51 protein-coding genes and 1 tRNA gene (2 of these 52 running past the window's edge) are annotated in these 55,648 nt (G+C 68.4%); 28 read left to right on the top strand and 24 right to left on the bottom strand.

The annotated features are described in order from the left end of the window. Positions 1–793, bottom strand: partial view of an adenylosuccinate lyase gene (gene purB / locus GTH22_RS05880; protein ID WP_252943864.1) — the 5' portion only. It extends 509 nt beyond the left edge of the window; only the first 793 of its 1,302 coding nucleotides appear in the window; the start codon lies at positions 791–793; its stop codon lies beyond the left edge, outside the window. 78 nt (positions 794–871) lie between these two features. Here purB and GTH22_RS05875 point away from each other — a divergent pair, with 78 nt between their 5' ends. Both GTH22_RS05875 and GTH22_RS05870 read left to right on the top strand, forming a co-directional pair. After that, on the top strand, positions 872–1,258 hold the full coding sequence (locus GTH22_RS05875) for a hypothetical protein (protein ID WP_252943862.1): 387 nt from the start codon (positions 872–874) through the stop codon (positions 1,256–1,258). 111 nt (positions 1,259–1,369) lie between these two features. Continuing rightward, complete coding sequence (locus GTH22_RS05870) at positions 1,370–1,990, top strand: hypothetical protein (protein WP_252943860.1); 621 nt, start codon at positions 1,370–1,372, stop codon at positions 1,988–1,990. Between the two features lie 55 nt (positions 1,991–2,045). Here the strand turns inward: GTH22_RS05870 and ilvN are convergent, their stop codons facing one another. Beyond that, positions 2,046–2,612, bottom strand: coding sequence for an acetolactate synthase small subunit (gene ilvN / locus GTH22_RS05865; protein ID WP_252943859.1), 567 nt, complete (start codon positions 2,610–2,612; stop codon positions 2,046–2,048). Positions 2,613–2,719: 107 nt separating this feature from the next. Here ilvN and GTH22_RS05860 point away from each other — a divergent pair, with 107 nt between their 5' ends. Then, entirely contained in the window at positions 2,720–3,508 is a 789-nt protein-coding gene (locus GTH22_RS05860) for a hypothetical protein (protein ID WP_252943857.1), read from the top strand. Position 3,509: 1 nt separating this feature from the next. On the opposite strand, the gene GTH22_RS05855 is transcribed toward GTH22_RS05860, so the two are convergent. Both GTH22_RS05855 and GTH22_RS05850 read right to left on the bottom strand, forming a co-directional pair. After that, entirely contained in the window at positions 3,510–3,962 is a 453-nt protein-coding gene (locus GTH22_RS05855; protein ID WP_252943855.1) for a hypothetical protein, read from the bottom strand. A 61-nt stretch (positions 3,963–4,023) separates the two neighbouring features. Continuing rightward, on the bottom strand, positions 4,024–5,775 hold the full coding sequence (locus GTH22_RS05850) for an acetolactate synthase 3 large subunit (protein WP_252943854.1): 1,752 nt from the start codon (positions 5,773–5,775) through the stop codon (positions 4,024–4,026). Positions 5,776–6,146: 371 nt separating this feature from the next. Between GTH22_RS05850 and GTH22_RS05845 the strand changes: the two genes are divergently transcribed. Beyond that, complete coding sequence (locus GTH22_RS05845; protein ID WP_252943852.1) at positions 6,147–7,400, top strand: sodium:proton antiporter; 1,254 nt, start codon at positions 6,147–6,149, stop codon at positions 7,398–7,400. Positions 7,401–7,482: 82 nt separating this feature from the next. On the opposite strand, the gene GTH22_RS05840 is transcribed toward GTH22_RS05845, so the two are convergent. Next, positions 7,483–7,836, bottom strand: a complete 354-nt coding sequence (locus GTH22_RS05840) for a PRC-barrel domain-containing protein (RefSeq protein WP_252943851.1) — start codon at positions 7,834–7,836, stop codon at positions 7,483–7,485. A gap of 312 nt (positions 7,837–8,148) precedes the next feature. Between GTH22_RS05840 and GTH22_RS05835 the strand changes: the two genes are divergently transcribed. Beyond that, a complete protein-coding gene (locus GTH22_RS05835) occupies positions 8,149–8,844 on the top strand; it encodes a hypothetical protein (RefSeq protein WP_252943850.1) in 696 nt (231 codons plus the stop codon). Positions 8,845–8,988: 144 nt separating this feature from the next. Here GTH22_RS05835 and GTH22_RS05830 read toward each other — a convergent pair whose 3' ends face one another. Both GTH22_RS05830 and GTH22_RS05825 read right to left on the bottom strand, forming a co-directional pair. Further along, on the bottom strand, positions 8,989–9,636 hold the full coding sequence (locus GTH22_RS05830) for a response regulator transcription factor (protein ID WP_252943849.1): 648 nt from the start codon (positions 9,634–9,636) through the stop codon (positions 8,989–8,991). Then, the gene (locus GTH22_RS05825; RefSeq protein WP_252943848.1) at positions 9,633–10,976 is read right to left on the bottom strand and encodes a cache domain-containing protein; all 1,344 of its coding nucleotides are present in this window, start codon (positions 10,974–10,976) and stop codon (positions 9,633–9,635) included. Before GTH22_RS05825 ends, GTH22_RS05830 begins: the two co-directional genes overlap by 4 nt. A 290-nt stretch (positions 10,977–11,266) precedes the next feature. On the opposite strand from GTH22_RS05825, the gene GTH22_RS05820 reads away from it, so the two are divergent. The 4 genes from GTH22_RS05820 (at position 11,267) to GTH22_RS05805 (ending at position 17,037) form a co-directional block, all read left to right on the top strand. After that, positions 11,267–12,355: a TRAP transporter substrate-binding protein gene (locus GTH22_RS05820; RefSeq protein WP_252943846.1), complete on the top strand. Its 1,089-nt coding sequence runs from the start codon at positions 11,267–11,269 to the stop codon at positions 12,353–12,355. 233 nt (positions 12,356–12,588) lie between these two features. After that, the gene (locus GTH22_RS05815; protein WP_252943844.1) at positions 12,589–13,677 is read left to right on the top strand and encodes a twin-arginine translocation signal domain-containing protein; all 1,089 of its coding nucleotides are present in this window, start codon (positions 12,589–12,591) and stop codon (positions 13,675–13,677) included. 88 nt (positions 13,678–13,765) lie between these two features. Then, the gene (locus GTH22_RS05810; RefSeq protein ID WP_252943843.1) at positions 13,766–14,659 is read left to right on the top strand and encodes a TRAP transporter small permease subunit; all 894 of its coding nucleotides are present in this window, start codon (positions 13,766–13,768) and stop codon (positions 14,657–14,659) included. 11 nt (positions 14,660–14,670) lie between these two features. After that, on the top strand, positions 14,671–17,037 hold the full coding sequence (locus GTH22_RS05805; protein WP_252943842.1) for a TRAP transporter large permease subunit: 2,367 nt from the start codon (positions 14,671–14,673) through the stop codon (positions 17,035–17,037). Between the two features lie 123 nt (positions 17,038–17,160). Here GTH22_RS05805 and GTH22_RS05800 read toward each other — a convergent pair whose 3' ends face one another. The 5 genes from GTH22_RS05800 to GTH22_RS05780 all read right to left on the bottom strand — a co-directional run bounded on the left by GTH22_RS05800 (position 17,161) and on the right by GTH22_RS05780 (position 20,744). Next, positions 17,161–18,024, bottom strand: coding sequence for an arginyltransferase (locus GTH22_RS05800; protein ID WP_252943841.1), 864 nt, complete (start codon positions 18,022–18,024; stop codon positions 17,161–17,163). A gap of 119 nt (positions 18,025–18,143) precedes the next feature. Then, positions 18,144–18,599 (bottom strand): RDD family protein, encoded by a 456-nt coding sequence (locus tag GTH22_RS05795; protein WP_252947585.1) that lies wholly within the window; start codon positions 18,597–18,599, stop codon positions 18,144–18,146. A gap of 118 nt (positions 18,600–18,717) precedes the next feature. Further along, positions 18,718–19,185 carry a DUF2852 domain-containing protein gene (locus GTH22_RS05790; protein WP_252943840.1) on the bottom strand — a complete coding sequence of 156 codons (468 nt, stop codon included), beginning with the start codon at positions 19,183–19,185 and terminating at the stop codon, positions 18,718–18,720. A 128-nt stretch (positions 19,186–19,313) separates the two neighbouring features. Continuing rightward, positions 19,314–19,784, bottom strand: a complete 471-nt coding sequence (locus GTH22_RS05785; protein ID WP_252943839.1) for a YbaK/EbsC family protein — start codon at positions 19,782–19,784, stop codon at positions 19,314–19,316. 42 nt (positions 19,785–19,826) lie between these two features. Continuing rightward, a complete protein-coding gene (locus tag GTH22_RS05780; RefSeq protein ID WP_252943838.1) occupies positions 19,827–20,744 on the bottom strand; it encodes a calcium/sodium antiporter in 918 nt (305 codons plus the stop codon). Positions 20,745–20,866: 122 nt separating this feature from the next. Between GTH22_RS05780 and GTH22_RS05775 the strand changes: the two genes are divergently transcribed. Next, positions 20,867–23,653, top strand: a complete 2,787-nt coding sequence (locus tag GTH22_RS05775) for a glutamine-synthetase adenylyltransferase (RefSeq protein WP_252943837.1) — start codon at positions 20,867–20,869, stop codon at positions 23,651–23,653. Continuing rightward, positions 23,653–23,931 (top strand): hypothetical protein, encoded by a 279-nt coding sequence (locus GTH22_RS05770; protein WP_252943836.1) that lies wholly within the window; start codon positions 23,653–23,655, stop codon positions 23,929–23,931. The genes GTH22_RS05775 and GTH22_RS05770 overlap by 1 nt, the downstream gene beginning before the upstream one ends. A 143-nt stretch (positions 23,932–24,074) precedes the next feature. Here GTH22_RS05770 and eda read toward each other — a convergent pair whose 3' ends face one another. Both eda and edd read right to left on the bottom strand, forming a co-directional pair. Beyond that, positions 24,075–24,716, bottom strand: coding sequence for a bifunctional 4-hydroxy-2-oxoglutarate aldolase/2-dehydro-3-deoxy-phosphogluconate aldolase (eda, locus tag GTH22_RS05765; RefSeq protein ID WP_252943835.1), 642 nt, complete (start codon positions 24,714–24,716; stop codon positions 24,075–24,077). Positions 24,717–24,734: 18 nt separating this feature from the next. After that, the gene (edd, locus tag GTH22_RS05760) at positions 24,735–26,540 is read right to left on the bottom strand and encodes a phosphogluconate dehydratase (protein WP_252943834.1); all 1,806 of its coding nucleotides are present in this window, start codon (positions 26,538–26,540) and stop codon (positions 24,735–24,737) included. A gap of 157 nt (positions 26,541–26,697) precedes the next feature. Between edd and GTH22_RS05755 the strand changes: the two genes are divergently transcribed. From GTH22_RS05755 to GTH22_RS05730, 7 genes are all read left to right on the top strand, one after another. Then, positions 26,698–29,382 carry a CHAT domain-containing tetratricopeptide repeat protein gene (locus tag GTH22_RS05755; protein ID WP_252943832.1) on the top strand — a complete coding sequence of 895 codons (2,685 nt, stop codon included), beginning with the start codon at positions 26,698–26,700 and terminating at the stop codon, positions 29,380–29,382. Next, positions 29,379–32,006, top strand: a complete 2,628-nt coding sequence (locus GTH22_RS05750) for a CHAT domain-containing protein (protein WP_252943831.1) — start codon at positions 29,379–29,381, stop codon at positions 32,004–32,006. The genes GTH22_RS05755 and GTH22_RS05750 overlap by 4 nt, the downstream gene beginning before the upstream one ends. Beyond that, positions 32,003–34,672 carry a CHAT domain-containing tetratricopeptide repeat protein gene (locus GTH22_RS05745; RefSeq protein ID WP_252943829.1) on the top strand — a complete coding sequence of 890 codons (2,670 nt, stop codon included), beginning with the start codon at positions 32,003–32,005 and terminating at the stop codon, positions 34,670–34,672. The genes GTH22_RS05750 and GTH22_RS05745 overlap by 4 nt, the downstream gene beginning before the upstream one ends. Positions 34,673–34,813: 141 nt before the next feature. Continuing rightward, positions 34,814–35,437: a DUF6778 family protein gene (locus GTH22_RS05740; RefSeq protein WP_252943827.1), complete on the top strand. Its 624-nt coding sequence runs from the start codon at positions 34,814–34,816 to the stop codon at positions 35,435–35,437. A 172-nt stretch (positions 35,438–35,609) separates the two neighbouring features. Then, positions 35,610–35,744 (top strand): hypothetical protein, encoded by a 135-nt coding sequence (locus tag GTH22_RS22070; protein WP_256471557.1) that lies wholly within the window; start codon positions 35,610–35,612, stop codon positions 35,742–35,744. A gap of 39 nt (positions 35,745–35,783) precedes the next feature. Continuing rightward, complete coding sequence (locus GTH22_RS05735) at positions 35,784–36,989, top strand: RSP_2647 family RNA methyltransferase (RefSeq protein WP_252943825.1); 1,206 nt, start codon at positions 35,784–35,786, stop codon at positions 36,987–36,989. Between the two features lie 7 nt (positions 36,990–36,996). Next, positions 36,997–37,536 carry an RSP_2648 family PIN domain-containing protein gene (locus tag GTH22_RS05730; protein ID WP_252943823.1) on the top strand — a complete coding sequence of 180 codons (540 nt, stop codon included), beginning with the start codon at positions 36,997–36,999 and terminating at the stop codon, positions 37,534–37,536. Positions 37,537–37,619: 83 nt separating this feature from the next. Here the strand turns inward: GTH22_RS05730 and GTH22_RS05725 are convergent, their stop codons facing one another. Beyond that, positions 37,620–38,306, bottom strand: coding sequence for a M48 family metallopeptidase (locus GTH22_RS05725; protein ID WP_252943822.1), 687 nt, complete (start codon positions 38,304–38,306; stop codon positions 37,620–37,622). Between the two features lie 184 nt (positions 38,307–38,490). On the opposite strand from GTH22_RS05725, the gene GTH22_RS05720 reads away from it, so the two are divergent. After that, on the top strand, positions 38,491–38,802 hold the full coding sequence (locus tag GTH22_RS05720) for a hypothetical protein (RefSeq protein ID WP_252943820.1): 312 nt from the start codon (positions 38,491–38,493) through the stop codon (positions 38,800–38,802). Here GTH22_RS05720 and GTH22_RS05715 read toward each other — a convergent pair. The 4 genes from GTH22_RS05715 to GTH22_RS05700 all read right to left on the bottom strand — a co-directional run bounded on the left by GTH22_RS05715 (position 38,799) and on the right by GTH22_RS05700 (position 41,665). Further along, a complete protein-coding gene (locus GTH22_RS05715) occupies positions 38,799–39,236 on the bottom strand; it encodes an OsmC family protein (protein ID WP_252943818.1) in 438 nt (145 codons plus the stop codon). The two genes, GTH22_RS05720 and GTH22_RS05715, sit on opposite strands and share 4 nt — an antisense overlap. Positions 39,237–39,298: 62 nt before the next feature. Next, on the bottom strand, positions 39,299–40,189 hold the full coding sequence (locus tag GTH22_RS05710) for a lysophospholipid acyltransferase family protein (RefSeq protein ID WP_252943817.1): 891 nt from the start codon (positions 40,187–40,189) through the stop codon (positions 39,299–39,301). Positions 40,190–40,268: 79 nt separating this feature from the next. After that, positions 40,269–41,408, bottom strand: a complete 1,140-nt coding sequence (locus GTH22_RS05705; protein ID WP_252943814.1) for a flagellar motor switch protein FliG — start codon at positions 41,406–41,408, stop codon at positions 40,269–40,271. 101 nt (positions 41,409–41,509) lie between these two features. Beyond that, on the bottom strand, positions 41,510–41,665 hold the full coding sequence (locus GTH22_RS05700) for a chitin-binding domain-containing protein (protein WP_252943812.1): 156 nt from the start codon (positions 41,663–41,665) through the stop codon (positions 41,510–41,512). Between the two features lie 296 nt (positions 41,666–41,961). Here GTH22_RS05700 and GTH22_RS05695 point away from each other — a divergent pair, with 296 nt between their 5' ends. Further along, positions 41,962–43,455, top strand: coding sequence for a peroxidase family protein (locus GTH22_RS05695; protein ID WP_252943810.1), 1,494 nt, complete (start codon positions 41,962–41,964; stop codon positions 43,453–43,455). A 120-nt stretch (positions 43,456–43,575) separates the two neighbouring features. Here GTH22_RS05695 and GTH22_RS05690 read toward each other — a convergent pair whose 3' ends face one another. Continuing rightward, complete coding sequence (locus GTH22_RS05690; RefSeq protein WP_252943809.1) at positions 43,576–44,805, bottom strand: MFS transporter; 1,230 nt, start codon at positions 44,803–44,805, stop codon at positions 43,576–43,578. A gap of 118 nt (positions 44,806–44,923) precedes the next feature. Between GTH22_RS05690 and GTH22_RS05685 the strand changes: the two genes are divergently transcribed. The 5 genes from GTH22_RS05685 to GTH22_RS05665 all read left to right on the top strand — a co-directional run bounded on the left by GTH22_RS05685 (position 44,924) and on the right by GTH22_RS05665 (position 48,777). Further along, the gene (locus GTH22_RS05685; RefSeq protein ID WP_252943807.1) at positions 44,924–45,673 is read left to right on the top strand and encodes a precorrin-6A/cobalt-precorrin-6A reductase; all 750 of its coding nucleotides are present in this window, start codon (positions 44,924–44,926) and stop codon (positions 45,671–45,673) included. Then, complete coding sequence (locus GTH22_RS05680; RefSeq protein WP_252943805.1) at positions 45,670–46,320, top strand: DNA-3-methyladenine glycosylase 2 family protein; 651 nt, start codon at positions 45,670–45,672, stop codon at positions 46,318–46,320. Before GTH22_RS05685 ends, GTH22_RS05680 begins: the two co-directional genes overlap by 4 nt. Next, positions 46,321–46,992, top strand: a complete 672-nt coding sequence (locus GTH22_RS05675; RefSeq protein ID WP_252943804.1) for an alpha/beta hydrolase — start codon at positions 46,321–46,323, stop codon at positions 46,990–46,992. Positions 46,993–47,070: 78 nt separating this feature from the next. Beyond that, positions 47,071–47,904: an aminoglycoside phosphotransferase family protein gene (locus GTH22_RS05670; protein ID WP_252943803.1), complete on the top strand. Its 834-nt coding sequence runs from the start codon at positions 47,071–47,073 to the stop codon at positions 47,902–47,904. Positions 47,905–48,192: 288 nt separating this feature from the next. Beyond that, complete coding sequence (locus tag GTH22_RS05665; RefSeq protein WP_252943802.1) at positions 48,193–48,777, top strand: HNH endonuclease; 585 nt, start codon at positions 48,193–48,195, stop codon at positions 48,775–48,777. A 9-nt stretch (positions 48,778–48,786) separates the two neighbouring features. Here the strand turns inward: GTH22_RS05665 and GTH22_RS05660 are convergent, their stop codons facing one another. Next, positions 48,787–50,148 (bottom strand): hypothetical protein, encoded by a 1,362-nt coding sequence (locus GTH22_RS05660; protein WP_252943801.1) that lies wholly within the window; start codon positions 50,146–50,148, stop codon positions 48,787–48,789. 41 nt (positions 50,149–50,189) lie between these two features. Beyond that, positions 50,190–50,855: a hypothetical protein gene (locus tag GTH22_RS05655; protein ID WP_252943800.1), complete on the bottom strand. Its 666-nt coding sequence runs from the start codon at positions 50,853–50,855 to the stop codon at positions 50,190–50,192. A gap of 211 nt (positions 50,856–51,066) precedes the next feature. Here GTH22_RS05655 and zwf point away from each other — a divergent pair, with 211 nt between their 5' ends. The 3 genes from zwf (at position 51,067) to pgi (ending at position 54,895) form a co-directional block, all read left to right on the top strand. Then, a complete protein-coding gene (gene zwf / locus GTH22_RS05650; RefSeq protein WP_252943799.1) occupies positions 51,067–52,524 on the top strand; it encodes a glucose-6-phosphate dehydrogenase in 1,458 nt (485 codons plus the stop codon). Further along, positions 52,521–53,195 carry a 6-phosphogluconolactonase gene (gene pgl / locus GTH22_RS05645; protein ID WP_252943798.1) on the top strand — a complete coding sequence of 225 codons (675 nt, stop codon included), beginning with the start codon at positions 52,521–52,523 and terminating at the stop codon, positions 53,193–53,195. Before zwf ends, pgl begins: the two co-directional genes overlap by 4 nt. Positions 53,196–53,293: 98 nt before the next feature. Continuing rightward, complete coding sequence (gene pgi, locus GTH22_RS05640; protein WP_252943797.1) at positions 53,294–54,895, top strand: glucose-6-phosphate isomerase; 1,602 nt, start codon at positions 53,294–53,296, stop codon at positions 54,893–54,895. A 70-nt stretch (positions 54,896–54,965) separates the two neighbouring features. Here the strand turns inward: pgi and GTH22_RS05635 are convergent. Both GTH22_RS05635 and GTH22_RS05630 read right to left on the bottom strand, forming a co-directional pair. Further along, a tRNA-Gly gene (locus GTH22_RS05635) sits at positions 54,966–55,039 on the bottom strand. A 569-nt stretch (positions 55,040–55,608) separates the two neighbouring features. Beyond that, positions 55,609–55,648: the end of a hypothetical protein gene (locus GTH22_RS05630; protein ID WP_252943795.1), read on the bottom strand. Its footprint extends 122 nt past the window's final position; 40 of the gene's 162 nt are visible here — the last part of the coding sequence; the start codon falls outside the window, past its right edge — the gene reads right to left on this strand; it ends in the stop codon at positions 55,609–55,611.

Raw genomic sequence — 55,648 nt, 5'->3', positions numbered from 1 at the left:
TGCCCTTCTGGCCCATGGAGAAGAACTCGGCGCCTTCCAGCACCTCGGTGCGCTGCATATGGCGGATCTCGATGGCGACGTTTTCGATGCTCGAGGCGATCACCCCGAGGACGGCGAAGAACATGGCGTGGCGGTCACGGGGGATCACTTGGGTGGAGATCGGCTCGGGGTGCAGGCCGAGCTTGGCGCAGACGTGTTCTTCCACCGCCGGGTCGATGTTGGCGAAGGTGCCGACGGCGCCGGAGATGGCCCCTGTGGCAATCTCTTCGCGGGCGGCCTTGAGGCGGGCCTTGTTGCGATCCATCTCGGCGTAGAAGCGGGCGAAGGTGAGGCCCATTGTCGTCGGCTCGGCGTGGATGCCGTGGGAGCGGCCGACGCGGACGGTATGCTTGTGCTCCATCGCGCGTTTCTTGAGGGCTTCGAGCAGGCCATCCATATCGTCGAGCAGGATGTCGGCGGCGCGGGTGAGCTGGACGTTGAGGCAGGTGTCGAGCACATCCGAGGAGGTCATGCCCTGATGGACGAAGCGGGCCTCTTCGGAGCCGACGTGTTCGGCCAGATGGGTCAGGAAGGCGATGACATCATGCTTGGTGACGGCTTCGATCTCGTCGATGCGGGCGACGTCGAATTCGACGTCCTTGGCTTTCCAGACGGCCTCGGCATTCTCGCGCGGGATCACCCCGAGGTTTGCCATGGCGTCGCAGGCGTGGGCCTCGATCTCATACCAGATGCGGAACTTGGTGGCGGGTTCCCAGATGGCGGTCATCTCGGGGCGGGAATAGCGGGGGATCATGGGTGCGCCTTTCGCGTCTGGTCAGCGGTCGAGGGTCGGATACACTCGGGGGGCGGTAGCAACAAGAGGGGTGCGGCGATGCGGTGGCTGGTGATCTGGGCGATGAGCGCGGGGGCGGCGCTGGCGGCGGGGCCGGAGAACGGGCCGGAGCTCGGGTTTTTCGAAGAGACCTACGAGATGGTGGGCCGGGGGGCGGACGGGGCGCTGATGGCCGAGCCGCTCGCGCTTCGGGTGCAGAGGCGCGGGCTGAAGGCGGAGGGCTGCGCCGGTCCGGCGGGCACGCTGCGCTGGCGGCGGGAGCACGAGAGCTGGCGGCTGAAGGGGCGGCTCTTTGGCATGCAGCTGGTCTGCGGCTACGCGGTGGATGCGGGGAACGACCCGCAGCTCCTCTGCGCCGGGCCGGGCGGCGTGCGGCTGACGGGCTGGCCGGAAGAGGCGTTTGGCGAGGCGCTGGCCTGCCGTTAGAACGCGGGCGGATGGATTGGATTTTAGCGATGGGCCACGCCCGGGGCAGGGCTTTGCCCCATTTTCGGCGCGGCCAGGGGCGAGCTTCGGGGCAACAGAGGAGCCAGCCCCATGACAGCATTTGCCAGGATCGCCGCCATCATCGCACTCAGCCTCGCGCTGCCCCAGCAGGCCGCCGCGCAGGTGCGTCTCGAAACCGCCGGGAAGGTGGCGGTGCGGGCGGTGAAGGCCCTCGGGCCGCAGCAGGAGGCCGCGTTGGCGCGCTTCGGACATTCGCATGACTACTACGGGGCCTTCTACGTGAGCCGCTCGGGCGACGTGGCCCACGGCCATGCGGGCGCAAGCTCGGCGGCAGCGGCGCATCTGATCGCCCGGCTGGGCTGCGAGCGGCGGGCGCGGCAGGCCTGCGTGCCCCATGCGGAAATCATGCCTCGGGGCGTGAATGCCGGGCCGAAGGGGCGGATTGCCAATTCGGGGACGCTGGCGAACGTGATGGTGGACCGCTTCCGGAGCCTTCGACATGGCCGCTGGTCGGCCTTTGCCAATACGCCCGAAGGGGCCTGGGGCGGGGCGAGCAACCTTGGCAGCGGGGCGGAGGCGAAGGCGGTGGCACTGCAAAAATGCCGGGGCGCGGCGGTGCGGGCACGGCAGAGCTACCCGGTGGCGATGGCACGGGAGATGGCGCAGCGTGGGCTGTTCAGCTGCCGGATGACGCTGGTTCTGGAGAAATAGGCCGGGTGCCTGCTGGCGGGTGAGGGCGGGACAAGTCCCGCCCTACGGGGGCCGATCAGCCCTTTTCGCCGCGTGAGAGCGCCACGACGCCGGTGCGGGCGATTTCGCTCAGGCCGAGGGGGCGCATGAGGTCGGCGAAGGCGTCGATCTTTTCGGAGGGGCCGGTCATCTCGAAGATGAAGCTGTGCAGCGTGCTGTCGACCACGTTGGCGCGGAAGATATCGGCCAGGCGCAGGGCTTCGACGCGCTTTTCGCCTTCGCCCGCCACCATGAACAGCGCCAGTTCGCGCTCGACGGCGGGGCCTTCGACGGTGAGGTCGTGGACCTCGTGGACCGGCACGAGGCGGCCGAGCTGGGCCTTGATCTGCTCGATGATCCCGGGGGTGCCGGTGGTGACGATGGTGATGCGCGAGCGGTGGCCCTCGTGGTCGACCTCGGCCACGGTGAGGCTTTCGATGTTGTAGCCCCGGCCCGAGAACAGCCCGATCACCCGCGCCAGCACCCCGGCCTCGTTTTCGACCAGCACCGCGAGGGTGTGGGTTTCGATCACTTCGGCGTTGGGGTCCTTCAGGTCGTAGGCGGAATGCTTCGACAGACCCTTCTTGAGTTTCAGCGCGGCCATTTCGGGCTCCTTGGTGGGTTTGGTCGTGGTTTTGCGGCTGGGCCGCGGTTTGTCAATGCCGGGGCGGGGGCATAGGCTGGCAGGGCGTCCTGTGAAGGAGAGTGCCGATGCGGTCCGGCGAGGCGAACTGCCCATACTGCGATGACGCGATGGCCCATCCGGTGGCGGGCCATTGCGGCAGGCCGCTCTGTGCCCTCGCGAACAGCCGGGCGGCGGCCGAGAGGGCTGTGGACGCGCGGCGCGTGGAGGCCGGCGCGGCGCGGGCGCGGGTGGCGGAGGCCGTTGCGCCCGTGCTGGCCCGGGTGCAGGCCGAGGATGGTGCCGGTGCCAGGCCGCTGCTGGGTGCAGTGACGCACCGGGTGCCGGTGCTGGTGGCGGCCGAGGAGGGCCGGCGCGCCGCGTTTCTGGCCCATGTGGCGCGGCTCTGCGACGAGGCCTTCCGGGTCGATGTGGAGGCGATCGGGGATGTCTACGACCGCAAGGCGCAGGAGCCGGAGGAGCCCGACGTGGTGGGGCGGGCCTGTGCGTCTTGCCGGGGGAGCTGCTGCATCAGGGGCTTCGGGCAGATGGCCTTCGTGAAACTGGGCACGATCCAGGGCTTTCGCCGGGCCGAGCCCGGGCTGACGAAGGAGGCGGTGCTGGCGCGCTACGAGGCGCATTTTCCCGAAGAGAGCAGCGCCGGGGGCTGCCTGTTTCAGGGGCCGATGGGCTGCACCCTGCCGCGCAGTCATCGGGCCGGGATCTGCAACACCTTTCACTGCGAGCTGCTCGATGCGCTGATCGAGGAGGCAGAGGGCGCGGCGGGGCCGGTGGTGGTGGTGGCTGCCGACGAGGCCGGGGTGCAGGTTGTCAGCGTCATGGCGCGCGACGGGAGCTGGGAAGAGGTCGAGGCGTAGCTCAGAGCGCAAGGACACGGTCATACCCCTCGAAAAAGCCTTGCGTGTCGGCTTGCAGCAGCCCCTCGTGCTGCGCGGCGATCCAGTCCCAGAACGGGTCGATATCGTCCATCACCTCATCGGTCTTGCGGCCCTGCCACAGGATCTGGGCGGCGAGGACGGCGGTGCAGCGGGTGAGCACATCGCGCACCCGGGCCATTTCGCCGGTGCCCTTGCCGGCCTCCAGCGCCGCGATGAACTCGGCGATCTCGTCTGTGAAGAGCGGCGTGCCGGGCAGGGTGAGGTCGAGCGCGGCGCAGAGGGTTTCGCCCGCGTAGAGCTCTGCCTCGCGGGGGGCGTCCTCGGGGGCGAGGTGACGCAGGCTGTGGCGGGGCAGGGCGGTGGGCAGCGTGGCGGCGAGCCGGGACAGCGCGGGCGCGGGGCTGGTGAAGAAGAAGCGCATGTAGTGCGACATGAGGGTGCCTCGGGCAGAAGGGCGGCGCCCCCGCGAGGGGGGGCGCCGCACCGGGGGCCGGTCAGACCATGACCTTGCCGCCCTCCTTGATGGCATCGGCGGTGTTGGCGCCGTTGAGGATCATCTTGTTGTGGGGCTCGCCCGAGGGGATCATCGGCAGGCAGTTCTCGTGCTTTTCGACGAGGCAGTCGAAGATCACGGGGCCGTCGTGGTTGATCATCTCCATGATCGCGTCATCGAGGTCTGCGGGGTCGGAGATGCAGATGCCCTTGGCGCCGAAGGCCTCGGCCAGCTTGACGAAATCGGGCAGCGCCTCGGACCAGGAGTGCGAATAGCGCTCGCCGTGCAGCAGCTCCTGCCACTGGCGCACCATCCCCAGCCGCTCGTTGTTGAGGATGAACTGCTTCACCGGCAGGCGATACTGCGCCGCGGTGCCCATTTCCTGCATGTTCATCAGCCAGCTCGCCTCGCCGGCGACGTTGATCACCAGCGCGTCGGGATGGGCGATCTGCACGCCGATGGAGGCGGGGAAGCCGTAGCCCATGGTGCCGAGGCCGCCGGAGGTCATCCAGCGGTTGGGGTCCTCGAAGCCGAGGAACTGGGCCGCCCACATCTGGTGCTGGCCGACCTCGGTGGTGATGTAGCGGTCATGGTCCTTGGTGAGCGCCTCCAGCCGTTCCAGCGCGTGCTGGGGCTTGATGGTCTTCTTGCTCGGCTCGTAGGCGAGGCAGCGCACGGCCTTCCAGTCGGCGATCTGCTTCCACCACTTGGAGAGGCCGGCCTTGTTGGTCTTGCGGCCGCGCGACTTCCAGATGCGCAGGGCATCCTCGAGCACATGGGCCACGTCGCCCACGATCGGGAAATCGACGTGGATCACCTTGTTGATGGAGCTTGGGTCGATGTCGATATGGGCCTTGGCGGAATGGGGCGAAAAGTCGGAGATGCGCCCGGTGATGCGGTCGTCGAAGCGCGCGCCGATGTTGATCATCAGGTCGCAGCCATGCATCGCGAGGTTGGCCTCGTAGAGACCGTGCATCCCCAGCATCCCCAGCCATTCCTTGCCCGAGGCCGGGTAGGCCCCGAGGCCCATCAGGGTGGAGGTGATCGGAAAGCCGGTTTCCGACACGAACTCGCGCAGCAGCTGGCTGGCCGCGGTGCCGGAGTTGATGACGCCGCCGCCGGTGTAGAACACCGGGCGCTCGGCCTCTTCCATCGCCTCGACCAGCGCGGTGATCATCTCGCTGTCGCCCTTCACCTTGGGGGCGTAATGCGACTGCATCTGCTTGGGCGAGGTGTAGGTGCCATTGGCAAACTGCACGTCCTTCGGGATGTCGATCAGCACCGGGCCGGGGCGGCCCGAGGTGGCGACGTGAAAGGCCTCGTGGATGGTTTGGCCAAGCTGGTCGGTGTCCTTCACCAGCCAGTTCATCTTGGTGCAAGGGCGGGTGATGCCCACGGTGTCGGCCTCCTGGAAGGCATCGGAGCCGATGGCGAAGGTGGGCACCTGGCCGGTGAGCACGATCATCGGGATCGAATCCATCAGCGCGTCGGTGATGCCGGTCACGGCATTGGTCGCGCCGGGGCCGGAGGTGACGAGCACAACGCCGGGCTTGCCGGTGGAGCGGGCATAGCCCTCGGCGGCGTGGGTCGCGCCCTGCTCGTGACGGACCAGGATGTGGCGAATGTCATTCTGCTGGAAGATCTCGTCGTAGATCGGAAGGACCGCACCGCCGGGATAGCCAAATACGACTTCCACACCCTGATCCTTCAGGGCCTGGACTACCATTTTTGCGCCGGTCATCTGACGTGCCATGTTCTCTTCTCCGTTCTGGCGTCATCTTCGATTCGCATAAAAAAACCCCCGAGGGTCATCGGGGGCGCATGGGATAAGGTCTTGAGCTTTCCGGTGTTTACCGGCCCATGCGCCTTTCTCCTACAAGTACGAGAATGTTGGTCATTCTGGTCTCTCATGCGTGTTGCGTGGGCGGACGTTAGGAGAGGAGGGCGGGGGCGTCAACAGGCGAAATTCAGAAAATGTCGTGGTGAGCGGGAAATTGGTAACTTTGTTGCAGGGGGCGTGGGTGGTGTCGCTGCGGGAAGGCGCTGGTGGCCCGGGGGCCGGGCGCGGTAGGGTGGCGGGTGCTGGGCGAAGGGCTCATGCAGCGGAACAGGATCGCGAGCCCCTTGGACGACGCATTTTTCTCATTCGATGACTATCACATCACGCTGGCACTGGTGGGCGCGGTGGTGATCCTGTCGCGCTGGCTGCCGCGGCTGTTCTCCGACCGGGAGCCGGCGGCGGCGCCGCTGATGATCCTGTTCGGAGCGGGGGCGGCGCTGCTGGTGCCCGACCACCTCCAGATGCTTCCCGATCCGCGCGAGGTGCCGCGGCCCTGGGAGCTGGTCAGCGAGCTGGCGGTGATCGTGGCGCTGTTTGGGGCGGGGATGCGGATCGACAGCCTGCGGCCATGGCGGCGCTGGATTCCGACGGTGCGCATGTTGGCCATCGCGATGCCGCTGACCATTCTGGCGGTGGCGCTGCTGGGCGTCTGGCTCGGCGGGCTGACGCTGGCGGGTGCGATCCTGCTTGGTGCGGTTCTGGCGCCGACCGACCCGGTGCTGGCCGCGGATGTGCAGGTTGGCCCGCCGCAGGAGGGGGCCGAACACCCGGTGCGCTTCACGCTGACCACCGAGGCGGCGCTGAACGACGGGCTGGCCTTCCCCTTCGTCTACCTTGGCTTAATCATCGCGGCGGAGGGGTTTTCGCCGGGCGCTTGGGCGCTGCAATGGGTGGGCCTGGACATTTTCTACCGGATCGCCGTGGGCGTGGGGATGGGCTGGCTCGGGGGCCGTGCGCTGGGGTTCGTGCTGTTCATGGTGCCCAAGGGATCGGTGCTGGCCGATACCGGCTCGGGGGTGATCGCCTTTGCCGGGGTTCTGCTGTGTTACGGCTCGACCGAGCTGGTGGAAGGCTATGGCTTCATCGCGGTGGCGGTGCTGGGGCTGACGCTGCGGCGGATCGAGGAGGACCACCACTTTCACCGTCGGTTGCACAACTTCTCGGAATCCATCGAGCACGCGCTGACCGCCATTTTGCTGGTGGCGCTCGGCACCGCCCTGCCGATGCTGTTTGCCGATCTGGACTGGACGCACCTGTGGATCGCGCTGGCCCTGATCCTGCTCATCCGCCCGGCGGCGGGGTGGGTTGCGCTGATGGGGACGCAGATCACGCACCACGACAGGGGCGTGGTCTCGGTTTACGGGGTGCGGGGGATCGGGTCGATCTACTACCTCTGCTACGCCAGCGGGCATGTGGAGTTCTTCAACGAGGCGCAGCTCTGGTCGCTCGTCGCCCTGGTGATCCTGCTGTCGACCCTGCTGCACGGGTTCACCGTGGGCTGGGCGATGGACCGGCTTGGCGATCACGACCCGGACTGAGGGCCGGACTGAGGGCGCATTTGGCCCTCGGATGCGAAAACGGCTCCCGCTGAGGGGAGCCGTCGCCGGTTGGGCTGAGGGGTTACATCCAGTAGAAGGGCGCGCCGTAGTGGTCGTGCGCGCGGCGCTCCCACTCGCGGTCGTCGTGCCAGGTGTCATGGCGCGCGGGCGCGCCCTTCACCTGTTCTTCGGTGATGTCGGTGACGAAGCCATCCTTGGCGGTGTCGAAGGTCAGCTTGCCCCATGGCACGGGATAATGCTCTTCGCCGATGCCGAGAAAGCCGCCGAAGCCCATCACGGCATAGGCGACCTTGCCCGACTCCTTGTCGATCATCAGGTGGTCGATCGAGCCGATGTGGGTGCCGTCGCGGCTGTAGACTTCGGTGCCGTTCACGTCGCTCGAGGCGACGAGGCGGTTGGTGGTTGTTGTGGTCATATTTGTCTCCTCCGTTTGATGGAAAACCAACCCGGAAGTACCTGCGATGTTCCGGCGTGGTTTTGGCTCGGCGGAATGTGGCTCGGGCCGCCCCTTGGCGGGGGTGGAAAACGGCCGGGCGGAACAATTCTGCGAAAGCCGGCGTTGTTCACCGAGACGTGAGTTCTTGTCAGCTCACTTTAAAAACACACCGGAGGAATCTGAAAATGCACGGTATTATCTATCTCGTCGGGCTCGTTGTCATCGTTATGGCGGTGCTGTCCCTCATTGGCCTCGGCTGACCCAGACCAATCCCAGAAAAAGGACAGATACATGACCGAACGAACAGAAGCACTGACCCAGTCCGCCGCGCCCCGCGTGGCTCTGGAGGGCAGTTATGTCGACTGGGCGTCGATCCTTGCGGGCGCGGCTGTCGCCTCCGGGATCGCCTTCGTCTTCACCACCTTCGGCGCCGCCCTCGGGCTGTCGATCATCTCGCCGTACGAGGGCGACGGCAATGCCATGGCCGCGCTGATCGCCGTGGCCTCCTGGATGCTGTGGACGACGATCTCGAGCTTCATGGCCGGGGGCTACATTGCCGGGCGGATGCGCCGCCGGGTGGATGCGGCAGAGGCCGATGAGGTGGCCGTGCGCGACGGTATTCACGGGCTGACCGTCTGGGCCGTGGCCGTGCTGCTGGGCGCCTACCTGCTGGGCGCAACGGCGGATACCGCCGTTCAGGCAACGAGTGAAACCGCCTCTTCCGTGGCGCAGGTGGCGGCAGCCGCGAGTGACGGCACGACCGGCGATGCGGTGGACGCGGCCGGTGAAGCCGTGGCCGAAGCCGAGGTGAGCCAGGCCGATGCTGCCGCTGCGGCGGAAACGGCGCGGAAATACTCGGTGATCTCGGCCTTTGCCCTTGCCGCGTCGCTGATGATCGCCGCTGCGGGTGCTTATTGGGCTGCCGGTGTCGGTGGCCTGCACCGCGACGAGAGCCGGAGCTTCAAGCACTTCGGCCGCTGGACATAGGAGGACAAGCCATGAAAGCGATACTTCTCTGGCTGCTCGGTGTTCCGATCTGGATCATCCTGCTGTTCATTCTCTTCACCTGAAGGAACAGCGCCGCGAAACAAACGCCAAAGGCCCGGCCCCTGCGCCGGGCCTTTGTGCATTTCAGAACTTCCCAGTTCCCTGCAACACGCCATGCTCCATCGCGTAGCGGGTGAGGCCGGCGGTGGAGGTTATGCCGAGTTTGGCGCGCAGGTTCTTGCGGTGGGTCTCGACGGTGCGCACGGAGATGTCGAGCGCCAGCGCGACTTCCTTGTTGGATTTGCCCTGTGCCAGTTGCAGCAGGATCGTCTGCTCGCGGTTGGTGAGCTGCTCGACGCCGCCGCGGGTTGCGGGGCGGAGCGAGGCGGTGGCGCCGGTGCAGAGGTAGCGCTCGCCCTGCATCACGGTGTCGATCGCGGTCTTGATCTCTTCGGTCGGCACGTCCTTGAGGATGTAGCCCATCGCCCCGTGGGAGAGGGCGGAGGAGATGTAGCCGGTGCTGTCGTGCATCGAGAGGATCAGCACGCGGGTTTCGGGGCGGCGCTCGAGCAGCAGCTCGGTGGCGGTGAGGCCGCTGACGCCGGGCATGTTGAGATCGAGCAGCACCACGTCCGGCGCAAGCTCCTCGACGGAGTCGATGATCTCCTGCCCGGAGGAGAGCGTGCCGACCACTTCGATATCGTCATAGGTTTGCAGGATCGCCTGCACGCCCTCGGCCACCATGGGGTGATCGTCGACGATGGCCACGCGGATCGGGGCGGGAGTGTTCATGCGGATGCCTTCTGTGCGTTCTCGGGGGGCAGCATATGGCTTAGCGGGATCTCGGCTTCAATGAGGGTTCCGCTGCGCGAGGACATGACCCGCAGGGTGCCGTCGAGCTGTTCGATGCGTTCAGCCATGTTGCGCAGGCCCATGCCGGGGCTCTCGGGGGCACCGGCCACCTCGCTCAGGCCGATGCCGTCATCCTCGATCCGCATCAGCGCCCCGCGCCTGTGGCCGCGCAGGTTGACGGTGACGCGGCTGGCGCCGGCATGGCGCTCGATATTGGTCAGTGCCTCCTGGGCGATCCGGTAGAGCGCGATCTTGGCCTCCTGGTCGAGCCGGTTCCGGAACACAACGGTTTCAAACTCCACGGCAATGCCGGTGCGCGCGGCAAAGCTCTCGGTCAACGCCTGGATGGCGGGGCCGAGGCCGAGATCGTCGAGCAGCCCGGGGCGCAGGTCGCGCGAGATGCGGCGGACCTCCTGAATGGCGCCGTTCAGCCCGACAATGCCCTTTTCCACGCTCTCCACGGCGTTGGGGTCGCCGGTGGAGAGGCGGCGCTTGGCCAGTTCCAGCGCGTAGCGGATGCCGACCAGCAGCTGCGAGATGGAATCGTGCAGCTCGCGGGCGACGCGGCCGCGCTCCTCTTCCTGGGTGTCGAAGATGCGCTGGGTCAGGGCCTTCAGCTTGTTGTCGGCCAGCCGCCGTTCGCGGATGTTGAGCGCCAGCCCGGAGAGGAACACCAGCATCACCGCGCCGAGGGTGATGACGGCGATCCACAGGAAGGTGGTGCGGATGCGGGCTTCGGTCTGGGCGCGGGCGGCGGCGACCGAGGCGAGCACGTCATCGAGAAACACGCCGGTGCCCACCGCCCATCGCCAGTCCTGCAGGCCGCCGGTGTAGGAGATCATCAGCGCCTCCTTTCCGGTGGAGGGCTTCTTCCAGAGGTAGGTGTGATAGCCGCCGCCCTTGCGGGCCTGCTCGATGAGCCGGTCGACGACGAGGGTGCCCTCGCTGTCGGTCAGGCCCTGCCAGTTGCGGGTGATCAGCTCGGTCTGGAGCGGGGCGACGAGGTTGGTGCCCTCGTAGTCGTAGACATAGAAGTAGCCGTCGGTGCCATAGGTCATGGCGGCGAGGATCTGGGTGACGCGGGTTTGTGCCTTGTGATCGCTGGGGGTGGCGGCGGCATAGACCGAGTAGAAGGCGGCGCGCGCGAGGGTGACGTAGTTGCGCAGCTCGGCCTTCTTGGCCTCGATCAGCTGGGCCTCCAGCGCGGCGATCTCGCGCTCGGCCAGAAGGCGCGACTGCTGCGCGACCAGCACCGAGATGGCCGCCACCGCCAGCAGCATCGGCAGGGTGGCCAGAAGAAACAGCTTCTGGGCGTAGCGCGGGGCAAGATGGCGGTCGAGGTATCGCAGCAGGCGTTTCAGCGGCGGGGCTCCGGGGTTGGGTGGGCGTCGAAAGAGTGGCGCGGCGGGGCAGGCGCGTCAATCGCCCGGAGGCGGGATCGGGCGCGCAAGATTCTTTCGGCCCTCTCTACGCAGTTGTGGGTATATGCTTTGACATGGCTTGTCGCTAGGCTGACGCCCACAAGAAGGAAAGGCTCGGAGAGGACCGGGCCTACTTATGGGAGGACACAATGGATCGTCGTTCATTTCTGAAGACGTCGGCACTCGGTGGCGGTGCAGCCGCCGCAGCCACGCTGGCCGCACCGGCCTATGCTCAGGGCAACCGCACGCTGACCATGGTTACGACCTGGCCGCGCGGCCTTGCCGGCGTTTGGGACTCGGTGGAGCGGGTCGCCAACAACATCACCGCCGCAACCGACGGGCAGATCACCGTCGAGCCGAAGGCCGCGGGCGAACTCGTCGGCGCGTTCGAGAGCTTTGACGCCACCGTTTCGGGCCAGGCCGACATGTATCACGGCGCCGACTACTACTGGGTCGGCCAGCATCCGGCATGGGCCTACTTCACCGCCGTTCCCTTCGGCATGACCGTGCCCGAGCTGATGACCTGGTACTACGGCCAGGACGGCATGGCGCTGCACCACGAGCTGGGCGACGTCTTCGGCGTGAAGTCGTTCATCGCCGGTCAGACCGGGGCGCAGGGCGGTGGCTGGTTCCGCAAGGAGATCACCTCTGCCGATGACTTCAACGGCCTCAAGTTCCGCATGCCGGGCCTTGGCGGCGAGGCGCTCTCCAAGCTGGGCGCTTCGGTGCAGGTGCTTCCGGGCGGCGAGATCTACCAGGCACTTTCCACCGGCGCGCTGGACGGCACCGAGTGGATCGGCCCGTGGTCGGACGAGAAGCTCGGCCTGCAGGAGGTCTGCGACTACTACTACCCCGCCGGCTTCCACGAGCCCGGCGCGGCCCTGTCGGCAGGCATGAACCTCGAAGTGTTCAACAGCCTGACCCCGAGCCAGCAGAAGATCGTCGAGATCGCCTGCGCCGATGCCCACCAGGCCAACTACGCCCAGTTCCTTGCCAACAACGGCCCGGCGCTGGAGCGTCTGAAGTCCGGCGGCACCAATGTCATGGAGTTCCCCGACGACGTGTGGGACGCCTTCGGCAAGGCCTCGGTCGAGCTGCTGAACGGCTACACCTCGGACGATCTGTTCAAGAAGATCCACGACAGCGCCCAGGCTTCGATGAAGTCCACCTCGGGCTGGCTCTCGGTGTCCGACAGCTACTACGCCGCCCAGCGCAACCGCGTTCTGGCCGCGATGTAAGCCTGAAACGGCCTTGCCGCGGGCAAGGCAGAGACAGAACTGCGGCCGGTCTTCCGGCCGCAGTTTCGTAAGGCTCAAGGCTTGGTCTTGCGATTATATGTTGAAAATACAGATGTGCCCTAAGCATATTTCTGGTTGCGCCCGTTTGTTGCGGACATAATGTGGCGTTCGATGCAGGGACCGGCGTGTTCCTGGTCGTTTTTTCAACATGCAATACCCAGGGAGGACGATCCGTGGATCGACGCTCATTTCTAAAGACTTCTGCGCTCGGGGGCACCGCAGCCGCCGCAAGCACGCTTGCCGCTCCGGCCTTGGCACAGGGCGGCCGCACGCTCACCATGGTCACCACATGGCCGCGCGGGCTGGCCGGCGTGTGGGACAGCGTGGAGCGCTTTGCCAACCGCATCACCGAGATGACGGATGGCGAACTGACGGTCGAGCCCAAGGCCGCCGGCGAACTCGTCGGCGCCTTCGAGAGCTTTGACGCCGTGGTGGCCGGGCAGGCCGATATCTATCACGGGGTGGATTACTACTGGATCGGCCAGCACCCGGCCTGGGCCTATTTCGGCGCCGTGCCCTTTGGCATGACCGCTGCCGAGATGATGACCTGGTACTATGCCGATGGCGGCGCCGACCTGCACAAGCAGCTGGGCGAGGTCTTCGGGATCCGTCCGTTCCTTGGCGGTCAGACCGGCGCGCAGGGCGGCGGATGGTTCCGCTCCGAGGTCAATTCTGCCGATGATTTCAATGGCCTGAAGTTCCGCATGCCGGGTCTCGGCGGCGAGGTTCTGGCCTCCATGGGCGCCTCGGTGCAGGTGCTTCCGGGCGGCGAGATCTACCAGGCACTCTCCACCGGCGCGCTGGATGCGACCGAGTGGATCGGCCCCTGGTCGGACGAGAAGCTGGGCCTTCAGGAGGTTTGCGACTTCTACTACCCGGCGGGCTTCCACGAGGCTGGCCCGGCGCTGTCGATCGGGGTGAACCTCGAGGTGTTCAACAGCCTCACCCCGGCACAGCAGCTGATGATCGAGACCGCCACCGCCGAAGGCCACCAGGCCAACTACGCGCTCTTCACCTCCAACAACGGCCCGGCTCTGCAGCGGCTGAAGGACGGCGGAACACAGGTGCGCGAGTTTGCCGACGACATCTGGGATGCCTTCGGCTCCGGCGCGGTTTCGGTGCTGGGACAATACCTGGGCGACGACCTCTTCAAGGAGGTCCACGAGAGCGCACAGGCTTCGATGCGGGCGTCTTCGGGCTGGCTTTCGCTGGCTGAAAGCGCCTATACGCGGCAACGCGATCGGGTTCTGTCTTCGCTCTAGAGCGGCTGCAGTCCCCGGCAGGAAAAAATGAAAACGGGCCTCCCGCCACAGTGGCGTGGGGCCCAGCAACAGACGGGGAGAAGGGCGTATGGGGACCGCGCTCGTTTGGCTCATCACCCAGATCGGGATGGGCTTTTACAACATCGCATATGCGGTGACGCATCCGGGACTCTGGTTGGATTGGACCAACACGGAAAGCCTGATGCGCTTCATCTACTACGGCGCCTCGGTCGAGTTGTTCTTTGCAGTCTTCGACATCTTCCTGGTCATCACCATCATCGGCTTCATCTTTCCGCGGTTCATGTGGAGTTGCGTGCGCGGGCTGGAATGGTTTGCCAACGGCATCGGCCGGCTGGTGGCCTGGGTCGGCCTGTTGATGGTGCTCCAGCAGGTGATGGTCGTGTTCCTGCAATCGGTGTTCCGCTTCGGCGAGATCACCATTGCGCCCTTCGGCTTCGGCTTCACCCAATCGGTGAGCTGGTTCGGCGAAGAGTTGAAATTCTACAACGCCATGGTGGTCGCGCTCTGCGTCACCTACGCCTTCGTGCAGGGCAGTCACGTGCGGGTGGACCTTGTCTACGCCGTGGTGCGCTACCGCACCCGCAAGGTGATCGACATGTTCGGCAGCCTGTTCTTCATGGTGCCGGTGGCCGTGCTCACGTGGCTCTACGCCTGGTTCTTCCTCTGGCGCTCGCTCATCACGCCCAAGGTCAGCGCCTCCGAAGGGCTCGACCTGCTGATGCGCAAGAGCAAGATCGTGAAGTGGAACGTCGAGACCATCGGCTTCTCGCCCAACGGCTTCAACGCCTACTTCCTCTTCAAGATCCTCATGGTCGCCTTCTGCGGGCTGGTGCTGCTTCAGGCGGTCGCCTTCTTCTACCGCAGCTACCGCGAGTTCTTGGAGGGGCCGGAGAGCGACGGCAAGTATCTGGATAAAGACACTCTCGGCGAGGGTGAAGAAGCCTACGAAGGCACACACTAGGGGACCGGCAGATGATTTTCGGACTAGATGGCGTCGAGATCGGCCTGCTGATCGTTCTGCTTTGCCTGTTTGGCGGCATTCTCTCGGGGTTCCCGGTGGCCTTTGCCATCGGTGGCGCCGGGCTCATAGCCTTCGGGATCATCGCGCTGCTCGATGCGCAGGGTGTGCTGATACACCAGGCCATCGACACAGGCTCCGATGCCTATAGGGACATTTTGGCGAGCGGGGTCCATCGGGACGATGTGAGCGTCTTCCGATACCCGGAATTGCCGAGGGTCGAGGAATCGCTGTTTCCGGGCGGCTGGGAGCAGGCGATCAACCGGAACCTGTCGTTTGTCGTCAACCGTATGAACGAGCGGGTCTTTGCGGGCCAGTCCATCGAGACGCTGCTTGCGGTGCTGATGTTCGTGATGATGGGCATCGTGCTTGAGCGCTCCAAGATCGCCGAGGATCTGCTGACCACGATGGCCAAGGTCTTCGGCCCGCTGCCGGGCGGCCTTGCCGTTTCGGTCGTGGTCGTGGGCGCTTTCCTCGCCGCCTCCACCGGCATCGTCGGCGCGACGGTGGTGACGATGGGCCTGCTGAGCCTGCCCACCATGCTGCGCAGCGGCTACAGCCCCGAGCTCTCGACCGGGGTGATCGCAGCCTCGGGCACGCTGGGGCAGATCATTCCGCCCTCGATCGTGATCGTTCTGCTCGGCACGCTGGCGGGCGATCTCTACTCGACGGCGCAGGAAGCGCGGGCCCAAACGGTGGGCTGCTCGGATGCGCTGACCCTGCTGGGGCGGCCTGCGGTGGTGTCGGTCGGCACGCTGTTTCAGGCGGCGATGCTGCCCGGCGTGATGCTGGCGGCGCTCTATGCGCTCTATGCCTTCGGCTACGCGGTGGTGAACCCCTCCAAGGCGCCGGCGGTGCAGCTTGAAGCCTCCACCGGTGGCCAGGTGATCACCCGCCGCGAAGGGCTGACATGGTTCCTCGCGCTTCCGGTCGTGCTGATCGGCGGCGCGGTGATCCTGGGGCAGGTCGGCGTGATCGGCAGCCAGGTGGTGCGGGCAGTGCAGACCGAGACCCATGGGGTCGAGGGCGGGATCCTGCGCACCAATGTCAGCGAGCAGTGCCAGGCGGCGATGATCGAGCTTCACGGGCAGGCCCGCTGGGATGCCTCTGTCGAGGCGCGCGCCGCCGGTGCGGCTGCGGTGGCTGCCGCCGAAGAGGCCGATGCGGCCGCGCTGGAAGCCGGCGAGTCGGTGGAAGAGGCCGCCCCGGTGCCCAACGCCCCGCCGATCGGAACCGGCGTGGCAACCCTCGCGGTGCTCTTCGGGCTGACCCTGCTGGTCGCCCGTGGGGTGGCGCCCACGGCCAGCCCGGTTCCGCTGCTGATCGGGGCGGGCGGCATCGTGGTGATGCTGCTGGCCGATGCGCTGCTGATCCACTCGGGCATGTCGTCGGCCGAGACGCTGGTGATCCTGCTCATTCCGATCATCGTCGTGCTCTGGTCGATGCGCCATGCCGCCGGGCGGCTGGCGCAGAACGAGCTGATCCGGGTGGTGTTTCCGCCGCTGGTGCTGATCGTGGCCGTGCTCGGCTCGATCCTCGGGGGCATCACCAACCCCACGCCCGCCGCCGCACTCGGCGCGGCCGGGGCGATCATGCTGGCGGCCTACCGCAAGCTGCGCGAAGAGGGCGGCTCGGGGCAGGTAATCCTGATCGCGGCCTATGCCACGATCCTGATGATCCTCGCGGGCATGAACTTCGACCTGCGGATCAACCAGGAGACCGTGCGTCCGGTGACGTGGATCGCCTTCCTCGTGGCCTACTCGGCCTACATGGTGGCCTTCTTCGGCGTGCTCTACGGGGTCTGGGTGCTCTATCGCGGCGCGGTGATGACACCGGTGGTACGGGAGACGGCGAAGGTGACGAGCATGGTCTTCACCATCCTCATCGGCTCGCAGCTCCTGAACCTGGTGGTCATCAGCTTTGGCGGCGAGCATTACATCCAGCAGTTCCTCAAGAGCTTCGACAGCGAGTTCAAGGTCTTCCTGATCGTGATGCTGGTGATGTTCATCCTCGGCTTCGTGCTCGACTTCCTCGAGATCATCTACATCGTGGTGCCGATCGTGGGGCCGGTGATCTATGGCGGCACGATGGACCCGAAGTGGGTGACGATCATGATCGCGGTGAATCTCCAGACCAGCTTCCTCACGCCGCCCTTCGGCTTTGCGCTGTTCTATCTGCGGGGCGTCGCGCCGCCGCAGGTGACGACTGGCCATATCTACCGCGGGGTTGCCCCCTTCGTGCTGATCCAGGTGGTCGGGCTGGGGCTGCTCTGGGTCTTCCCGGGGATCGTCTCGATCATCCCCGACCTGATCCCGAACTGATCCGGCAGGCGGCGTACGCAGCGCCGCCGCCGCTGCGCAAAAAACACGAAAGGGCACCTTGCGGGGTGCCCTTTTTCGTTGCTGGTGGGGGGGGCGGCGGGCGGCGCGGGGCCGTTCGGCGCGTCAGTCCTGCCCGCTGGCGCGGCGGGTGGCGGGGCGGCTGTCGGGCAGGCGGATGCGGGCGACCTGCTCGGCGATCGGGTCGACCGAGAGCGGGTGCATGTCCTGCCGGTGGGTCTCGGGGTTGCCGAGTTCGCGCCACGCGCCGTTCTTGTAGATCTCGAGCGCGCCGTAGCTGGCCTTGTAGCCCATCTTGGGCGAGCCCGGCACCCAGTAGCCGAGGTAGACATAGGGCAGGCCCGCCTCGCGGGCGATGTCGATGTGATCGAGGATGATGTAGCGCCCGAGCGAGTGCTTCTCCATCGTCGGCTCGAAGAAGGAATAGACAAGGCTCACCCCGTCCTCGAGCACGTCGGTCAGGCAGACCGCGACAAGCTGTTCCTCGCCGGTCTGGTTGCCCTCGGCCCCGGCGGGCAGGTGATACTCGACCACCCGGCTCTTCACCGGGGTTTCCTCGATCATCGCGGCAAACTCGAAGATATCCATGTCGGCCATGCCGCCATCGGCGTGGCGCTGGTCGAGGTAGCGGCGGAAGAGCGCGTATTGCTCCTCGGTCGCCCAGGGCGAATTGGCCTTGCGGGTGAGCAGGGTGTTGCGCCGCGTCACCCGGCGCTGGCTCTTCGTGGGCACGAAATCGGCCACCCGGATGCGGGCCGACATGCAGGCCGAGCAATCGGCGCAGGAGGGGCGGTAGAGCACGTTCTGGCTGCGGCGGAAGCCTTGCTGCGAGAGCGTGTCATTCAGCTTTTCGGCGCCTTCGCCCTGCAACGCGGTGAACAGCTTCCGCTCCATCCGCCCGTCGAGGTAGGGGCAGGGTTGGGGGGCCGTCACGTAGAATTGGGGCGCGATAGGAAGGGTGTGGCGCAAGGGCAGGCAGCTGTTGGTTCAAGGGCTTCGGGGGGACGGTAACAGTGGTATGACGCCGCGCCAAGCCCCCAGAACGGGGGAGGCGCGGCAAAGATGCTGCCGTGCAGCGAAAACCCGGGTCAGCGGCGGGCGGCGGCGCGATTGAGGGCGACGCTGCCCAGAAGATGATCGCCCAGACTCTGGCGGCGCGGGGTGGCGAGCATCAGCACGATGGAAATCGCCTGCACGAAGAAGGTGGAGATGGCGAAGGAATAGACCAGCGTGTGGATGAAGGCCTCGCCCAGCCCGAAGCGCTCGCCCCTGTGAGTGCGCATCTCGAGCGACATCAGCCGCATGCCCCATGTGGCGGAGCCGGAGGCGAGGGTCACGGTGCGATAGGCGAAGGATATCACCAGCCAGAGCAGCGGGTAGAAGAAGATGCCGGTGAAGGCGGTGAAGGGCAGCACGGCCAGCGTGACCAGAAAGATCAGCACCCCGTCGACCAGCCAGGCAAAGAACCGCTTGGCGGGCGTGTCGGCGTAGAACTCGGGGTTCAGCTCCGGGTCGGGCAGGGGGGCTTGGTGGTCATAGTCCATGGCGGACATCTGGGGTGTCTCCGTTCTGAATGTAAGTGGCCCGCCGCGCAGGGGGGAGGACGCGGCGGGCCATTGCAGGGGTAACGCGGGAAGGGCGCACCCCGTTCCGAGGAAAGCCTTAGCGCGGCTCGTTCAGCTCGGGTTCGGCGCTTTCGTCGCTGCCTTTGCTGTCGCCGCGCGCAGCGGTGGCGCGGTCATCCATGAAGGCATCGAACTCTTCCTTGTCCTTGGCGGCCCGGAGGCGTTCGAGGAAGCTTTCGAAGGCGCCCTGCTCGTCTTCGAGGCGGCGCAGGGTTTCGGCCTTGTAGGCGTCGAAGGCGGTGTTGCCGGAAGAGCGGAAGCCATGGCGACGGTTCATCCGGTGGGTTTCGTGGTGGTGCGAGCGCCGGTGGGCGCATTTGCCGGAAAACATGCGTTTGCTCCAGATCATGTAGGCGAGAAGGGCGAGACCGAGGGGCCAGAAGAAGATGAACCCCAGCACCATGGCTGCGATCCAGGCTCCCTTGCCACGCTCGTCCAGCCAGCCTTCGGCACGGGCCAGCAATCCGGGCTGGGGCGTGACGGTGGCGGTTTGGGCGGTGTTCATCAGGGGTATCTCCGTTTGTTTGTGTATGTGAATGTCTTTCACATTACACCAGATGGGGGCGGCTTCCGCGGGCTTCAAGGGTCGATGTGAAGGTTTTTTACATTTCCGACTTAAGGGCCGGCAGGCCGTCACGCGGTAAAGGCCACCGTCTCGGCCCCGGCGAGGCGGGCCATGTCCTGCGGGGCGATCGAGAAGATATGGCGCGGGGTGCCCGCGGCGGCCCAGACCTCGGCGAAGTCCAGCAGGCGCGGGTCGAGGAAGGCGCGGGGCGGGGTGAGGTGGCCGATGGGGGCGACGCCGCCGATGGCAAAGCCGGTCACGGCGCGGACCTGCCCGGCATCGGCGCGGGCGAGCGGCTCCCCGGCGGCGGCGCTTGCCTTGGCCGGGTCGACCTGGTTGCCGCCTGCGGTCAGGAACAGCAGCAGCGCGCCGCTCTCTTCGCCTGCAAAGAGGATCGACTTGGTGATCTGGTCGATCTCGCAGCCCGCCGCCGCGGCGGCCTCGGCGGCGGTGCGGGTGCTTTCGGGCATTTCACAGATCGTGTCGGGCAGCGCCGCGGCGAGCAGGGCGGCGCGGACGCGCTTGAGGGATTTCGACATGACAGGGCCTTGGAATTGCTGGGGTGCGCCCACTCTAGGAGCCTAGGCCGGGATCAGCCAGATCAGATAGGCCGCGTAGGGCGCCAGCAGCAGCCCGCCCTCGGTGCGGGTGATCCGCCAGCCGGTGGTGGCGAGCACCAACATCAACGTGGTGGCCGCCAGCATCGCCAGCGCATCGGGCACCATCGCCGAGGCATCGAGCGGGGCGGGGCTGAGCAGGGCGGTGGCGCCCAGAATGCCGAGGATGTTGTAGATGTTGGAGCCGAGCACGTTGCCCAGCGCCAGCTCGGGCTGGCCCTTGCGGGCGGCCATGATCGAGGTGACCAGCTCGGGCAGCGAGGTGCCCACGGCCACGATGGTCAGCCCGATCACCGCCTCGGAGACGCCGAGGGTTGTGGCGAGTTCCACCGCGCCCGAGACAAGGAAGCGCGCGCCAAGGAGGGTGAGCGCAATGCCGCCTGCGGTGAGGGCCAGTGCCGCGAGCGGGGGCAGGGCCTGAGGCAGCGGCTCGGGAGCCTCGGCGGATTCGGTCTTCCATGCGAGCAGCAGGTAGGCGGCGAGGCCCGCGAGCAGAAGCACGCCCGAGAGCGGCGTGAAGCTGCCGGTCAGGGCCAGCCCGGTGCAGGCGAGGGTGGCCAGCATCACCGCGATCCCGTCGCGATAGAGCGCGGCGCGGCGCACCGCCATGGGGGCCATCAGCGCGGCGGCGCCGAGGATAAGCAGGGCATTGGCGATGTTCGAGCCGATGACATTGCCCAGCGCGATATCGGGCGCGCCGGAGAAGGTGGCCTGCAAGGAGGTGAAGAGTTCGGGCGTGGAGGTACCGAAACCGACCACGGTCAGCCCGATGAAAAGCGGCGACAGGCCGAGCCGGAGCGAGAGCGCGACAGCGCCGCGCAGCAGAAGCTCGCCGCCGAGGATCAGCAGGGCAAGGCCGGCGGCCAGGGAAAGCAGAAGCATGGGAGGCAGACCTCAAAGGGTGGTTTGCCGCATATCGGGACCGCAGGGGGCGGCAACAAGGGGGCGGGGGCGGAATATCTGCCCCCGTTGACCGGGCCGCGCGGGCGGGTGATGAAGGCGGCATGGAGTTTGAATCCCGCATCACCCGCCTGCCCATCGCCGTTGACGAAACCGCCGGCCAGAGGGCGCTTGAGGCCGCAGGCTGGGCCGGGGGCGACATGGCCCGCCTGCTGGCCGGGGCGGCGGGGTCGTCGCCCTATCTCGCCGGGCTCATCGCCCGCGAGAGCGCCTGGCTGGAAGAGGCGATCGCCAGCCCGCTCGACGGGGTGGTGCCCGGGCTGCTGGCGGAGGCCGCCGCTGCCGAGGGCGACCCCTCGGTAGCATTGCGCGTCACCAAGCGGCGCACGGCGCTGTTCACCGCGCTGGCCGACCTCGCCGGGGTCTGGCCGCTGGAACAGGTGACGGGCGCGCTCACGGGGCTGGCCGATACGGCGGTGCAGCTTGCCTGGCGCCATGCGTTGCAAGTCGAGGCTGCGCGGCGCAAGTCGGTGCTGGAGCCGGAGGACGTGGACGATGACCTCTGCGGCATCTTCGTGCTGGCAATGGGCAAGATGGGCGCGGGCGAGTTGAACTACTCCTCCGACATCGACCTCATCGCGCTCTACGATCAGGACCGCTGGCCCGAGCGCGATCCCCATGAGCTGCGCAGCAGCCTCGTGCGGGCCACCCGCGCGGCGGCGCAGATCGTGGGCGAGAACACCGCCGAGGGTTACGTGTTTCGCACCGACCTACGGCTGCGGCCCGACCCTTCGGTCACGCCGGTCTGCCTGTCGATGGAAGCCGCCGAACGCTATTACGAAAGTCTCGGGCGGACATGGGAGCGGGCGGCCCACATCAAGGCACGGGTCTGTGCCGGGGATGCGGCGGCGGGCGCGGGCTATCTGGAGCGGCTGCGGCCCTTCATCTGGCGCAAGCATCTCGACTTTGCCGCCATTCAGGACGCCCACGACATGCGGCTGGCGATCCGCGAGCACAAGGGGCTCTATGGCGACGCGCTGGAGGGGCGCGACCTGAAGCTGGGGCGCGGGGGCATTCGCGAGATCGAGTTCTTCACCCAGACCCGACAGATCATCGCCGGCGGGCGTGACCCCGAGCTGCGGGTGCGCGGCACGGTCGAGGGACTGGCCCGGCTGGCGGAGAAAGGCTGGGTGGGCTCGGAGGAGGCGGTGCAGCTGGCGCAGGACTACCGGGCGCACCGCGAGCTGGAGCACCGCATCCAGATGGTCAACGACCAGCAGACCCATGCGCTGCCCAAGGACGCCGCCGGGATCGAGCGGGTGGCGCGGCTGGCGGGCGAGGGCGACACGGCGGCGTTTCGCGCGGGGCTGACGGCGCGACTCGAGCGGGTGGCGAAGCTGGCCGAGGGCTTCTTTGCGCCCGGCAGCAAGCGCAGCCCGCAGGACGGGCCGGAGTGGAGCGAGAGCGCCCGCGAGGTCATCGGCCGCTGGAAGGGCTACCCGGCGCTGCGCTCGCAGCGTGCGGTCGAGCTCTTCACCCGTATCCGCCCCGAGCTGATGGCCCAGCTCGGCCGGGCACCGCGCCCGGAAGAGGCCCTGCTGGCCTTCGACGGTTTCCTGCGCGGACTTCCGGCGGGGGTGCAGATCTTTTCGCTCTTCGCCTCCAATCCGCAGCTCCTCGGGCTGATCGTCGACATCTGCGCCAGCGCCCCGGAACTGGCGGAATACCTCAGTCGGAACGCGGGCGTGCTGGATGCGGTGATCGGCGGCGATTTCTTTGCCGACTGGCCGGGCGTCGAGGTGCTGGCCGAGGCGCTGCGAGAGGAGATGGCGCGGGCGGGGGATTACGAGGGCAAGCTCGACACCGCCCGCCGCTGGGCCAAGGAATGGCACTTCAGGATCGGCGTGCACTTGCTGCGTGGCCATGCCGATGCGCTGGTGGCGGGCGAGCAATATGCACTGCTGGCGGAGGCGGTGCTGCGTGCGGTCTTCCCGGTGGTGGAGGCCGAACATGCCGCGCGCCACGGCGCGGCGCCGGGGCGCGGGGCGGTGGTGCTGGGCATGGGCTCGCTCGGGGCGGGTTGGCTCAATGCGCGCTCCGACCTCGACCTGATCGTGATCTACGATTCCGCCGGCGTGGAGGCGAGCGAGGGCAAGCGTCCGCTGACGGCCGGGGCGTGGTATGCGCGGCTGACCAAGGCGCTGGTGACGGCGCTGACCGCGCTGATGGCCGAGGGGCGTCTCTATGAGGTCGACATGCGGCTGCGGCCCTCGGGCAATGCCGGGCCGGTTGCCACCTCGATCGGGGCCTTCGCCGCCTATCAGCGCGAGGAGGCCTGGACATGGGAGCACCTCGCGCTGACGCGGGCGCGGGTGATCTGCGGCGCAAAGGCGCTGGCCGAGGAGGTGGAGGCGGTGCGCTGCGAGGTGCTGGCCGCCCGGCGCGACCGCGCCAGGTTGCTGGGCGACGTGGCCGAGATGCGGGCGCGGATCTTCGAGGCCAAGGGCACCGGCGGCGGGCTGGAAGCCAAGATCGGCCCGGGGCGGATGCAGGATATCGAGCTGGTGGCCCAGGCCGCCGCGCTGCTGGCGGGCGCGCCCGACCGCAGGCTCGACCCGCAGCTTGCCGCCGCCGGTGACTGGTTGGGGGCCGCGGCGGCCGAACGGCTTGCCGAGACCTATGCGCTGATGCGAAAGGTGCAGGGCTGCGCCCGGCTCCTGACCGAGGGTCCGCTGGAGGCGGAGGCTCTGGGAGAGGGTGCCGAGGCGCTGCTGGCACGCGAGACCGGCGAACCCGACGGACCGGCCCTGGTGGCCCGGATGGAAGAGGCCGCCGCCGAGGCGGCGGAGTTGATAGAAACCGCGCTAGGCAGCGCAGAAGGGGACGGCTGATGGCACAGCTCGATGAAACGGCGCGATTCGACCACAAGGGACTGATCCGAGAGGCCTACCGGATGGAAGGCGTGGGCGATCCCGAGGCGCGGTCGATCTTTCTGGACTGGGCTCTGAGCCTGCCCGAGCAGACCGAGCAGGCCATGGCGCTGGAGGCGCTCTGGGCGCACTACGGGCGCGAGGCGCCGGAGCATCCGATGAGCCAGGTGCTGAAGGCGGCGATGGAGCAGGAAGCCGCGCCGCGCCGGCGCGGCGGCTGGCGCGGCCGGCGCTCCTGAGGGCTTTTCGGAGGGCGGGACAAGTCCCGCCCTACGCGGCTGCCAGGGCATGCGCGCCGTCTTGAGCGCGGCGCGTGGTTGCACCTGCGGGGCAGAGTATTTGCAGCAAGAAAATGCAGCCTGTCGCGCTTTTTCGGCGCGGGTCAGCCCTTGAGTTGAGCGGCCTCGCGGGCGAGGCTTTCGATCCCGTCCCAATCGCCCGAGAGCACCTTGTCCTTGGGGGCGACCCAGGAGCCGCCGACGCACATGACGTTGGACAGGCCCAGGTAGTCATGAGCGTTCTTCAGGCTGACGCCGCCGGTCGGGCAGAAGCTGATCTGCGGGATCGGGGCGCCGATGGCCTTGAGCGCGGGCGCGCCGCCGGAGGCTTCGGCGGGGAAGAACTTCATCGCCGTATAGCCGCGCTCGAGCAGGCGCATCGCCTCGGAGGCGGTGGCGGCGCCGGGCAGGAGGGGCAGGCCCTCGTCTTCGCAGGCTTTCAGGATGGTGTCGGTCGCGCCGGGAGAGACGCCGAACTTGGCACCGGCGGCGACAGCGGCCTTTACGTCTGCCGGGGTGAGCAGGGTGCCTGCACCGACCACGCCACCTTCGACCTGCGCCATTTCGCGGATCACGTCGAGCGCGGCGGGGGTGCGCAGGGTCACTTCCAGCGCGGGCAGCCCGCCCGCCACCAGCGCGCGGGCCAGCGGCGCGGCATGGGCCGCGTCATCGACCACCAGCACCGGGACGACCGGGGCGAGGGCGCAGATTTCTTTTGTCTTCTGGGAGGCTTCTGCCGGGGTCATGCTCTTGATCCTTTGTGTTCAGACAACCACCGCCGCGCCCTCGTCCGAGGTGCCGACCGTCTGGCGGAAGGCCTCGAAGAGTTCGCGGCCGATGCCGAATTTGTTTGCCGTGAGGTCGGGGCTGGCGGGGGTGCGGGCTTCCCAGCCTTCGACGAGAATGTCGAGCGTGCCGGCGGAGGCATCGACGCGCACGAGGTCACCGTCATGCACCCGCGCGATCGGCCCGCCCATGGCGGCCTCGGGGGTGACATGGATGGCGGCGGGCACCTTGCCGGAGGCGCCGGACATCCGGCCATCGGTGACCAGCGCCACCTTCAGCCCGCGGTCCTGCAGCACCGCGAGGGGCGGGGTGAGCGAATGCAGCTCGGGCATGCCGTTGGCCTTGGGCCCCTGAAAGCGGACGACAACCACCGTGTCCTCGGTGAACTCCCCGGCCTGAAACGCCTTTTTCACATCGTGCTGGTCGTGGAACACGCGGGCCTTGGCCTCGATCACATGGCGCTCGGGGGCGACGGCGGAGACCTTCATCACGCCCCGGCCCAGCGAGCCTTTCAGCTCCTTCAGCCCGCCGGTCTTCTGGAAGGGGTCGGTGGCGGGACGCAGGATGCGGTCATTCTGGCTCTCTTCGGCGGCCGGCTGCCAGTGCAGCTTGCCATCCACCAGCTTGGGTTCCTCGGTGTAGCTGCCAAGGCCCTCGCCGGACACGGTGAGCGTGTCGTCATGGAGCAGCCCCTCGGAGAGAAGCTGGCGGATGAGGTATTGCAGGCCTCCGGCAGCGTGGAAGTGGTTCACGTCAGCCAGACCGTTGGGGTAGACCTTGGCCATCAGCGGCACGGTCTCGGAGATGTCGGAGAAATCCTGAAGGTCGAGGATCACCCCGGCAGCGCGGGCCATGGCGGGCAGGTGCAGCACGAGATTGGTGGAGCCACCGGTGGCCATCAGCCCGACGATGCCGTTGACGAAGGCCTTTTCGTCGAGCACCAGCCCGGCGGGGCGGTAATCATTCCCGGCCGCCGTGATCTCCAGCGCGCGCTCGGTGCCCGCGACGGTGAGCGCATCGCGGAGCGGAGTGTTCGGGTTGACGAAGCTGGCGCCGGGCAGGTGGAGGCCCATGAACTCCATCAGCATCTGGTTGGTGTTGGCGGTGCCGTAGAAGGTGCAGGTGCCCGGCCCGTGGTAGGAGGCCATCTCGGCCTTCATCAGCTCCTCGCGGCCCACTTCGCCGGTGGCGAACTTCTGGCGGACCTTGGCCTTTTCGTCGTTCGGCAGGCCCGAGGTCATCGGGCCGGCGGGCAGGAACACCGCCGGGATGTGGCCGAAGGTGGCGGCGGCGATGATAAGGCCGGGCACGATCTTGTCGCAGACGCCGAGGTAGATCGAGCTGTCAAAGCAGTTGTGCGAGAGCGAGACACCCGCGGCCAGCGCGATCACGTCGCGCGAAAACAGCGACAGCTCCATGCCGGGCTGGCCCTGGGTGACGCCATCGCACATGGCGGGCACGCCGCCTGCCACCTGCGCGGTGGCGCCCTTGGCGCGGGCCGCCTCGCGGATGAGGTCGGGGAAGCGCTCGAAGGGCTGATGGGCCGAGAGCATGTCGTTATAGGCGGTGACGATGCCGATGTTGGGGGCGGTGCCGCCTGCCAGCGCGGCCTGATCCTCGCCCATCGGCGCATAGGCATGGGCCTGGTTGGAGCAGCTCAGATGCGCGCGCACCGGCCCGGCCTCTGCCGCCCGGCCGATCCGCTCGAGATAGGCGCCCCGGGCGGAGGCGGAGCGGTCGATGATGCGTTGGGTGACGGCGGCGATGGTGGGGTTGAGCGGCAAGGGCTTGGCCTTTCGGGTGGCGTGCTTGGGATAAACCGATTCTGGCTGGCGTCAGGATAGCCTGTTAGCGCTAACGGGGCAAACAGGGGATTGAATGACCGGATTTGTCACGCAATTCCCTTTGACCATGAAGGGCTGAAGCCGGATATTTCAAGCCATGCGATACGTCATGCACATGATCTGGTTCCTGCTCTGGGCCGCTGCGGCGCCCGCGCAGGACATGCCGCCGGCCCTTCAGGAGATGCACCAGAGGGCCGATCGGCTCGCGCTGGAGAACCGGCTGGCGGAGGCCGAGGAGGTGCTGCGCGCGCTTCTGGCGGAGCTGCGCAAGGACAACCCCGAGAACGCGCCCCAGCTGCTGACGGTCGAGGGGCAGATCGCCTCGATGCGCGGGCGGCAGGGCGACAGGGCGACCGAACTGGAGATGCGGCGCGACATCTGGGAGCGCTTCCGCAAGGTCTCGACCGTCTACCACCCCTCCCATGCCATCGCGCAGATGGATCTGGCGGTGGCGCTGGCGGCGACCGGCCAGCGCCGCGAGGCGCTGCCGCTGGCGATCGAGGCGGTGTCGGTGGCCGAGGCGCTGCACGGGCCCGACGGGTTTGTCGCCAATATCTGGCGCGGCAAGCTGGCCGAGATGTTGCGGGCCGAGAACTACCGGCAGGAGGCGCTCGACCTGTTCCAAGCGTCGCTGGCGGGGCTCGAGCGCAACATCGCCGAGGTGAACGACCCGAATTCGGGCGGGCTCTACACCGCCTCGATCACCATGGGCACGAACATCGCCGAGCTGCTGAAGGAGCGGGGCGAGGACGCGGCGGCGCTGGCCCAGTTGCAGGCCATCATGCCGCGGGTCGAGACCTATTACGGCAAGGGCGATGCCGAGACCATCGCCTACAAGCTCAAGCTGGCCGATTACCTCGTGGACCTCGACCAATACGACGAGATGGACCGGGTGATCCGCGAGGTGCTGCCCCAGATCGACGCGATCTACGAGGGCGACAACCCCTTCACGGCGCGGGCGTTGAGCGTGCATGCGCTCTACTTCCTGCGGGGCGGCCCCGAGGTGGCGAGTTTTGCCCAGGGGCTCGAGATGCTTCAGGCGGCGGCCGACATGTTCGATGCCTCCTTTCCCAAGGGCCCGCAGCCGGGTGCGGTGCATGAAAGCTGGGGCAAGGCGGTGCTCAACCTTTCGGCGGTGCTGTCGGATACCGGCGACTGGGACGGCTCGGTACGCGCGGCGCTGAAGGCCGAACAGCTGGGGCAGGCAAGCCGCAACACCCTGCTGCAGGCGCTCGACCGGGCCGGGATCGAGGAGGCCTGGAGCTGGAGCGACGTGATCGAAGAGAGCTACCGGATCGCCCAGAACAGCACCCAGACGGATGCCGGCCACGCGCTCTACCAGATGGTCACCCGGCTGACCCTGGGCGACAGCCCGGCTGCCGCCCTTCACCGTGCCATCACCGATGCAAACGCCACCGAGTCCGAGCTGCAGAGCGAATATGCCGCGCTCATGCTCACCCCGGTCGCCGAGCGCGACCCGACCCACGAGGCGCGCCTCAAGGCCGATCTGGCGGCCACCTCGCGCGAGCAGAAGCGGCTGACCGACGAGCTCTACGCCACTGCGCCCGACTTCTCCGCCATGGTCTCTGGCGGCAAGATCACCATTGCCGAAACCCAGGCCCTGCTCGGCCCCGACGAGGCGGTCGTGGTGCTCGATGTCGGGCCGGCGCCCGACGACTGGGACTTCATCTTCATCATCACCGCCGATCAGCGCTTCTGGATCCCCATGCCGATCGACCCGACCCAGCTCGACGAGGCGATTGCAGATCTGCGCGCCTCGGTCGACCTCAAGCTCGGGGTGCGGGCGGCGACTTCGCTGAAGGCGCAGGAAAGCGGCAGCACAAGCGGCTTTGCCCTCGGCGCGGCCCATTGGCTCTATACCCAGACCTTCGAGGTGGCCGAACCCTACCTCGAGGGCAAGACCCACCTCTATGTCGAGCTGCGCGGCGGCATGGCGGCGATCCCGCCGCACCTGCTGGTGCGCCGCCCGGCCACCTCGCTGGAAGAGGCCGACTGGCTGATCCGCCACCATGCGATCACCGTGATCCCCTCGGTCTTCGCGATGAAGGCCATGGAGCTGACCCGCGACAAGCCCCACGCCCCCCAGCCGATCCTTGGCATCGCCAACCCCGATTTCGACCCCTCCGGCACCGCGCCGGTGCAGGTCTCCTCCAACCGCGGCGGCGCGCTGTCGCCGCTGCCGGAAACCTTCGGCGAGGTGCGCGACGTGGCGGCTTCCATGGGGGCAGGCGCGGAGGCGGTGATCCAGCAGGCGGCGGCCAGCGAGGCGGCAATCAAGAGCGCGGACCTGTCGCAGTATCAGGTGCTCTACTTCGCCACCCACGGGCTGGTTTCGGGCGACGAGGTGAAGGACCTCGTGGTCGAGGAACCCGCCCTTGCGCTGACGCCCGGCGATGGCGAGGACGGGCTGCTGACCGCCTCCGAGATCGCCCTGCTGCGGATGAACCCCGATTGGGTCGTGCTCTCGGCCTGCAACACCGCCGTGGGCCAGACCCCGGACGCCGAGGCGCTCTCAGGGCTTGCCCAGAGCTTCCTCTATGCCGGGGCGCGGGCGCTGCTGGTGAGCCACTGGCCGGTGGAGAGCCAGAGCGCCGTGTCGTTGATGACCGACATCTTCGCCCGCCGCGCCGCCAACCCCGATCTGCCCGCCGCCGAGGCCCAGCGTCAGGCGATGCTGGCCATGATCGACGGGCCGCGGACCGAGTGGCATCACCCGGCCTACTGGGCCCCCTTCATCCTCGTGGGCGACCCCGACAGATGAGGGCGGCGGCTGTCCTTCTGACGGCGGCCCTTCTGGCACTTGTCTCGCTGGTCCCGCCCGCCGGGGCGCAACCCGTCGAAAGCCCGGCGGCATGGGATGCACTCTGGGGCAACATGATCGCCGCCGAGGCCCGCGGCGACTTCCCCGCCGCCCTCGCGATGGCCGACCGGCTGCTGCCGGCGGCCGAGGCGGGCTGGGGCGCAGGCTCGGAGCAGGCGCTGGAGGCGCGGGCGATGCGGGCAAGGCTCCTCAGCGGGGTGGGCGACTACGGCGCGGCCCGGCAGGAGGGGCAGCGCGCCTACGAGGGGTTTCTGGCCGTGCTCGGCCCCGGGCACCGGCGCACCCAGACCGAGGCCATGACCTTCGCCGTGCGCCTCTCGGAAGTGGGCGAGCCGGAGCGCGCGGTGCCGCTGGCGCTGGAGGCCATTGCCATGGCCGAGGCCCATCTGCCCGCCGATGACCCCCAGCTCAATCTCTGGCGCTACAACCTTGGCGGCTTCCTTCAGGACCTCGGGCGGCTGGCGGAGGCCGACGCGATCTATGGCCGCGCGGCAGAGGCGCTGGCCCGCGCGCCCGGCTCCGCACAGGCCGCGCTCTACCGGGCGACGGTGATGGCGCAATGGGCGCGGCTCGGTGACGAGATGGGGCAGGGGGAGGCGGCCGCGGCGCGGGGCCGCGAGGCGATCGCCCTCGCGCAGGACCGCCTCGGCCCGATCCACCCCGAAACCCTGCGCACGATGCGCGACCAGGCGCTGCGCCTCTACCACGCAGGCGGCATCCTCGAAGCGCACGATCTCATCGAGGTCGCGCTGGCGCGCACCATCGAAACCTACGGCACCCGCAACCTGACCTACGCCCAGACCCTCCACCTGCGCGCCCTCCTGCGCAGCCGCTCGCCTACAGGCAGCGCGCTCTTTGCGAGCGCCATCGACGACCAGCGCGCCGTGGTGGCCCTGCTGCGCGAGATCCTGCCCCCCAACCACCCCGAACTCGGCCGGGCGCTGCTCGATCTCGCCCCGATGCTGCGCGACGCCGGGGCACCGCTGGAGGCGCTCGAAACCGCGCTCGCCGCCGAACAGGCCCGCGCCCCGAGCCGCAAGCTGCTGATCGGAATGCTCGACAATGCGCTCACCCACGGCGTCATCTCCGGCGAGCGGGCCACGCGCGAGATGTTCCGGGTGGCGCAGGGCTTCCTCGCCAGCCGGGCGGGCATCGCCTTCGAGCAGAGTGCCTATCGCAAGGCGCTCGGAGAGGGGGGCGGGGAGTATCGGGCCCTGACCGACCGGCAACGCCGGGAGGGGCAGCTTCACGCCGCGCTGGCCGAGATCGCGGGCCGCCCGCTCGCCCAGCGTGACCCCGTTCAGGAGGCTGCGCTGCGCGGGGCGATCAGCGAGAACACCGCCGAGATCGCCCGGCTCGAACAGGCCCTATCCGGGCAGCTACCGGCCATGTCCGACCTGCTGGGCTCGGCCGTGCTGGAGATCGAGGAGGTGCAGGCGCTGCTGGGGCCGCGAGAGGCGCTGGTGGTGATGGATTACTCGCCCCGCCCGGGCGATCCGCATGTGATCCACGCCATTACCCGCGAGCAGGCAATCTATGTGCCGATCCATGTCGAGGCCGAGGCGCTGGCCGCCGCGGTGGCCGACCTGCGCGGCTCCATCGACCTGCGCCTCGGGGTCCGCGCGGCCACGGCGCTGAAGGCCCCGGAGGGTGCAGGCGCCGGCCCCAAACCCTTCCACCTTCCGGCCTCCGCATGGCTCTACCGGATGAGCTTTGCCGCCATCGAACCGGCGCTGGCCGACAAGAGCCACCTCTTCGTGCTCCAGCGCGGGGCCATGGCCAGCCTGCCGCCGCATCTGCTTTCGCGCAACGCGCCCGAAAGGCTGGAAGAGGCTGACTGGTTGGTGCGCCATGTCTCCATCACGGTGATTCCCTCGGTGGCCGCCCTGCGCGGCGGGCGGACCGGCACGGGCGGGGCAGGGGGTGAGGCCCCCATCCTCGGCTTCTCCAACCCCGATTTCGCCGGGGCCCTGCTGGCGCTGCCCGAAACCACCGGCGAACTCCACTCCGTGGCCCGCGCCCTCGGCGGCGGGGCCGAGGGCCTGCGCGACGGCGCCGGCGCCAGCGAGGCAGCAGCCAAATCCGCCGACCTCGCCCTCTACAAGACCCTCTACTTCGCCACCCACGGCCTCGTCGCAGGCGATGTGGTGGGCGGTCAGCGGCTGGACGAGCCCGCGCTCGCGCTCACCGGCGGCGGCGGCGAGGACGGCCTGCTGAAGGCCTCCGAGATCGCCGCGCTCACGCTGGATGCCGACCTCGTCGTGCTCTCGGCCTGCAACACCGCGCAGGGCGACGGCGCGGGGGGCGAGGCGCTTTCAGGGTTGGCGCAGGCCTTCACCTACGCCGGGGCGCGGGGGCTGCTGGTCAGCCACTGGCCGGTCGAGAGCCAGAGCGCCGTGGCCCTGATGACCGATATCTTCGCCCGCCGCGCCGCAAACCCCGCGATGCCCGCCGCCGAGGCCCAGCGCCAGTCCATGCTGGCCATGATCGACGGGCCCAACCCGGACTGGCACCACCCCGCCTTCTGGGCCCCCTTCATCCTTGTGGGAGACCCCGACAGATGACCTGCCTGCGCCCCATCCTCCTTGCCCTCTGCCTCGCCCTGGCCGCGCCAGCGCAGGCCCAAGAGGGCGGGAAGACCACGGCCCAGATCGCGGCCGATGCCGACGAAGACGCGATCTTCGAGCTCTACTCCCAAGGCCGGTTCGAAGAGGCGCTCCCCGCCGCCGAGGCGCTCCAGACCGCGCTCGAGGCGGCCTATGGTCTCCATTCCGAGCGCGCGCTGCTCAACCATGCGCTGCTCGCCAATATCCTCGAGCGCATCGGGCGCCGCGACGAGGGGCTCGAGATCAGCCGCCGCGTGCTCGACCTCTGGGTCACCCACCACGGGCGCGACCATCCGCAGGCCCAGCGCGCACGGATGAACCTCGCCATGGCGCTCTCCAACGCCCACCGCGCGGGCGAGGCAATGCCCTATGCGCTTGAAGCCTTCGAGTTCGCCCGCGGCCATTGGGGCCCGGAACATGTGACCACGCTGTTCTTCCGCTCCAACGTCGCCGGGCTGATGGAGCGCACCGGCGAGTTCGAGGCGGCGCTGGCCGAGTTCAGGGCGGTGGCCGAGGCGCTGGAGGGGGCCAGCGGGCTGCGGGCCGAGCGGCACCGGGCCAACGCCTACGGCCACGCGGCGCGGATGGCCGAGCAACTGGGGCGCGACGACGAGGCGCTCCAGCTCTTTGCCGAGGCCGTCGTCGCCACCCGTGCCGCCTTCGGAAACAGCCATCCGGCGCTGCAAGCGGTGCTCTACAAGGCCGGACGGCTGGCCGCCCAGCAGGGCCATTTCGACGTGGCCTCGCAGGTGCTGCTGGAAAGCGCGCAACTGGCCGAGGCGCTCTATGGCATGAAGAGTCGCCAGACCAACGAGGTCAACGCCATGATCGCCCTGCTGCTCACCCGCGAGGGGCCGGATGCGCAGTATTACGACATCGGCATCGGGCTGATGGATACGGTGCTCGCCAACATGGAGGAAACCCTCGGCCGCACCCATCCCGCGCTCTCCGAACCGCTGGCCTGGGCCGCCACCCTGGCGATGGAGCAGAACCGATGGGAGCGGGCGCTGGAGCTGGCCCGATGGTCCGCCGAGATCGGCACCTCCATGTCCGGCCCATGGTTCGACGCGCTGGCCGGCGCCGAGGCCGCCGGAAAGATGACCGCGGTCAGCGCCGCCGAAGAGGCCTTCGAGGCGGTGCAGTCGAGCTACATCTCGGTGGCCTCCGCCAGCACCAGCATGCTGGCCCAACGGCTCGACTTCGCCCGCGAGGGCGTAGGCGATGCGGCGCGCGGCTACACCGACAGCCTGCGGCGGCGCAACGAGCTACAGGCCGCGCTGCTGGCCAACTCCGCGCTGCCGGTCGAGGAGCGCGCCGCCGACAGCGCCGAGATCCTGCAAGACGAGCTGCGCCGCACCATCGCGCGGATGGAGGCCTTCCAGGCCGAGCTGGCCGGGCGCGACCCCTGGCTGAACGGGCTGGCCGAAGGCGCGGCGGCCACGGCAGCACAGGCCCGCGAAGGGCTGAAGCCGGGCGAGGCGGTGGTCATCCTCGATGTCTCGTCCAAGGCATGGGGCAGCAGCCGGATCGTGGTGGTGACCCCGGACACCGCCGCCTGGGCGCCAGTCCCGGCCACCCAGCCCGAGCTTGCGGCGCTGGTGGAGCGGGTGCGCAGCGGCATCGAGCTTCAGATCGGCGTGCGCGCCGCCACCTCGCTGAAAGCCGCCACCGGCGAGGCCCCGCCTGCCTTCGATACCGAGGCGGCGGCAGAGCTCTATGCGCTCACCTTCGGCCAGATCGCCCCGGCGCTGGAGGGCGTGCACCACATCTACGTCGAAATGCGCGGCCCGGTCTCCGCCCTGCCGCCGCAGCTCCTGCTACGCTCCGCCCCAACGGCCCCCAACCCCGACCTCGCCGGGGCCGACTGGCTGATCCGCCATCACGCCATCACCGTGATCCCCTCGGTGCTCTCGCTGCGTATCACCGCGCTCGGGGCCGAGCTGGGCCGCGCGCCCGAGCCCTTCCTCGGCGTGGCCAACCCCGACTATGGCGTTCCGGCCCCCGCCACCAATGCCCGCGCCGCGCAGCTTCGCGCCGGCCTCGCCCCGCTGCCGGAAACCGCCGGAGAGGTGCACGCAGTCGCCGGCGCGGTCCGGGCGGGCGCAGGGGCGGTGCTGGAACAGGCCGCCGCCAGCGAGGCCGCGCTGAAGGGCAGGGCGCTCGACCGCTTCCGCGTGCTCTATTTCGCCACCCACGGGCTTGTCGCGGGCGATGCGGTGGGTGGCGCGGTGCTCGCCGAACCCGCCCTCGCGCTGACCCCCGGCACCGGAGAAGACGGCTTTCTGACCGTCTCAGAGATTGCCCGGCTCAAGCTCAACGCCGATTGGGTCGTGCTCTCGGCCTGCAACACCGCCGTGGGGGGCAAACCGGGGGGCGAGGCGCTCTCGGGGCTGGCGCAGGGGTTCTTCTACGCCGGGGCGCGGGCGCTGCTGGTCAGCCACTGGCCGGTGGAGAGCCAGAGCGCGGTGGCGTTGATGACCGATATCTTCGCCCGCCGCGCCGCCGACCCCGAGCTTTCGGCCGCGAAGGCCCAGCAGCAGGCGGTGCTCGCCCTCATGCAGCAACCCAAATGGAGCCACCCCGCCTATTGGGCCCCCTTCATCCTCGTGGGCGATCCGGGCTGACTGCGGCTTTCCGGCCACAGCAGGCCATTGTCCCCCCATGGTGAACAATTCGGTCGAATTTATCATATTCTTGCCTCAATTTCGGCGCTCCATCCGGGCATCAGCAGGTCAAACACTGCAATCGGTCCGGAGGATTGAACCATGAAACAACTCGCGAAAACCGCCGCCCTGGCCGCCGTCGTGCTGTCGGTCGCAGGCTGCGCCGTGAACACCAGCGTTCCGGTTGCCACCCGGTCCGCGCCGCTCGGCACCTCTCAGCCGGTGGCCGTCACCCAACAGCGCGCCGCCGTGGCGCAGGCCTACCAGATCCACGACATCGACGTGAACGTGCCCAGCTCGCTGCGCGTCTCAGAGGCCAACACCTATTTCCCCAACGCCGATATCGTCTGGCGCGATGATGCACCCGGCGACCGCCACAAGCAGGTCGCCGCGATCTTCGAAGAGGCCCTCGGCCGCGGATCGGTGCGCCTGACCAAGGGCAAGCCGGTCGACGTGCAGATCGAGGTGATGCGCTTCCACTCGCTCACCGAAAAGACCCGCTACACCGTGGGCGGCGTGCATTCGATCAAGTTCCGCATGACCGTGGTTGACCCGGACACCGGCGAAGAGCTGGAAAGCCGGGTGATCACCGCCGACCTCAAGGCCTATGGCGGCTCCAAGGCGGTGGCGATGGAAGCCAAAGGGTGGGGGCAGAAAGCCCGCATCACACAACATCTGGCCAATACCTTTGCCGCCGAGCTTTCGGCCCATCCCACGGCCAGCTGACCCGACACAGACCACGCCGGCGGCGGCAAGAAGCCGCCGGTGTTGCACGCAGGTTACCCTTAAGTAAGCAATTCGTGCGAAAACATCGAGAAAAGCCCCGAAAGCTCATGTTTTGACATATAACGGGGAACGAGCAGCAAGGGCTCCGCGTTGAGCCTCAAAGGATGAACCGATGATGACACCCAAACTCACTCTGGTTACACTGGCGCTGGCCACCCTGGCCGCCTGTTCGCAATCCCCGATCGAGGCCATTCCGGTGCAGCAACTCGACAGCACCACCGTCTGGTCGACCGGCAACTATCGCTGACCCCTTTTCGGCGGCGGCCTGACCGGATAGGTCAGGCGCATGTGTGCTGCCCAAACCCTCCCCACCGTCCGTCTCAAGCCCTCCGCCGACGCCCGTGCCATCCGCCACGGCGCGCCTTGGGCCTATTCCGATACCCTCGTGCTCGACCGGCGCACCAAGGCGCTGGCCGCGGGCACGATTGCCGTGCTGGAAGATGCCAACCGGGCGCCGCTCGCGCTGGTCGGCGTCACCCCTGAAAGCCGCATCGCCGCCCGGGTGCTGGATCGCGACTGCGAGGCCAGCATCGACAGGGCATGGTTCACCAACCGCCTGCAAGGCGCGCTCGACCTGCGCGAAAGGCTCTATGACGCGCCGTTCTACCGGCTCGTCCACGCCGAGGCCGACGGGCTGCCCGGCGTCGTGATCGACCGCTTCGGCGACACCCTCGTGATCCAGCCCAACGCGGCATGGGCCGATGCCCTTTTCGACGCGCTGGCCGAGGCCGCGCGCGAGGTGACGGGCGCAACCTGCGTGATCCTGAACGGCATGGGCCGGGCCCGAAAGCTCGAGGGTCTCGAGGAAAAGCTGGAGGTGGTCCATGGCTCCGCCCCTGAAGGCCCGCTGCCGGTGCCGATGAACGGGGCGACCTACATGGCAGACCTCATGGGCGGGCAGAAGACCGGCCTGTTCTACGACCAGCGCGACAACCACGCCTTCACCGCCGCCCTCTCGCGGGGCGCGCGCGTGCTCGATGTCTTCTCCCACGTCGGCGGCTTCGCCCTTGCCGCGCTGGCGGGCGGGGCCGAGAGCGCGCTGGCGGTCGATGGCTCCGAACCCGCCCTCGCGCTGGCCGAGGCAGGGGCGGCGGCCGGCGGCATGGCCGAGCGCTTCACCACCCGCAAGGGCGATGCCTTTGCCGTGCTGGAGGCGCTGGCCGAAGAGGGGGCCCGCTTCGACGTGGTCATCTGCGACCCGCCCGCCTTCGCACCCTCGAAAAAGGCGCTGACCCAGGGCCTGCGCGCCTACGAGCGCGTCGCCCGCCTCGCCGCGCCGCTGGTCGCCCCGGGCGGCTACCTCACGCTCTGCTCCTGCTCCCACGCCGCCGATCTCGGCAAGTTCGGCAATGCCTGCGCCCGGGGCATCGGGCGGGCGGGCAGGGCGCCGCAACTGCTGCGCACCGGCTACGCCGCCCCCGATCACCCGATGCTGCCGCAACTGGCGGAGTCGGGCTACCTGAAGGCGCTCACCTACCGGCTGCCGGGATGACACGCCGGTGAAGCTCTGCCTCGACACCTGCGTGATCTACCCCACGGTGATGCGGGAGGTGCTGCTCGGTGCGGCGCGGGCCGGGTTCTTCACCCCGATGTGGTCGGCGCGCATCCTCGAGGAATGGCGCCGCGCCGCGCTCAAGCGCGGTCCGGTCGTGGGAGTGCAGGCCGAGGGCGAGATCGCGATGGTGCGCGCCGCCTGGCCGCGCGCCGAGGTGAAGGTCGAGCCCGGCCTCGAAGCCCGCCTCTGGCTGCCCGACCCGGCCGATGTGCACGTGCTGGCCGCCGCCGTGGCCGGATCGGCCGACGGGATCGTGACCGCCAACGCCAAGGATTTTCCCAGAAACGTGCTGGCCGAAGAGGGGCTGATGCGGGCCGATCCCGACGGGCTGCTGCTGGGCTTCGCCGAGGCCGACCGCGCCCGGATGGCCAGCGTGGCGGAGGCAGTGCGCGCCGAGGCCGAGCGGCTCTCGGGCGAGCCTTGGGACATGCGGGCACTCCTGAAGAAGGCGCGCCTCCCGCGGCTGGGCAAGGCGCTGGCCTGAAGGGCGGCGTGCCGTCGCGGTGAGACGCCCGCGGCAACGGCGTGTATGGATATTTTCAGCAAGAAAATGAACGGGTTGTGCGCTCAGGCCCCGCCCCACTTCTTCTCGTTGGCCTCGATCGCGGCGATGCGTTTTGCCGCCGGCGGATGGCTCAGGAACCAGGCCGGGGTCTTGGCCCCACCTGCGCCGGTGAGCTTGTCGAGCTTGGCAAAGAGCGATTTCTGCGCCGCGGTGCCGATGCCCGATTTGGTCAGCAGGGCGGAAGCATAGGCGTCGGCCTCGAACTCGTCGGCGCGCGACAGGCGGGCCATGAGCATCGAGGTCAGGCCGGTGGCGATGGCGGCGCCGATGCCGGGCAGGATGCGGTTGAGCACCATGGCAAGCCCGACCCGCAGGGCGTTTTGCCCGGAAAAGTCGATCATCCGGCGGCGCGAATGGCCCAGTGCCACATGGCCGAGCTCATGGGCAATGACCGAAGCCAGCTCCTGCTCGGTCACCGCGCCCTGCTTCAGCGCGTTGTGGAAGCCCCGGGTGATGAAGATCCGCCCGTCGGGCGCGGCGAGGCCGTTTATCGCCGGGGTTTCGAAGATATGCACCCGCAGCCGGGGCAGATCGAGGCTGCGGGCCATGCGGTCGGTGAGTTTGCTCATCGCCGGATCGTCGAGCGGGCTGCTCTGGCTGTCGAGCTGGCGCGCCAGCCGCCAGGCCGAGAAGCGCCACAGGATCAGCCCGTAGGCGAGGGCGAGGAGGATGGGGGTGAGCTTGAGCATTGGCCTCTATATGGGGCTTCGAAGCGGGCAGGGAAAGGTGCTTGCACGAGCGTGAATCCGGGGCCTGCGGGCGTGAATCCCTCTGATTGGGCCTTGCGAGCGGGCAAGCGGCTTCCCATCTTGGGGCCATTCAGAACGCCAAATACCTTTGACGACCAATCCTTTCGGAGCTGCCCCGATGCATATGAGCGACCCCACCCTTCTTACAGTCACCCCCACATGGCGCCCGATGGCGGGCCGTGCGGCCCTTGTGCTCGCCGCCGCGATCTTTGCCGCCGCGCTGGCCGCCTCGGGCCTGCGGCTGAGCGAGGGCGGCGGCATGGAGAGCGCGCTTTTTGCCCTCGCCTTCGCCTTCTTCTTCGCCATTCCGCTGCTGCTCGGCGCACAGCAGAGCCTTCTCGCCGCCGGCCAGACCCGGGCCTGCCTCTTTGCAGGCAGGGTGCTGGGTGTGGCCTGGCTGGCGGCGATTGCCTGGCTGGTCGGTCTCTACCTCTAGCCTTCGAAGGTGGTCTCGAGGGTGATCTCGGCGCCGCCCTCGAGCAGCTTGGAGATCGGGCAGTTGGCCTTGGCGGCTTCTGCTGCGGCCACGAAGGCCTCTTCGTCGATGCCCGCCACGCGGCCGGTCAGCTCGAGATGCACGCGCTTCACGGCAAATCCGTCACCTTCCTTGTCCATGTAGACCGTCGCCTTGGTCTCCAGCGCCTCGGCTTCCTTGCCGGTCTGGTCGGTGATCACCTTGGAGAGCGCCATGGTGAAGCAGCCCGCATGGGCCGCGCCGATCAGCTCTTCGGGGTTGGTGCCGGGCTTGTCCTCGAACCGGGTGTTGAAGCCGTAGGGCTGGTCGGACAGGGCGCCGGAGCCGGTCGAGATGCTGCCCTTGCCCTCCTTGATGCCGCCGCTCCAATGGGCCGATGCGTTGCGCTTGATCATGAGGTGCCTCCTGTTGAGTTGTTGAGCCTGTCAACGTGGCAGCGCAGGGGATGTTCCGGCCCTCAGCGGCCTTCTTTCCAGCGGCGATGGATCCAGAACCACTGGTCGGGGTCGGCCTCGATGCGGTCTTCGAGGCTGCGGGTGGCGGCCTCGGTCATGCTGCGCGGGTCGCTGTGGGCAATCGGGGCCTCCACCTCGACGGCATAATCGAGGCCGCCGTTCTGGCGCGTGGCATAGATCGGGATCATCAGCGCATCGTAGCGCAGGGCCATTTCGGCGGCGGAGGTGGCGGTGCGGGCAGGGCGGCCCATGAAGTCGATCACCTCGCCGCGCCAGGCGTGGACGTCGTGCAGGATGATCAGCATGCCGCCCGATTTCAGGTGGCGGATGAAGGCCATGGTGCCCTTGCGTCCCTGCGGGAATACAGGGCGGCCGACCGCCTCCATCGTCGCGACATAATGCTGGTTGAAGAAGGCATTGGCCATCGGCCGGTAGAGCCCGCCGAAGTGGTAGCCCCCGGTGTTGAGCCGGGCGCGGGCCGCCTCGTAATTGCCGAAATGCCCGGTGACGGCAATCACCGCGCGGCCCGCTTCGCGCGCCTCTTCCAGCGCCGGCAGGCCGGGGCCGGAGAGCGAGAAGCCGGAGGCGCGGGCAAAGAACTGGGGGTTGGAGTAGTTCTCCATCAGCACCCGGCCCGCGTTTTCGCAGACTTTGGCGGCAAGGGCGGCGCGGGCGGGCGGGTCCATGTCGGGCCAGACCCATGCGAGGTTGTCGCGCGCCCGCTTGCCATAGCCCGCCAGCGGGCCGATGACGCCGCGGGTGAGCTTGCCGAAGGCGGGGATGCGGGCCGGATAGGGCAGCAGCCGCGCCCCGCCGATGAAGCCGCGCAGGAGCTTGTCGGTCAGCCAGTCGGCCGCCGAGCCCTGCGGTGCATCCTCTTCGGTTTCGGCCATGCGGCTCCTCCCCGGGTGGTGGCACAGGGTTAGCCGTGGGGCGGCGGGAAGGGAAGGGGGAGGCTATGGCTCGGGCGGTCTACTCCTCGTCGTCGGGCGACAGCAGGATCACGTCTCCGGCGGCTTCGAGGCGGCGGATCTCGCCGACCACCTCCGTCATCGCCTCCTCACCCTCCTTCTCCTTGACCTTGCCACGCTCGGCCATTTCCTCGCGCAGCCCTTCGGCCATGCGCTTGGAGATATTGTCGAGGATGTGATCGCGGCTGCGCTCGGCCTCGCCGGTGGCGGCGGCCAGCGCGGTGACGAGCACCGACTGGTCGATGCCGCGGATGATCTTGGGGATATCGCGGGTCGAGAGGCGGTCGGCGATATTGGCGAAGGTGAAGATCGCCTTCTTCACCTGGTCGGCAAACTCGGCATCGTCTTCCTCGAGCCCCTTGAGCACGTCATCACGGGTGGCGGAGGGCGAGAAGTTCAGCACCGCGGCAACCCGCTCCACCGGACCTTCCTCGAAGGCGGCGATGGGCAGGGCATCGAACTGGGCAGCGAGCGTCAGCCCGATGCGGGCCACGGTTTCGGGCGCAACCTTGCCGGTGCGCGACATCGCATGGGTGATCCGGCGCGCCTTGTCGCCGGGCAGGCGGCCGAGCACCTCCGCCGCCTTGCCGGTGGGCAGCTTTGCCAGCACCACGGCGCCGACCTCCACGCTCTCCTCCTCCAGCATGGGCTGGAGCTTGGCAGCATCGAGCCCGGCAATCCGCTCCCAGGGGTCGCCCTTGGCGGCCACCCCGGCCTCACGGCGCAGGCGGGCGGCGGTGATGGGCGAGATATGGCCGTCGAGCAGGCCGAGCGCCCCCTCCATCGCGCCCGGAAAGCACAGCGCAATGCGGTCGAGCTCGCCGGAAAACTCCGAAATGACCTCGGCCAGCGTGTCGCGGTCGATGGTGCGCAGCTGGCTCATGGCGCGGGTCAGCTCGGTCTGCATCCCGTCGGGCCAGTCGGCGAGCGGCAGCTTGGCCCCGCCATTCACCAGCAGCCGCACGATGATCGCGGCCTTCTGGCGCCGCGACAGCTTCACGCTCGCCGCGCCGCCACCGCCCATGCCGCCCCCCGCCATGGCAGGCAGCCCGCCGAGGCCGCCGGAGGACGCGGGGCCATCATCGGACAGGGAGTCAAAGGCACCCAGCCCGCCGGGCAGCGGGGAAAGAGAGGTAGACATCAGCGCCTCGCGCCTCGAGCAGTGATCGTTGCCGACCAGCTTAGGCGGATGAGTTTAAGGCGGCGTTACCGCGCCCGCGTTTCTGCCGGGCCGTTCCTGCCTCAGCCGGTGGGCGTGATGCAGCTTGCAGATTTCTCGTCCCAGACCTTGCCGTCGGCGCAGGTCATCGTGACCTCGTGGCTCGACGAGCATTCGGCATGGGCAAGCGCGGGAGCGAGGGCCAGCACGAGGGCGGCCAGGGCGGTCTTCGTCTTCATGGGTCTCATACCTCCGGTTAATTCCCCAAGCCTAGCACGCGCACCGATTCCGGCAAAGCGCGCGCCCCCGTGCCCCGGCTTCCGTTACGGAAACGTGAATGCTCCGGTGCAACCGCGTGAATGCGCCCCCGCCGCGATTGCCGCTGGGTCAGCCCCGGCGCAACCCTCGTCGCAGGCACCGGGCAGACGGCTTGCCGGCCCCAAGGCCAAGCTGTCGTTTCCCCCGACCTCTCTGCCCGGTGCCCCCAGCAAATGCCGCGCCCCCGGCGTGGCCGTTCTTCAGGAGGACTCCAGCAATGACACATGCCAAAGGCCCCGCCCGTCCCGCTTTTGCCCCGCGTTCCAAGCTCTACAAGGGCCGTTTCGGGCGCATCTGCCCCGGCCTCACGCCCTGGGTTCCGCCCGGCGTGCCGCTCGGAGAGATCGAGGCGCATTTCGTCGCCTTCGCCAATGCCCACATGACCGAGCGCCCCGGCCTCAGCCCCGACGAGGCCAACGCGATCACCGACGAGCTCGAGGCCGAATTCAGCTCCGACATCCCGGCGGGCTACACCTACTTCGGCCAATTCGTCGACCATGACATCACCTTCGATCCCTCGCCGCTCGGCGTCACCATCACCGACCCGGAAGGGCTCGAGAACTTCCGCACGCCCCGGCTCGATCTCGATTGCGTCTACGGCACCGGCCCGGGCGACCAGCCCTTCATGTATGACGGCGCGGGCAAGTTCCTGATCGGCGAGATCCCCGGCACCGGGCTGGCCGACCTGCCGCGCAACCGCAATGGCATCGCCATCATCGGCGACAAGCGCAACGACGAGAACGCCATCGTCAGCCAGATCCAGCTCGCCTTCCTCACCGCCCACAACACCCTGGTCGACCGCGCCGTCGCCGCAGGCGCCGTGAACCCCTTCATGGAGGCGCGCCGGGTGCTGACCTATCTCTACCAGCACTGCGTCTGGAACGATTTCATCCGCCGCATCTGCATCGACGCGGTGGTCGATACCGCGCTCCAGAAGGACAAGGGCAAGGACGGGCGGGTGCAATGGCAGCTGGGCCTCAAGGACGTCTACTCCTGGGAGTACAATCCCTACATGCCGCTCGAGTTTTCGGTCGCGGCCTACCGCTTCGGCCATTCGATGGTGCGCAACGGCTACCAGACCAACTTCACCCACAACCAGCTCAAGCGGGTGCCGCTGTTCAACAACATCACCTCCGGCCCCGGCGCCGACGAGCCCGACCTGCGCGGCTTCCGGCCCCGCACCGAGGTGACGACGGTGCAGTGGGACTGGTTCTTCGACATGGGCAACCAGGCCGATTTCTTCCCCCAGAAGGCCCGCAAGATCGACACCAAGCTGGCCAACGCCCTGCTGTTCCTCGGCGAGAATGACGGCGACCCGGCTCATGTCGACAACAAGCTGGCGGCCCGCAACCTCATCCGCGGCGTCGCGCTCGAGCTGCCCTCGGGCCCCGACGTGGCGGCCAAGCTGAACGTGCCCAACGCGGTGACCCTCACCGCCGAGGAGCCGGCGGCGCTCTGGTACTACATCCTCAAGGAGGCCGAAGGGCAGGGCGGGGCACGGCTCGGCCGGCTCGGCTCCACCATCGTCGCGGCGGTCTTCGCCGGCCTGCTCAAGGGCGACCCGCGCGCCTTCGTCAACGCCGATCCGGGCTGGACCCCCGAGGACGAGCTGGCCAGCGGCATGCTGACGGCAGAGGACCGGCAGGACAACGCAGACTGGGGCCTCCCCGCGATCCTGCGGATTTCCGGACAGCCGGTGAGCGGCGTTTAACCCTTTCCCCTCACCAGGCAGGAAGGCCCGCAGGCGTGGTGGCTCGGGCCCTTCCGGGAAAGGTCCGTCCCCTTGGGGCGGGCCTTTTTCCGGTCCGGGCGGGCGCGGGCCGCGGCAGGCTCAGGCGCGGGTGTCCTTCGGGCGCATCACAAGCCAGATCAGCGCCCCCCCGGCAAGCACGAGGAACGGCGCCATGGCGAGGTTCACCGCCGTCCACCCGGCCTGCGGCGAGCCGCCCGAGCAGTTCATCAGCCCGCCTGAGGCCAGCGAGGCGAGGGTGACGCCGCCGAAGACGATCAGATCGTTCAGCCCCTGCATCCGCCCGCGCTCATGGGCACCATGGGCGCCCGCCAGCATGGTCGTCGCGCCGATGAATCCGAAGTTCCAGCCCAGCCCCAGCAGCACGAGGGCAAGGAAGAACTGCTCGAGGTTCACCCCCGAAAGCCCCACCGCTCCGGCCCCGGCCAGAATCACCAGCCCCGTGGCCATGATCTTCTCCACCCCGAACCGTGCGATCAGGTGGCCGGTAAAGAAGCTCGGCGCGAACATCGCCAGCACATGGGCCGTCACCACGTCGGCGGCATCGCCGGTCTCGAAGCCGCAGCCCACCACCGCGAGCGGCGTCGAGGTCATCACAAGGTTCATCAGCGCGTAGCTTACCATCGCACAGATCACCGCCACCGCAATGCGCGGGGTCTTCAGCAGCTCCATCCGCGAGCGGCCCTTCGGCGCGTCATGGGCCGGAACCGGCGGGCGCGGGATGTCGATGAAGAGAAACAGCAGCGAGCCGATCAGATTGACCGCGATCACCGCGCCATAGGTGCCCAGGAAGGGGATGACATAGGCATCCGCCGTCAACTTCACGATCTGCGGGCCGATGATGGCCGAGGCCAGCCCGCCCGCCATGACGTAGGAAATCGCCTTGGGGCGGAATTCCTCCGAGGCGGTATCGGCGGCGGCAAAGCGATAAAAACCCTGCGCCGACATGTAGATACCGGTAAGGAGCGAGCCCAGCAGGAACAGCCCGAAGCTCTGCTGATAGAGCCCGAGCGCCCCGATCGCGCCCCCCGCCGCACCGCCCGCCGTGCCCGCCCAGAAACCGGCGCGCCGCCCGAACCGCTGCATCAGCGCCGAGAGCGGGGTGGCCGAAAGCATCGAGCCGAGCACGATCAGCGAGATCGGCAGGGTGGCAAGGCAGACGTTGGGCGCAAGGCTCTGCCCGGCCAGCCCGCCGATGGTGAAGATCATCGGCATCTGGCTGCCCAGAAAGGCCTGCGCCGCGACCAGAACGGTCACGTTGCGGCGCGCCTTGCGATCGTCTCCGGCGGGGGTCAGGGGGGCAGTGCTCATGGCCGGTTTAGAGCCCAAGGCCGGGGGGGGTGCAAGCGCCAAAGCCATTCTGCGAACAGTCTGTTTAGCCACGTCACGCTTGGCCCGGCGGCGCCGGAGACCTATGGTTCGCGTCGGTATGATACGGGATCGGGGCAAAAGACTCCTGCTGCTTGCTGGCAGCGGTGAGAGCCGGGCGCTGGCACAGGCGTTGGCCTGGCGTGAAGGTGTCACGCTGGAAGTGCGCCTGGCGCGTCCCATGCGCGGGCGGGCCTTTCCGGTGGCGGCCACAACCGGCGGCTTCGGCGGCGCGGAGGGCTTCCGCGCCTTCCTCGACGACTGGAAGCCCGACGCGGTGATCGACGCTACCCACCCCTATGCCGAATCCATCACCGCCCGCACCGCCGGGATCTGCCGCAGCCTCGGTTTGCCGCTGCTGCACCACGAGCGCGCACCATGGCAGGCCACCAAGGGCGATGACTGGGTCGAGATCGACTCGCCCGAGGCCTGTCGCAGCCTGATCCCCGAAGGCGCCTGCGTGTTTCTCGGCACCGGGCGGGCCGGGCTCGAACGCTTCGGCTGCCTCGAGGGCCGGCGGGTCATCTGCCGCCAGCTCGATGCGGCGGACGGGCCGTTTCCCTTCGAGGGCGGCGAGTTCATCGTCTCGGTGCCGCCCTTCTCGGTGGAGGCCGAGATGCGGCTGTTCCATCGACTCGAGGTCGACTGGCTGGTGGTCAAGAACGCCGGCGGCGAAGGCGCGCGCCCCAAGCTCGACGCCGCCCGCGCCATGGGCCTTCCGGTCGCCATGCTCGCCCGCCCGCCCGAGCCCGAAGGGGTGACACGCGCCGAAACCCTCCAGGCCGCGATGGACTGGATCGAGGCCCTGTGAGTGCCGCGCCCGCCCAAGGGCTGGGCCGCATCATCCACTCTCCCGCCTGCGTGGCCGAAGGCGCCGCCTGGCTCGCCGCAAACTGCCCGCAGATGGCCCGCGCGCTCGAGGCCTGCGGCGAGGTGCCCCTGCGCCTCAAGCCCGACGGCTTCCCCGCGCTGCTCTCCGCGATCGTCAGCCAGCAGGTCAGCGTAGCCTCCGCTGCCGCGATCAGGGCCCGGGTCGAGGCGGCGGGCTTTGCCGATCCCGCGCGGGTCCGGGCCGCCGACGACGAGGCCCTGCGCGCCTGTGGCCTCTCGCGCCCCAAGGTCCGCTACGCCCGCGCACTGGCGGAGGCCGAGGTCGACTATCTCGCCCTGCGCCTCGCGCCCGACGAGGAGATCATCGCCACCCTCACCCGGATCCCCGGCATCGGGCGCTGGACGGCGGAGATCTACGCGATGTTCTCCCTCGGGCGCGCCGATGTCTTCGCCCCCGCCGACCTCGCCCTGCAAGAGAGCGCCCGCATGCTCTACGGCCTGCCCGAGCGCCCCTCGGAGAAGGCCCTGCGCGCCATGGCCGAGGCCTGGTCGCCCTGGCGGGCGGTTGCGGCGCGGCTGCTTTGGGCCTACTTCCGGGTGGAGAAAAACCGGGAAGGAACGTTGTAGATGGCACCGAGAGAGCTGAAGGTCGGGCGGGTCGCGCCGCAATCGGGCACTGTGAAACAGGTGGTGATCTTCCTGCATGGCTACGGCGCCGATGGCAACGACCTGCTCGGCCTCGCCACCCCGCTCGGCCAGCACATGCCCGACACGCTGTTTCTGGCCCCCGATGCCCCCGAGCCCTGCCGCAACAACCCGATGGGCTTCCAGTGGTTTCCCATCCCCATGATGGACGGCTCCAGCCAGCAGGAGGCGCAGGCCTCCATGGCGCAATCGGTCGAAGACCTGAACGCCTTCCTCGACAGCGTGCTCGAAACCGAGGGCGTGACCCCGGACCAGGTCGCCCTCGTCGGCTTTTCCCAAGGCACGATGATGAGCCTCCACGTCGCCCCCCGCCGCGCCGAGCCCTTCGCCGGGGTCGTCGGATTCTCCGGCCGCCTGCTCGAGCCGGAGCGGCTGAAGGGCGAGGTCAAAAGCACCTTCCCCGTGCTGCTGGCCCATGGCGATCAGGACCCGCTGGTGCCCTTCGAGAGCATGGCACTGGCCGGCGAGGCGCTCACCGCCGCGGGCTTCCCGGTCTATACCTTCACCATGGAGGGCACGCCCCACGGCATCGCCCCCGAGGGCCTCAGCCAGGCCTTCGCCTTCCTGCGGGAGTTCCTGCTGAAGGATGGCTGAGGGCAGGGGCGTGGTGGGTTTCACCTTCTCTGCGGGATGGCAGACCCGCCGGGCGGTGGGTTGCACCCACCCTACGGCATGATCGAACCGCCGCGCTGGCTGCTCGACCGCTTCGCGGTCTCCGCGCCCGAACTGGTGGCCGAAACCGCGATTGCGCGGGTCTGGCGCGTGCGGCATGGCGCGGGGCTGGCGGCGCTGAAGCTCTGGCACGACCCGTCCATGGTCAACGAGGCCGACGGCGTCGGGTATCTGGCCGAGCGGGCCGGGCAGGGTGCGGTGCAGGTGATCGCAAGGGCCGAAGGTGCGGCGCTGATGGAATGGCTCGACGGTCCCTCGCTGGGCGACCTCGTGCGCGAGGGCCGCGACCGCGAGGCCGCGGAACACCTCGCAGCCGTGGCCCGGCGCCTGTGGTCACAACCCGCCCTCTGGCCAAACCCCCGGCTGGTGAGCGAAACCGACTGGTGCCGCGCCCTCTACGCGCTGGACTTCGCGCCGGGCCTGAGCACCGCGCACCGCGCCGCGATCACACAGGCCCGGGCGCTCCTGCGCCATCTTCTGGCAGAGGCCGGCGCCCCCATCGCCCTCCACGGCGACCTCCACCACGACAACGTCAAGCTCGGCCCCCGTGGCTGGACCGCCTTCGACGCCAAGGGCATCGCCGGCCCGCGCCCCTTCGACCTCGCCAACGCCTTTCGCAACCCCAAGGGGGCCGAGGCGCTGGTGGCCGATCCGGCCCGCGCCCTGCGGCTGGCGGCCCTCTTTGCGCCGGCAGCCGAGGTCAGCGAGGCCGAGATGCTGGGCTGGGCGGCCGCCAAGGTGGCGCTGTCGATCTCCTGGCGCGCCAAGGGCAGGCTTGAGGCCGATGCCGAGCTTGGCCTTCTGGCGATGTTCCTCAAGCTCGCCGGAGCCTAGAGCCGCCCCCAAAATCCCCCCGACACCACCCGCCGCCGCCCGAATGTCGGGACAAGTCCCGACCTACGCTGGTCGGCGCGGGGCGGCGCACTATATGCGGCACTGCAGCATTCCGGCCGCCCGCCCGGGCCGGGCGCTGTCACGCCCCTGTCACGGAATCGGGGCATTTCTTCAGACAACACCGCATGTTGCGGGGGTTGCGCGGGGTTTCACCCCAGATATAGTCGGAAAAAGACTCACGGCGCGAGACGCAAGAACAGACAGGCAGACGAGCACGGAGACAGGCAGATGGACGGCGATTTCAGGACGGCTTTCGTCCGAGAACCCACGAACCTCAAACACCACCCCGCATTGGTGCTGAACGCCGATTACCGTCCGCTCTCCTACTACCCGCTCTCCCTCTGGCCCTGGCAGGAGGCCATCAAGGCGGCCTGGCTCGACAGGGTGAGCATCATCGCCGAATACGACGAGGTGGTGCGAAGTCCCTCCACCGAGATCAGGATCCCCTCGGTCGTCGTGTTGAAAGATTACGTAAAACCCCAAAAGCGCGTGGCCTTCACGCGCTTTAATTTGTTTCTGAGGGACGAATTCCGCTGCCAGTACTGCGGGGCCAAGGGCGATCTGACCTTCGACCACGTGGTGCCCCGTGCCCGCGGCGGGCGCACCAGCTGGGAAAACGTGGTGGCCGCCTGTGCGCCTTGCAACCTGCGCAAGGGCTCGCGCCAGCTGGCGCAAACCGGCATGAGCCTGCGCAAGCCGCCACGGCCCCCGAGCGCGGGCGAACTGATGAACATGGGCCGCCGCTTTCCGCCCAACTACCTGCACGACAGCTGGGTCGATTACCTCTATTGGGACGCCGAGCTGGAGGCCTGAGCCGCCCGCCTACTGCGCCGCCCCGAAGGCCCGCTCGAACAGAGCGCGCTGCGAGCGATGGATCAGCAGGCTCTCGCGCAGCAGCCCCCCGTCGATCCCCTGTTGCAGCGGCAGGCTCATGCTGTGCACCAGCCTCCGCGTCTCCGCCGACCAGATCGCCTTGCAGCAGTAGCTTTCCGCGTTGTAGCGCTCGATGTCCTCCAGGCCCGGGCGCTCGTGCAGCTCGAGGCTGGAGGAGAGGATCACAAAGCGGCAGCCCGTCGGGTCGTCCTCTGCGCAGCCGCCCTGAAAGCGGATGAGGATCGGCGCCGAGCGCGTCGCCACCCGTACAATATGCTGCCCGCCGCTCATTACCGCGCTGGCCGAGTAGCCGATCGCCTTTGCCAGCTCGGCCAGCTCCTGCGGACTGCGGGCGCGCAGCTCAAGCGGATCGGGCGCAGGCGGGGCGGTGGCCAGAGCCGCCTCCACCTCGGTGACATAGCGATGAAACACCCCGAGGCTGCGCAGGAAATCCGCGCGCCGCTCGAACAGCTCGGGCGCCACGATGCTGGCGATCGTCACCGTGCGCCGTCCGGGGCGCACCTCATAGGCCAGCTCGCCCTCGTCCAGAAAGCCGAAACGCCCGTCGTCATAGATCTCGCTGAACCCCGCGCCGGTCCTGCCCGAGCGGTTCTCGACCACCGCCTCCAGCTGCAACCCGCCGCAGCCTTCCGCCCGGCACCCCGAGAAGATGGCAAGGTAGGAGAGCTCGTCGAGCGACACCAGGTAGCTGCGCTCGCCCTCGGGCACCCGCGCGCCGCCCTCGTCATCGCGCTCCAGAATGCCGCCCAACTCGGCCAGCACCGCCTCCAGCGCCTCGGGCCGGAACACCGGCGGCAGCTCCAGCTCCGGCGGCGGGGTGAAGTCGGCAAGCGCCTTGCCCAGCACCCCGATCCCTTGCCGCCAATGCCCCAGAGCCTCCGCCAGCGCCTCCGGCGCGTCGGTCTCGAAAGCTGTGACGATGCGCGCCTCTTCCGCCTTCAACGTGATCCGGTGTTTCAGCGGCGGCGACATGAAGGCCGCAAGCCCGCCCGATTTCAGCAGCTGGCTGAAGGAGTCGCCATCCATCCCGCCCGGATTGGGCAGCTTGGAGGTCACCTCCACCTCGCCGCAGCCGCCCACGCTACAATCATAGAACCGCAGCACATGGTCGCCACCCGGCAGGTCGAGCGGAAAGGCAATGACCGTGCCCCCGGGGCTCAGCTCGCCGCCGGCGGGATCAAAGGCAACGCCCTGACCGGCCGCCAGCTCGGCAAGATCCTCCGGCGTGGTCGCCCCGGCCGCGAGGGGGGCCAGAAAAAGGGCGGCAAACACGGTCTTGCGCAGAAACATCTCGATACCCTCCAAACGGAAAACGCCTCACCCGGCCTCGATCACTCCAGCAGCACATCCGCGCTGAAGCTGCCCACACCCACGCCCAGCTTGGGGGCCTCGGAGGGGGCCGCGCCGCTCACTTCGATCTCGGCGGGGCTGATGCCGAGCGTCGGCGGGGCAGAGGGCGGCGTGGCGGGTTGCGAGGGGGCCACCGCCGCCGTGGCGGGGCCGCGCTCATACCATTCGGTCAGCATGTCCCAGGCGGTGTTGTGCATCGAATACTGCACCGCGAGGCTTTCACGCAGATAGGCCTCGGTCATCGGCGCGTTGAAGGGCAGGGTCATCGACATATGCACCTTGCCCGGCGCCACCTGCACCATCTTGCAGCACCATGCGCGGCGGTTGAAATCCTCGACATCGGCGGCATCGAAGGCGCTGTCATAGCCATAGCGGGTTTCGATCCGCAGGAAGTTGCAGGGCTTTCCCTGCTGGCAGCTCACCGGCTGCACCAGCACCTTGCTGCCCTTGTACTCGGCCAGAAAGCCCCATGGCCCGTCCTGCCCGAGGTCCGAGACCTGAAAGCCCATGCCCGTCAGCACCCCGGCGATGCGGGCCACGTGCTCGGGGTCGGATTGCTGGATCATCCCGCCCGACTGGGCCGTGGCGGCGAGCGGTGAAAGGGTGAGGCTGGCGGCGAGGGCAAGGCTGCGCAGGGCAGGGGACATGGCAATGGCTCCTTGGTGAATGTCTGTCTCAAATCTTCATCCCAACTATGCTCATGCCGCCCCGGTCGGGCAATCCGCCTTGTCGTGACAAATCCGTTCATTCGCCGGGTTGCCCACCCACCCTTGGGTGCTAGACTTCCCCGAGGGCTGCGGTTAAACCGGGGCCGTTAGCGCTAACGAACCCCAGAGCGCCGAGCCGCAGGGAGACCCCATGGTATCACGCGTCATTCCCGTCGATCCCTTCGACCTGGTGATCTTCGGCGGCACGGGCGATCTTGCCCGCCGCAAGATCCTGCCCGGCCTCTACCGCCGCATGGCCTCCGGCCAGATGCCCTCCGAGGCCCGCATCATCGGCGCCGCCCGCTCCGATCTCGACCGGGACGGCTACCGCGAGATGGTGAAAGAGGCGATCGAGGAGTTCGGCGACCCCAAGCACAAGAGCGACGTGGCCGGGGTGAGCGATTTTCTGGAGCGGCTGGATTATGTGGCGATCGACGCCAAGGGCGAGGCCGGTTGGGAAGAGCTGAATTCCAAGATGCGCCCCGGCGTCATCGGCGCCTACTACTTCTCGGTCGGCCCCAGCCTCTTTGGCGACCTCGCCTCGCGGCTGAAGAGCCACGGCATCGCCACCGAGCGCAGCCGCATCGTGGTCGAAAAGCCGTTCGGCCACGACCTCGCCTCCGCCAAGGCCCTGAATGCCGACCTCGCGGCGCATTTCCACGAAACCCAGATCTACCGGATCGACCATTACCTCGGCAAGGAAACGGTCCAGAACCTGATGGCCGTGCGCTTCGGCAACATGCTCTTCGAGCCGCTCTGGAACTCGCAATATGTCGATCACATCCAGATCACCGTGGCCGAAACCGTGGGCGTCGGCGGGCGCGGCAGCTACTACGACAAGTCCGGCGCAATGCGCGACATGGTGCAGAACCACCTGATGCAGCTCCTCTGCCTCATCGCCATGGAGCCGCCCGCCAAGTTCGACCCCGACGCCGTGCGCGACGAGAAGCTCAAGGTGATCCGCGCGCTCGACGAGGTGAACCCCCACCACATCGTGCGCGGCCAATATGACGCCGGGCCGGAAGGGCCGGGCTACCGCGAAGACGTTGAGGATGCGCGCTCGCGTACCGAGAGCTACGTGGCCATGAAGGTCGGCATCTCCAACTGGCGCTGGTCGGGCACGCCCTTCTACCTGCGCACCGGCAAGCGGCTGAAGGCGCGCGCCTCCGAGATCGCCGTGGTCTTCAAGGAAACGCCCCACTCCATCTTCGGCGCCGAGGCCGGGCTGCACCGCAACATCCTCACCATCCGCCTCCAGCCCAACGAAGGCATGGAACTCGGGGTAACGATCAAGGAGCCGGGCCCGGGCGGGATGCGCCTGATGGACGTGCCCCTCGACATGTCCTTCGCCGAGGCGCTGGGGCCGGATGCCGAGGATGTCCCCGACGCCTACGAGCGCCTGATCATGGACGTGATCCGCGGCAACCAGACCCTCTTCATGCGCGGCGACGAGGTCGAGGCCGCCTGGGCCTGGACCGACCCGATCATCGAGGGCTGGATCGCCCGCCACGACGTGCCCAAACCCTATGACGCGGGCTCCACCGGCCCCGAAGACGCGCTGGCGCTGCTGCACCGCGACGGACGCAAATGGCGAGACATCAAGGTATGAAACTGCGCGAATATCCCGACGCCGAGATGATGATGATGGATCTGGCCGACCAGATCTCGTCGGAACTGACCATGGCGCTCGAAACCCACGAAGCCGCCAGCTTCTGCGTGCCCGGCGGCTCCACCCCGGGGCCGGTCTTCGACCTGCTCGCAGGGCGCAAGTCGCTCGACTGGAGCCGCGTGACGGTGTTCCTCAACGACGAGCGTTGGGTGCCCGAAGACAGCCCGCGCTCCAACACCCGCCTGATCCGCGAGCGCCTGCTCACCGGCCCGGCGGCGGCGGCCAACTACGTGCCGCTCTATGCCCCGGCCGATCGCCCAGAAGACGCGATGGAGGGGCTCGCAGAGGGAATCGCCCCGCACCTGCCCATTTCCGTCCTGCTGCTCGGCATGGGCGCCGACATGCACACCGCCTCGCTCTTTCCCGGCGCCGACCGGCTGACCGAGGCGCTCTCCGACGAGGCCCCGATCCTGCTGCCGATGCGGGCCGAAGCCGCCGACGAGCCGCGCATCACCCTCTCGGCGCCGGTGCTTCAGGGCGCGCTCTCGACCCATATTCTCATCACCGGCGAGGCCAAGCTCTCGGCCCTCGAACGCGCCCGCCACCTCTCGCCCGCCGAGGCCCCGGTAAAGTGCGTGCTGGGCGAGGCCGTGGTGCACTGGGCCCCCTAGGCGCCCGCCCGACTTGAGGTTCATGAAGGCCGTTAAGCTTTCATGCAGAGATTTAGCGCAAACAGGCCGGAAGGCGGATCGACGAAAGGATATCAGCCATGTGGGACAAGCTGAGGGCCTATCAGGCCGAACATGCCCGTCGCCCCATCTCCAGGCTCTTCGCCACCCCCAACCGGGCGGCCAACTTCTCGGCCCGCTTCGGTGACATGCTGTTCGACTTCTCGAAAACCTCGATCGACACCGAGGCGCTCTGGCTGCTGATGCAACTGGCCGAAAAATCCGGGGTGGCAGGCAAGCGCGATGCGATGTTCGCGGGCGAAAAGATCAACGACACCGAAGGCCGCGCCGTGCTGCACACCGCCCTGCGCGGGATCGACGGCGGCCCTGTCATGGTCGACGGCGCCGATGTCATGCCCGGCGTGCTCGAGGTGCTCGGCCGGATGGAGGCGTTTTCGAACGAGGTGCGCAAGGGCAGCTTCACGGGGGCAGGGGGCGCCATCACCGATGTCGTCAACATCGGCATCGGCGGCTCCGATCTCGGCCCCGCCATGGCCTGCCTCGCGCTCGCGCCCTACCACGACGGACCGCGCACCCATTTCGTCTCCAACGTCGACGGTGCCGACATCACCGACAGCCTGCACGGCCTCGACCCAAAGACAACGCTGGTGATCGTCGCCTCCAAGACCTTCACCACCATCGAAACCATGACCAACGCCGCCACCGCCAAGGCCTGGATCTCCGAGGGCGGGGGCGATGCAAAGGCCCAGTTCGCCGCGCTCTCGACCAACATGGAAAAAACCGCCGCCTTCGGCATCCCGCCCGAGCGGGTGTTCGGCTTCGAAGACTGGGTCGGCGGGCGCTATTCGGTCTGGGGCCCGATCGGTCTGTCGCTGATGCTGGCCATCGGCCCCGACGCCTTCAAGGCCTTCCTGCGCGGGGCCCAGTCGATGGACAGGCACTTCTGCGCCGCCGAGTTCAAGGACAACCTGCCGGTGCTGCTCGCCCTCGTCGGCATCTGGCATCACCAGGTCTGCGGCTACCCCACCCGCGCCGTGCTGCCCTACGACCAGCGGCTGGCCCGGCTCCCGGCCTACCTCCAGCAGCTCGAGATGGAGAGCAACGGCAAGCGGGTGCGGATGTCGGGCGACAGGCTCAAGGTGCCCTCCGGCCCGGTGGTCTGGGGCGAGCCCGGCACCAATGGCCAGCACGCCTTCTACCAGCTCATCCATCAGGGCACCGGGGTTGTGCCCTGCGAGTTCATGGTCGCCGCCCGCGGCCATGAAAGCGAGTTGGCCCACCAGCACGAGCTGCTCGTCGCCAACTGCCTCGCCCAGGCCGAGGCGCTGATGAACGGCCGCTCGATGAAGGAAGCGACCGCCCTGATGGCCGCCAAGGGCTTCGAGGGTGCCGAACTCGAGCGCCAGGCCGCCCACCGCGTCTTCCCCGGCTCGCGCCCCTCCACCATGCTGCTCTACCCCGAGCTGACCCCGGAGATCCTCGGCATGGTGATCGCGCTCTACGAGCACCGCGTCTTCGTCGAAGGGGTGATCCTCGGCATCAACAGCTTCGATCAATGGGGGGTGGAACTCGGCAAGGAACTCGCCGTCGCCCTGCAACCCGTGGTCGCCGGCGAAGCCGATGGCGCCGACAAGGACGACAGCACCCGGATGCTGGTGGATTTCATCCGCAAGCGCCGCTGACCCCGGCAGGCTGCGCCCGTCCGGCGCGGCCCGCAGGCCATGCGGCTGCCCATCCGATTGTTCGAAGATCTGGAGCGGGTAGCGGGAATCGAACCCGCACGTTCAGCTTGGGAAGCTGACAGGCTACCACTACATCATACCCGCCGCGAAGGCTGAGATACGTCTCGCCGCGCCTGCCGTCAAGGGATTGAAAAAAGAGGCGGGGCGGAGCGGCAGGGCCTGACCTGCCACACTCCACCCCGCAAGGACCGGCGCGGGAGCCAACCCCCGGCCCGCGGAGAAATCGGGCCATCAGGGGAGGATGACTGGGGGAGGCCCCGTCAACCGCCGGAGGGAAACACCTCTCGCCGCGAACGAAGCTGATGGCCAAGGGGGCGCCATGGCTGGCCTGGGAGGAAAGTGACCGGATCCATGGCAAGTAACCCCTTGATTTCGTTTCGCTCCATCAGCTCGTCGCTGCGATGAAACAGATATGGGGGAGCCGCGCGCCGATTGCCAATGACAAAGCCCGTCATGCAATTTCGCCTGCCAAAAATGGGCCGGGCCGGGGCTGGCAGGGGGAGGACCTGCCAGGCCACCGGCCCGGATCTACCGGCTGACAGCGCGCCCGCCTGCGGGAGGGCAGGCCTTGGGGAGGAGAGGGCGCCGGGGCCGTCAGGCCGGGATCTGCTCTTGCCGGGCGCGCGGGGAGGGCGCGCCGCCACGGCGTGGTGTTACTTCCAGAGGTCGTCCGTCGCGGTATAGCCCCTGTCG

The sequence above is a fragment of the Oceanicola sp. 502str15 genome, assembly GCF_024105635.1.
Classification (GTDB): domain Bacteria; phylum Pseudomonadota; class Alphaproteobacteria; order Rhodobacterales; family Rhodobacteraceae; genus Vannielia.
The sequence above is the reverse complement of the archived record's forward strand: the minus strand, read 5'-3'. Positions and strand labels throughout refer to the sequence as shown.

Excerpts from the sequence above, each read along its gene's own strand:
- GTH22_RS05875 (WP_252943862.1), top strand. The coding sequence starts at position 872 with ATGCGGTGGCTGGTGATCTGGGCGATGAGCGCGGGGGCGGCGCTGGCG.
- GTH22_RS05870 (WP_252943860.1), top strand. The coding sequence starts at position 1,370 with ATGACAGCATTTGCCAGGATCGCCGCCATCATCGCACTCAGCCTCGCG.
- ilvN (WP_252943859.1), bottom strand. The coding sequence starts at position 2,612 with ATGGCCGCGCTGAAACTCAAGAAGGGTCTGTCGAAGCATTCCGCCTAC.
- GTH22_RS05860 (WP_252943857.1), top strand. The coding sequence starts at position 2,720 with ATGCGGTCCGGCGAGGCGAACTGCCCATACTGCGATGACGCGATGGCC.
- GTH22_RS05855 (WP_252943855.1), bottom strand. The coding sequence starts at position 3,962 with ATGTCGCACTACATGCGCTTCTTCTTCACCAGCCCCGCGCCCGCGCTG.
- GTH22_RS05850 (WP_252943854.1), bottom strand. The coding sequence starts at position 5,775 with ATGGCACGTCAGATGACCGGCGCAAAAATGGTAGTCCAGGCCCTGAAG.
- GTH22_RS05840 (WP_252943851.1), bottom strand. The coding sequence starts at position 7,836 with ATGACCACAACAACCACCAACCGCCTCGTCGCCTCGAGCGACGTGAAC.
- GTH22_RS05835 (WP_252943850.1), top strand. The coding sequence starts at position 8,149 with ATGACCGAACGAACAGAAGCACTGACCCAGTCCGCCGCGCCCCGCGTG.
- GTH22_RS05830 (WP_252943849.1), bottom strand. The coding sequence starts at position 9,636 with ATGAACACTCCCGCCCCGATCCGCGTGGCCATCGTCGACGATCACCCC.
- GTH22_RS05825 (WP_252943848.1), bottom strand. The coding sequence starts at position 10,976 with ATGCTGCTGGCGGTGGCGGCCATCTCGGTGCTGGTCGCGCAGCAGTCG.
- GTH22_RS05820 (WP_252943846.1), top strand. The coding sequence starts at position 11,267 with ATGGATCGTCGTTCATTTCTGAAGACGTCGGCACTCGGTGGCGGTGCA.
- GTH22_RS05810 (WP_252943843.1), top strand. The coding sequence starts at position 13,766 with ATGGGGACCGCGCTCGTTTGGCTCATCACCCAGATCGGGATGGGCTTT.
- GTH22_RS05805 (WP_252943842.1), top strand. The coding sequence starts at position 14,671 with ATGATTTTCGGACTAGATGGCGTCGAGATCGGCCTGCTGATCGTTCTG.
- GTH22_RS05795 (WP_252947585.1), bottom strand. The coding sequence starts at position 18,599 with ATGGACTATGACCACCAAGCCCCCCTGCCCGACCCGGAGCTGAACCCC.
- GTH22_RS05790 (WP_252943840.1), bottom strand. The coding sequence starts at position 19,185 with ATGAACACCGCCCAAACCGCCACCGTCACGCCCCAGCCCGGATTGCTG.
- GTH22_RS05785 (WP_252943839.1), bottom strand. The coding sequence starts at position 19,784 with ATGTCGAAATCCCTCAAGCGCGTCCGCGCCGCCCTGCTCGCCGCGGCG.
- GTH22_RS05780 (WP_252943838.1), bottom strand. The coding sequence starts at position 20,744 with ATGCTTCTGCTTTCCCTGGCCGCCGGCCTTGCCCTGCTGATCCTCGGC.
- GTH22_RS05775 (WP_252943837.1), top strand. The coding sequence starts at position 20,867 with ATGGAGTTTGAATCCCGCATCACCCGCCTGCCCATCGCCGTTGACGAA.
- GTH22_RS05770 (WP_252943836.1), top strand. The coding sequence starts at position 23,653 with ATGGCACAGCTCGATGAAACGGCGCGATTCGACCACAAGGGACTGATC.
- eda (WP_252943835.1), bottom strand. The coding sequence starts at position 24,716 with ATGACCCCGGCAGAAGCCTCCCAGAAGACAAAAGAAATCTGCGCCCTC.
- GTH22_RS05755 (WP_252943832.1), top strand. The coding sequence starts at position 26,698 with ATGCGATACGTCATGCACATGATCTGGTTCCTGCTCTGGGCCGCTGCG.
- GTH22_RS05750 (WP_252943831.1), top strand. The coding sequence starts at position 29,379 with ATGAGGGCGGCGGCTGTCCTTCTGACGGCGGCCCTTCTGGCACTTGTC.
- GTH22_RS05745 (WP_252943829.1), top strand. The coding sequence starts at position 32,003 with ATGACCTGCCTGCGCCCCATCCTCCTTGCCCTCTGCCTCGCCCTGGCC.
- GTH22_RS05740 (WP_252943827.1), top strand. The coding sequence starts at position 34,814 with ATGAAACAACTCGCGAAAACCGCCGCCCTGGCCGCCGTCGTGCTGTCG.
- GTH22_RS22070 (WP_256471557.1), top strand. The coding sequence starts at position 35,610 with ATGATGACACCCAAACTCACTCTGGTTACACTGGCGCTGGCCACCCTG.
- GTH22_RS05735 (WP_252943825.1), top strand. The coding sequence starts at position 35,784 with ATGTGTGCTGCCCAAACCCTCCCCACCGTCCGTCTCAAGCCCTCCGCC.
- GTH22_RS05725 (WP_252943822.1), bottom strand. The coding sequence starts at position 38,306 with ATGCTCAAGCTCACCCCCATCCTCCTCGCCCTCGCCTACGGGCTGATC.
- GTH22_RS05720 (WP_252943820.1), top strand. The coding sequence starts at position 38,491 with ATGAGCGACCCCACCCTTCTTACAGTCACCCCCACATGGCGCCCGATG.
- GTH22_RS05715 (WP_252943818.1), bottom strand. The coding sequence starts at position 39,236 with ATGATCAAGCGCAACGCATCGGCCCATTGGAGCGGCGGCATCAAGGAG.
- GTH22_RS05710 (WP_252943817.1), bottom strand. The coding sequence starts at position 40,189 with ATGGCCGAAACCGAAGAGGATGCACCGCAGGGCTCGGCGGCCGACTGG.
- GTH22_RS05705 (WP_252943814.1), bottom strand. The coding sequence starts at position 41,408 with ATGTCTACCTCTCTTTCCCCGCTGCCCGGCGGGCTGGGTGCCTTTGAC.
- GTH22_RS05700 (WP_252943812.1), bottom strand. The coding sequence starts at position 41,665 with ATGAAGACGAAGACCGCCCTGGCCGCCCTCGTGCTGGCCCTCGCTCCC.
- GTH22_RS05695 (WP_252943810.1), top strand. The coding sequence starts at position 41,962 with ATGACACATGCCAAAGGCCCCGCCCGTCCCGCTTTTGCCCCGCGTTCC.
- GTH22_RS05690 (WP_252943809.1), bottom strand. The coding sequence starts at position 44,805 with ATGAGCACTGCCCCCCTGACCCCCGCCGGAGACGATCGCAAGGCGCGC.
- GTH22_RS05685 (WP_252943807.1), top strand. The coding sequence starts at position 44,924 with ATGATACGGGATCGGGGCAAAAGACTCCTGCTGCTTGCTGGCAGCGGT.
- GTH22_RS05675 (WP_252943804.1), top strand. The coding sequence starts at position 46,321 with ATGGCACCGAGAGAGCTGAAGGTCGGGCGGGTCGCGCCGCAATCGGGC.
- GTH22_RS05670 (WP_252943803.1), top strand. The coding sequence starts at position 47,071 with ATGATCGAACCGCCGCGCTGGCTGCTCGACCGCTTCGCGGTCTCCGCG.
- GTH22_RS05665 (WP_252943802.1), top strand. The coding sequence starts at position 48,193 with ATGGACGGCGATTTCAGGACGGCTTTCGTCCGAGAACCCACGAACCTC.
- GTH22_RS05660 (WP_252943801.1), bottom strand. The coding sequence starts at position 50,148 with ATGTTTCTGCGCAAGACCGTGTTTGCCGCCCTTTTTCTGGCCCCCCTC.
- GTH22_RS05655 (WP_252943800.1), bottom strand. The coding sequence starts at position 50,855 with ATGTCCCCTGCCCTGCGCAGCCTTGCCCTCGCCGCCAGCCTCACCCTT.
- zwf (WP_252943799.1), top strand. The coding sequence starts at position 51,067 with ATGGTATCACGCGTCATTCCCGTCGATCCCTTCGACCTGGTGATCTTC.
- pgl (WP_252943798.1), top strand. The coding sequence starts at position 52,521 with ATGAAACTGCGCGAATATCCCGACGCCGAGATGATGATGATGGATCTG.
- pgi (WP_252943797.1), top strand. The coding sequence starts at position 53,294 with ATGTGGGACAAGCTGAGGGCCTATCAGGCCGAACATGCCCGTCGCCCC.